General features: G+C 61.6%; 47 protein-coding genes and 5 pseudogenes (2 of these 52 cut by a window edge). 23 read left to right on the top strand and 29 right to left on the bottom strand.

Going from position 1 to position 57,671, the window contains the following annotated elements; genetic code table 11:
• Nucleotides 1-472, bottom strand: the 5' portion of a protein-coding gene (locus FAZ98_RS34965; RefSeq protein ID WP_158958946.1) for a hypothetical protein. The gene continues 383 nt to the left of window position 1, outside the view; the window shows 472 of its 855 coding nt (coding positions 1-472); the start codon lies at nt 470-472; its stop codon lies beyond the left edge, outside the window.
• A gap of 94 nt (nt 473-566) precedes the next feature.
• The gene (locus FAZ98_RS34970) at nt 567-1,181 is read right to left on the bottom strand and encodes a DUF1845 domain-containing protein (RefSeq protein WP_158958948.1); all 615 of its coding nucleotides are present in this window, start codon (nt 1,179-1,181) and stop codon (nt 567-569) included.
• 649 nt (nt 1,182-1,830) lie between these two features.
• Here FAZ98_RS34970 and FAZ98_RS34975 point away from each other — a divergent pair.
• The 7 genes from FAZ98_RS34975 to FAZ98_RS35005 all read left to right on the top strand — a co-directional run bounded on the left by FAZ98_RS34975 (nt 1,831) and on the right by FAZ98_RS35005 (nt 8,905).
• Nucleotides 1,831-2,100 carry a DUF7696 family protein gene (locus FAZ98_RS34975; protein WP_158958950.1) on the top strand — a complete coding sequence of 90 codons (270 nt, stop codon included), beginning with the start codon at nt 1,831-1,833 and terminating at the stop codon, nt 2,098-2,100.
• Nucleotides 2,097-3,401, top strand: coding sequence for a recombination directionality factor (locus tag FAZ98_RS34980; RefSeq protein WP_158958952.1), 1,305 nt, complete (start codon nt 2,097-2,099; stop codon nt 3,399-3,401). The genes FAZ98_RS34975 and FAZ98_RS34980 overlap by 4 nt, the downstream gene beginning before the upstream one ends.
• A gap of 157 nt (nt 3,402-3,558) precedes the next feature.
• Nucleotides 3,559-4,053 (top strand): NADAR family protein, encoded by a 495-nt coding sequence (locus FAZ98_RS34985; protein ID WP_158958954.1) that lies wholly within the window; start codon nt 3,559-3,561, stop codon nt 4,051-4,053.
• Between the two features lie 68 nt (nt 4,054-4,121).
• Nucleotides 4,122-5,474 carry a metallophosphoesterase family protein gene (locus FAZ98_RS34990; RefSeq protein WP_158958956.1) on the top strand — a complete coding sequence of 451 codons (1,353 nt, stop codon included), beginning with the start codon at nt 4,122-4,124 and terminating at the stop codon, nt 5,472-5,474.
• Between the two features lie 244 nt (nt 5,475-5,718).
• Entirely contained in the window at nt 5,719-6,315 is a 597-nt protein-coding gene (locus FAZ98_RS34995) for a hypothetical protein (protein ID WP_158958958.1), read from the top strand.
• Nucleotides 6,303-8,624 carry an SMC family protein gene (locus FAZ98_RS35000; protein WP_158958960.1) on the top strand — a complete coding sequence of 774 codons (2,322 nt, stop codon included), beginning with the start codon at nt 6,303-6,305 and terminating at the stop codon, nt 8,622-8,624. Before FAZ98_RS34995 ends, FAZ98_RS35000 begins: the two co-directional genes overlap by 13 nt.
• Nucleotides 8,625-8,698: 74 nt before the next feature.
• Nucleotides 8,699-8,905, top strand: coding sequence for a hypothetical protein (locus FAZ98_RS35005; RefSeq protein ID WP_158958962.1), 207 nt, complete (start codon nt 8,699-8,701; stop codon nt 8,903-8,905).
• A 407-nt stretch (nt 8,906-9,312) separates the two neighbouring features.
• Here FAZ98_RS35005 and FAZ98_RS35010 read toward each other — a convergent pair whose 3' ends face one another.
• Both FAZ98_RS35010 and FAZ98_RS35015 read right to left on the bottom strand, forming a co-directional pair.
• On the bottom strand, nt 9,313-9,780 hold the full coding sequence (locus FAZ98_RS35010) for a hypothetical protein (RefSeq protein ID WP_158958964.1): 468 nt from the start codon (nt 9,778-9,780) through the stop codon (nt 9,313-9,315).
• A gap of 301 nt (nt 9,781-10,081) precedes the next feature.
• On the bottom strand, nt 10,082-10,522 hold the full coding sequence (locus tag FAZ98_RS35015; RefSeq protein WP_158958966.1) for an SET domain-containing protein: 441 nt from the start codon (nt 10,520-10,522) through the stop codon (nt 10,082-10,084).
• A gap of 629 nt (nt 10,523-11,151) precedes the next feature.
• Here FAZ98_RS35015 and FAZ98_RS35020 point away from each other — a divergent pair.
• Both FAZ98_RS35020 and FAZ98_RS35025 read left to right on the top strand, forming a co-directional pair.
• A complete protein-coding gene (locus tag FAZ98_RS35020) occupies nt 11,152-11,781 on the top strand; it encodes an MEDS domain-containing protein (RefSeq protein ID WP_158958968.1) in 630 nt (209 codons plus the stop codon).
• A 43-nt stretch (nt 11,782-11,824) separates the two neighbouring features.
• Nucleotides 11,825-13,438: a hybrid sensor histidine kinase/response regulator gene (locus FAZ98_RS35025; RefSeq protein ID WP_158958970.1), complete on the top strand. Its 1,614-nt coding sequence runs from the start codon at nt 11,825-11,827 to the stop codon at nt 13,436-13,438.
• Between the two features lie 57 nt (nt 13,439-13,495).
• Here the strand turns inward: FAZ98_RS35025 and FAZ98_RS35030 are convergent, their stop codons facing one another.
• From FAZ98_RS35030 to FAZ98_RS35070, 9 genes and pseudogenes are all read right to left on the bottom strand, one after another.
• A complete protein-coding gene (locus FAZ98_RS35030) occupies nt 13,496-14,827 on the bottom strand; it encodes a phospholipase A (protein ID WP_158958972.1) in 1,332 nt (443 codons plus the stop codon).
• Nucleotides 14,828-15,042: 215 nt separating this feature from the next.
• Nucleotides 15,043-15,576: a response regulator gene (locus FAZ98_RS35035; RefSeq protein ID WP_158958974.1), complete on the bottom strand. Its 534-nt coding sequence runs from the start codon at nt 15,574-15,576 to the stop codon at nt 15,043-15,045.
• Between the two features lie 185 nt (nt 15,577-15,761).
• Nucleotides 15,762-16,948 (bottom strand): IS3 family transposase gene (locus FAZ98_RS35040; RefSeq protein WP_158958977.1). Its coding sequence is split into 2 segments (ribosomal slippage): nt 15,762-16,660 and nt 16,660-16,948, totalling 1,188 coding nucleotides; the frame shifts between segments, so codons are not numbered across the junction.
• A 1,265-nt stretch (nt 16,949-18,213) separates the two neighbouring features.
• Entirely contained in the window at nt 18,214-18,417 is a 204-nt protein-coding gene (locus tag FAZ98_RS35045) for a cold-shock protein (RefSeq protein WP_158958979.1), read from the bottom strand.
• Between the two features lie 491 nt (nt 18,418-18,908).
• A complete protein-coding gene (locus FAZ98_RS35050) occupies nt 18,909-20,243 on the bottom strand; it encodes a cytochrome c (RefSeq protein WP_158958981.1) in 1,335 nt (444 codons plus the stop codon).
• Between the two features lie 4 nt (nt 20,244-20,247).
• Nucleotides 20,248-20,739 (bottom strand): hypothetical protein, encoded by a 492-nt coding sequence (locus tag FAZ98_RS35055; protein ID WP_158958983.1) that lies wholly within the window; start codon nt 20,737-20,739, stop codon nt 20,248-20,250.
• A 2-nt stretch (nt 20,740-20,741) separates the two neighbouring features.
• Nucleotides 20,742-23,348 carry a cytochrome c oxidase subunit I gene (gene ctaD, locus FAZ98_RS35060; protein ID WP_158958985.1) on the bottom strand — a complete coding sequence of 869 codons (2,607 nt, stop codon included), beginning with the start codon at nt 23,346-23,348 and terminating at the stop codon, nt 20,742-20,744.
• An 11-nt stretch (nt 23,349-23,359) separates the two neighbouring features.
• Nucleotides 23,360-24,358 (bottom strand): annotated as a pseudogene (gene coxB, locus FAZ98_RS35065) (cytochrome c oxidase subunit II); the annotation flags it as partial.
• A pseudogene (locus FAZ98_RS35070) lies at nt 24,342-24,799 on the bottom strand (GMC oxidoreductase); the annotation flags it as partial. The pseudogenes FAZ98_RS35070 and coxB, both read right to left, overlap by 17 nt.
• A gap of 23 nt (nt 24,800-24,822) precedes the next feature.
• Here FAZ98_RS35070 and FAZ98_RS35075 point away from each other — a divergent pair.
• The 5 genes from FAZ98_RS35075 to FAZ98_RS35095 all read left to right on the top strand — a co-directional run bounded on the left by FAZ98_RS35075 (nt 24,823) and on the right by FAZ98_RS35095 (nt 31,753).
• Nucleotides 24,823-25,044 carry a hypothetical protein gene (locus FAZ98_RS35075; protein ID WP_158958989.1) on the top strand — a complete coding sequence of 74 codons (222 nt, stop codon included), beginning with the start codon at nt 24,823-24,825 and terminating at the stop codon, nt 25,042-25,044.
• 179 nt (nt 25,045-25,223) lie between these two features.
• Nucleotides 25,224-26,219, top strand: a complete 996-nt coding sequence (locus FAZ98_RS35080; RefSeq protein ID WP_158958991.1) for an SDR family oxidoreductase — start codon at nt 25,224-25,226, stop codon at nt 26,217-26,219.
• A 23-nt stretch (nt 26,220-26,242) separates the two neighbouring features.
• Entirely contained in the window at nt 26,243-28,033 is a 1,791-nt protein-coding gene (locus tag FAZ98_RS35085) for a glycoside hydrolase family 15 protein (protein WP_267904877.1), read from the top strand.
• 183 nt (nt 28,034-28,216) lie between these two features.
• Entirely contained in the window at nt 28,217-28,930 is a 714-nt protein-coding gene (locus tag FAZ98_RS35090) for a DUF4396 domain-containing protein (RefSeq protein WP_158958995.1), read from the top strand.
• Between the two features lie 447 nt (nt 28,931-29,377).
• Nucleotides 29,378-31,753, top strand: coding sequence for a hybrid sensor histidine kinase/response regulator (locus FAZ98_RS35095; protein WP_158958997.1), 2,376 nt, complete (start codon nt 29,378-29,380; stop codon nt 31,751-31,753).
• Between the two features lie 298 nt (nt 31,754-32,051).
• Here FAZ98_RS35095 and FAZ98_RS35915 read toward each other — a convergent pair.
• The 5 genes and pseudogenes from FAZ98_RS35915 to FAZ98_RS35120 form a co-directional block, all read right to left on the bottom strand.
• Nucleotides 32,052-32,141, bottom strand: a pseudogene (locus tag FAZ98_RS35915) (NAD(P)-dependent dehydrogenase); the annotation flags it as partial.
• Between the two features lie 31 nt (nt 32,142-32,172).
• Nucleotides 32,173-32,415, bottom strand: coding sequence for a hypothetical protein (locus FAZ98_RS35105; protein ID WP_158959001.1), 243 nt, complete (start codon nt 32,413-32,415; stop codon nt 32,173-32,175).
• Nucleotides 32,416-32,496: 81 nt separating this feature from the next.
• The gene (locus tag FAZ98_RS35110) at nt 32,497-32,895 is read right to left on the bottom strand and encodes a DUF3564 family protein (protein ID WP_158959003.1); all 399 of its coding nucleotides are present in this window, start codon (nt 32,893-32,895) and stop codon (nt 32,497-32,499) included.
• Between the two features lie 289 nt (nt 32,896-33,184).
• Nucleotides 33,185-33,814 carry a hypothetical protein gene (locus FAZ98_RS35115; RefSeq protein ID WP_158959005.1) on the bottom strand — a complete coding sequence of 210 codons (630 nt, stop codon included), beginning with the start codon at nt 33,812-33,814 and terminating at the stop codon, nt 33,185-33,187.
• An 878-nt stretch (nt 33,815-34,692) separates the two neighbouring features.
• Nucleotides 34,693-35,103, bottom strand: a pseudogene (locus FAZ98_RS35120) (MEDS domain-containing protein); the annotation flags it as partial.
• Nucleotides 35,104-36,479: 1,376 nt separating this feature from the next.
• Here FAZ98_RS35120 and FAZ98_RS35125 point away from each other — a divergent pair.
• Nucleotides 36,480-37,616 (top strand): glutathione-independent formaldehyde dehydrogenase, encoded by a 1,137-nt coding sequence (locus FAZ98_RS35125; RefSeq protein WP_158959007.1) that lies wholly within the window; start codon nt 36,480-36,482, stop codon nt 37,614-37,616.
• Nucleotides 37,617-37,700: 84 nt separating this feature from the next.
• On the opposite strand, the gene FAZ98_RS35130 is transcribed toward FAZ98_RS35125, so the two are convergent.
• Both FAZ98_RS35130 and FAZ98_RS35135 read right to left on the bottom strand, forming a co-directional pair.
• On the bottom strand, nt 37,701-38,948 hold the full coding sequence (locus tag FAZ98_RS35130) for a phosphatidylserine decarboxylase family protein (RefSeq protein WP_158959009.1): 1,248 nt from the start codon (nt 38,946-38,948) through the stop codon (nt 37,701-37,703).
• 33 nt (nt 38,949-38,981) lie between these two features.
• Nucleotides 38,982-40,013, bottom strand: a complete 1,032-nt coding sequence (locus FAZ98_RS35135; protein WP_158959079.1) for a flavodoxin family protein — start codon at nt 40,011-40,013, stop codon at nt 38,982-38,984.
• 339 nt (nt 40,014-40,352) lie between these two features.
• On the opposite strand from FAZ98_RS35135, the gene FAZ98_RS35140 reads away from it, so the two are divergent.
• The 5 genes and pseudogenes from FAZ98_RS35140 (at nt 40,353) to FAZ98_RS35160 (ending at nt 45,848) form a co-directional block, all read left to right on the top strand.
• Nucleotides 40,353-42,998, top strand: coding sequence for an excinuclease ABC subunit UvrA (locus FAZ98_RS35140; RefSeq protein ID WP_158959011.1), 2,646 nt, complete (start codon nt 40,353-40,355; stop codon nt 42,996-42,998).
• A gap of 88 nt (nt 42,999-43,086) precedes the next feature.
• Nucleotides 43,087-43,758 (top strand): DUF1275 family protein, encoded by a 672-nt coding sequence (locus FAZ98_RS35145; protein ID WP_158959013.1) that lies wholly within the window; start codon nt 43,087-43,089, stop codon nt 43,756-43,758.
• 84 nt (nt 43,759-43,842) lie between these two features.
• Nucleotides 43,843-45,069: a Gfo/Idh/MocA family protein gene (locus FAZ98_RS35150; RefSeq protein WP_233273049.1), complete on the top strand. Its 1,227-nt coding sequence runs from the start codon at nt 43,843-43,845 to the stop codon at nt 45,067-45,069.
• Nucleotides 45,066-45,712: pseudogene (locus FAZ98_RS36140) on the top strand (trehalase-like domain-containing protein); the annotation flags it as partial. The gene FAZ98_RS35150 and the pseudogene FAZ98_RS36140, both read left to right, overlap by 4 nt.
• Nucleotides 45,693-45,848, top strand: a complete 156-nt coding sequence (locus tag FAZ98_RS35160) for a hypothetical protein (protein WP_158959019.1) — start codon at nt 45,693-45,695, stop codon at nt 45,846-45,848. The pseudogene FAZ98_RS36140 and the gene FAZ98_RS35160, both read left to right, overlap by 20 nt.
• Nucleotides 45,849-45,875: 27 nt before the next feature.
• Here the strand turns inward: FAZ98_RS35160 and FAZ98_RS35165 are convergent, their stop codons facing one another.
• Both FAZ98_RS35165 and FAZ98_RS35170 read right to left on the bottom strand, forming a co-directional pair.
• Nucleotides 45,876-46,550, bottom strand: coding sequence for an HAD family hydrolase (locus FAZ98_RS35165; RefSeq protein WP_158959021.1), 675 nt, complete (start codon nt 46,548-46,550; stop codon nt 45,876-45,878).
• 220 nt (nt 46,551-46,770) lie between these two features.
• On the bottom strand, nt 46,771-46,950 hold the full coding sequence (locus FAZ98_RS35170) for a hypothetical protein (protein WP_158959023.1): 180 nt from the start codon (nt 46,948-46,950) through the stop codon (nt 46,771-46,773).
• 777 nt (nt 46,951-47,727) lie between these two features.
• Here FAZ98_RS35170 and FAZ98_RS35175 point away from each other — a divergent pair.
• The gene (locus tag FAZ98_RS35175; RefSeq protein ID WP_158959025.1) at nt 47,728-48,000 is read left to right on the top strand and encodes a DUF1488 family protein; all 273 of its coding nucleotides are present in this window, start codon (nt 47,728-47,730) and stop codon (nt 47,998-48,000) included.
• Between the two features lie 175 nt (nt 48,001-48,175).
• Nucleotides 48,176-49,333 (top strand): Gfo/Idh/MocA family protein, encoded by a 1,158-nt coding sequence (locus tag FAZ98_RS35180; RefSeq protein ID WP_158959027.1) that lies wholly within the window; start codon nt 48,176-48,178, stop codon nt 49,331-49,333.
• A 38-nt stretch (nt 49,334-49,371) separates the two neighbouring features.
• Here the strand turns inward: FAZ98_RS35180 and FAZ98_RS35185 are convergent, their stop codons facing one another.
• The 5 genes from FAZ98_RS35185 to FAZ98_RS35205 all read right to left on the bottom strand — a co-directional run bounded on the left by FAZ98_RS35185 (nt 49,372) and on the right by FAZ98_RS35205 (nt 54,458).
• A complete protein-coding gene (locus FAZ98_RS35185; RefSeq protein ID WP_158959029.1) occupies nt 49,372-49,938 on the bottom strand; it encodes a pyridoxamine 5'-phosphate oxidase family protein in 567 nt (188 codons plus the stop codon).
• Between the two features lie 29 nt (nt 49,939-49,967).
• On the bottom strand, nt 49,968-51,632 hold the full coding sequence (locus FAZ98_RS35190) for a GMC family oxidoreductase (protein WP_158959032.1): 1,665 nt from the start codon (nt 51,630-51,632) through the stop codon (nt 49,968-49,970).
• A gap of 69 nt (nt 51,633-51,701) precedes the next feature.
• Entirely contained in the window at nt 51,702-52,388 is a 687-nt protein-coding gene (locus tag FAZ98_RS35195; RefSeq protein ID WP_158959034.1) for a gluconate 2-dehydrogenase subunit 3 family protein, read from the bottom strand.
• Complete coding sequence (locus tag FAZ98_RS35200) at nt 52,385-53,317, bottom strand: hypothetical protein (protein ID WP_158959036.1); 933 nt, start codon at nt 53,315-53,317, stop codon at nt 52,385-52,387. The genes FAZ98_RS35195 and FAZ98_RS35200 overlap by 4 nt, the downstream gene beginning before the upstream one ends.
• Nucleotides 53,318-53,363: 46 nt before the next feature.
• Nucleotides 53,364-54,458 (bottom strand): enolase C-terminal domain-like protein, encoded by a 1,095-nt coding sequence (locus FAZ98_RS35205; protein WP_158959037.1) that lies wholly within the window; start codon nt 54,456-54,458, stop codon nt 53,364-53,366.
• Nucleotides 54,459-54,617: 159 nt separating this feature from the next.
• Between FAZ98_RS35205 and FAZ98_RS35210 the strand changes: the two genes are divergently transcribed.
• Nucleotides 54,618-56,414, top strand: coding sequence for a thiamine pyrophosphate-requiring protein (locus FAZ98_RS35210; protein WP_158959039.1), 1,797 nt, complete (start codon nt 54,618-54,620; stop codon nt 56,412-56,414).
• A 219-nt stretch (nt 56,415-56,633) separates the two neighbouring features.
• On the opposite strand, the gene FAZ98_RS35215 is transcribed toward FAZ98_RS35210, so the two are convergent.
• Nucleotides 56,634-57,155: a DUF421 domain-containing protein gene (locus tag FAZ98_RS35215; protein WP_158959041.1), complete on the bottom strand. Its 522-nt coding sequence runs from the start codon at nt 57,153-57,155 to the stop codon at nt 56,634-56,636.
• Nucleotides 57,156-57,269: 114 nt separating this feature from the next.
• Nucleotides 57,270-57,671, bottom strand: the 3' end of a protein-coding gene (locus tag FAZ98_RS35220; RefSeq protein WP_158959043.1) for an SDR family oxidoreductase. Its footprint extends 501 nt past the window's final position; only the last 402 of its 903 coding nucleotides appear in the window; the start codon falls outside the window, past its right edge — the gene reads right to left on this strand; its stop codon occupies nt 57,270-57,272.

Below are 57,671 nucleotides of genomic sequence, written 5' to 3' on the forward strand. Positions count from 1 at the left end.
AGGAAGTCGATGCGAGCGTTGCTGGATGATGCGTCAGTTCAGACGGATCAACCGCGGTCAGTCCGCTGGCGCGTGCAGAGGATCGCTCAAAGTCGCCCTGGGTCAACGCGTCGGCATCGCTTGCGGGGCTTACGCTGGCCGGGCCGGGCGGCACGGTTGATGCCGCGGGTCCGGCCGCACCCGCGTGTTGAGGTTGAATGTGAGGGGCGCTGCGCGTCGAGGCGTAGAGCTTTGCCGCCCCCATGCCGATGGCCGCACAGACAACGGTGCCTCCAATCACCATCAGCGCGCTGCGCCCCATTTTCCCTCGCGCGTCCCAGACTCGCCGGACTCCGGACGGGCGAAGCGCGGCATCGTGTGCGAGTAGCAACGGGACAGGGCGCGAGCGGACCTGCGCTTCGAGTTCAATGGTGACGGGCACACGCGCATAGCGCGCGTGCAGATCCTGGATTTCGCGGAGATCGATCTCCATGCGTGTTCTCCTCACGGTTTATAGGGACGAGCGTATCCGGCCAGCAACGAAGTCAAGCTGGCGAACATGATGGGCGTGGCGGACGTATCGGTATTCAGCCGTCGTGGCGGTCGCCACCGACGTCGTATTCTTCGTTGTCTGGAATGCACACCTGAACGATGTGCTTGAGTTTTTTCTCGGCGTTCGCGAGCATCGCCGCAGTACGCTCAGGGCTAAGTCGTCCCTCGCGATTCGCCTCGGCCGCACGCTTGAACAGTCGCTCGTACTGGGACAGGCAACGGACGAGCTGGCCAGCGAGAGGACGTTTCACCTCCAGCCCGATGCTTTCGGACGGCCAGGGCATCTGGCGTGCTCCAAGCTGCTCCACCCAGTCGATGGCCTTCCGGAACCATTCACTGGTTTCACGCATGGCAGCGTCGAGAGCGTGCAGTTTGCCTCCGCGCGCAACCGAAATCTTGCTCGCACAGAAGTTGTAGTCAGACCGCACAAACGTGCGCGTGAAGAGGGAGCAATACTGGAGCGTCGTCAGGTGCTCCGCTTCGGCGATGATCTTCGCGTAGCGCGTGTCGCTCGTCAGACGCTCGATGGGCTTGAGCCCCGTGCCCGACGGCACTGCGGTGAGGTTGGCGGGCGCCTCGGGCGTCCCGCCATGCGCCGGCCCGCCGGGACGATCGTCCGGCAGCGGCGCCGTTTCAAGTACGGCGGCCATGATGGGTTTTCGGTGTGGTCTCTCTCGGATGCCATTGTCAACGGTATTCGTCTGACGAGAATGGGCAAAAGCTGCACGATATCGGCCATCATTCCGGGCGCCGCAGGGGCTTTTTTCGCTGATACTGACTTCATTGCCCGCGTCTCCTGACGCATCGACCTCGACTCCGTAGCCCGGAGTCCGTCTACTGCCCCAAGCCATGCCCTCGCGGCATGCTCCGACCAGCTGGCCCTGGTGTGGAATCTCTCTTGTGCTGAGCGTCTCGCCACGCGCTCCCCTTCAGTCAGTCGTGATACTCGTTGCCGGTCGCATTCATTTGCGCCGCGACATCGTTCGAGCCCCGGTCATTCGGGTGTTCTCTCTCAAGGCGCCAGCCTGGGCAGAGCGATCGAAGTGGACTGACCCGTGATCCTGCGGCGAAAACTCGATGTTTTCGAAAAAGGGCTGTCCTGCGCGACGTGATCATGTCGCGCCGGGAACGACTTTCCGTTCCCCGCTATGAGCCCAACGGCTCCCTGTGCGCCACGTCCCCGAAAGGGACGTGGCGTGCGGGTCATCTTCATCCGGTTCCAGAAAACGCGTTCCTCCCCAGCGAGGTGCGCGTTTTTTTTCGTCCTGTGTTTTTTCATTCCTTTCCCGGAGGCGCCCCATGCTTCTCTCCAGTTCCGTTGACCAGCGCATCGCCGACACGATCAGCAGCACGATCGAAAGCGAGCGCGCCACAAACGACACCACGACGCGCGCCTGGCGCGCGCGCTGTGAGGTCGCGCAGATCGCAATGCTCGCCGACGGCGAGCGTCGTGTCGTTCTTTCCCACATCGCCACGCACCGCGGAGAGGCCGCAGCATCGAACCTGGCGCAGTCGGCCAGCCAGATGCGCACCTCGGCGATTTTTATCCTTGCGAGAAAACCATCATGAACGCTGTCATCAGCATGAACGGTGCGCCCGTGCGGAGCATCGTCGAGGAGCGCGCCCCGCGGCCGCCCGTCATCGGGCGTATCCGGCCCGGCATCAAGGTGCTCACGTCGGTCGCGCGCAGGAACGAACGCGCCGTGAAGCTGTACGACGAACTGCTTGCCGCCGGCGAGTCGTTCGAGCGGATCGGCGAGGAGATCGAGCGGCGCTGCAACGTTCGCAACGCGCTCGCGCCACGCAACGTGCCGTATTTCACCTGCCGGCGTTCCGATTTCACGAATCCCGAAATCGCCGACGAAATCCTCCGCCTCTACGGTGAAGATCGCGGTGACGGGCTCCGGCTTTACCGTTTCCCGGTCACGTTTGCCTTCAACGACTGGATGGCCAACATCCCGAACGAGATGGCGACGTGGGGCACGACCGGACGCAAGTATTTTTCGGAATACGGCCCGGACGGCACCCGCTTCTGCAAGCTGTATGCGAAGCCCGAGCGCGACCCGCGGGCGCAACGCGCCCAACGCAACTTTGGCCCCCGCCAGAGCGTGCTGCGCGTGGACGATGCGATACCCGATGGCGTCTGCAATCCCGAGCGGTGTCCGCAGTACCAGTCGCGGCAGTGCAATCTCTCCGCACGCTTCGTTTTTGCGGTACCGGAGATCAGGGGGCTGGGACTCATCGAGCTGCCGACCAACTCGATCTACGTGCTGCAGAAGGCGTATTCGGCGATGCAGACCGTTGCGCTTGCGCGCGGCCGGCTCACCGGCACGCGTTTCACGCTCTCCAAGCGCGAGTTCGAGATCACGCGGATCAACGAAACGGGCGATCCGGTACGGCAGGCGCAGATGCTTACTGTGCTCAATGCAGAGATCGATATCAGCGCACTGCTTGACGGCGCAGACGATCATCCCCCGGCGCTGGAGGCAGCAACTCAGGCGTCGGCACTGCTGGAGGGCAGCAACGTTCACACGCTGCATCCGGCCATGTCCGGATGCGTTGAAGAGGCGGTGTATCAAGGTGTGAGCGATTCACATGCCGAAGACGCAGGGTGTGAGCCCATGCCACATGAGGAAACGCTCGAAGAAAAGCGCGACCGAATGTCCGATCTGCTCAACCGCCTCGGCCTGAACGCAGCGACGCGACAGCAGGATTTCCGCTGTTATGCGCATGCGAAGTTCGGTCGCGGCTGGACGCAGCGTGCGGCCGACGTTGACAGCATGAACATCACACTTGCCACCGCACTCGACGATCACACCCTGCTTGAGGGCGAGATTGCGAAAGCGGTGCGGGACGCCGTGTTCGAATGACCCGTGCCGGCCCCTTCTGGGGCCGGCGCTGACTCCCCCGTCTCCAGCACGAGAGCCTTTCAGCAAGTCACCTTGCTAAAACGCTTTCGACCGCGCTTGTGCGTATCGAAATCCGTCCGCCTTTACGGCGGTCCATCCCCTCGAAAGGAGTCGTCCGATGCAAAGGATCGGCAACTACACCGCGTTTTTCGGCGCGGACGACGTGTTCAGCAACTGGCACCGCTGCAAGTTTGCTTACCACGGTTACGCGTTCACCTCGGTAGAACAGTTCATGATGTTCGCGAAGGCGAAGCTCTTTTGCGACGAAGCGTCCGCGCGCGCTGTGCTGGCAACGCACGATCCACGTGCGCAAAAGGCGCTGGGCCGCAAGGTCGCCGGTTTCGATCTCGCAATCTGGGAAGCGCGGCGGGAATCCATCGTTTTCGTTGGCTGCCGTGAGAAGTTCGCACAGAACCGTGCGCTGCGATCGGTATTGCTGGCTTCCGATCCTACCGTGCTGGTCGAGGCCAGTCCCTGGGACCTGATCTGGGGCGTCGGACTTGACGCGAAAGATCCGGCAATCGCCGACCCGGCGAAATGGAGAGGCCATAACCTGCTCGGCAAGACGCTGATGCAGGTGCGCGAATTACTGAACCCGCAATCGTATTTCTAGCGCCGCCTCTGCGGCGAATCCACTTAGAGCTGCCTTCGGGCGGCCATTTTCGTTTACGGAGGTAAATCTTGAAGATTGCCCATTTTTCTGACCTGCATTACTCGCCCGAACGGCTGGACGAAGCGGATCATTGTTTCGGCTTTGCCGTCGAGGACGCGATCGCACGCAACGCGCGCGTGGCCGTCATCTCGGGGGATTCGACTGATCATCGTCTCGATGCACATTCACCGGCGCTCAATGCACTCGCGCGCCGGGTCCACCGGCTCGCTGCCGCGATGCCGGTCATCATGCTGCAGGGCACGTTCTCGCACGAGCCGCCCGGCACGCTCGATAACTTCGCGCTGATGGGGTCTGCGAATACGGTGTTTGTTGCCGATCGCATTCAGCAGGTGGCGTTTGCGAACGGCGGCTTTCTCGCGTCGGCGGGCCCGGTGTTCAGCGAAAAGGAACTGGCGCTCGTTATCGCCATGCGATCCGATGCGGTATTCACCTGTCTGCCAACGATCAACAAGGGGCAGTTCGCGGCAAGCGTTGGCGCGCTCGCTGCGGCCACCGATCTTGGTGACGTGCTGGGTACGTATCTGGCCGCATCCGGCACGGTGAACGCGCAGTTGCGTGAGGCAGGCATCGCGACCGTGGGCATTTCGCACGGCACGGTGGTGGGTTGTGAGACGGAGCACGGCGTGACGATGGCGGGATTCGATCATGAATTCTCGCTCTCGGCACTCTTCGACGCGCAGTGCTCGGCATTCCTGCTTGGCCATATCCACAAACATCAATCGTGGGAGAGCGATGGGCGTCGCATTGCCTATCCCGGTTCGATCGGCCGTTTTCATTTCGGTGAGCAGGGAGAGAAAGGTTACCTTCTATGGGACGTGGATACCCAGTCGGCCTCGGCCGAACTGGTGGCCACACCTGCACGCCGCATGGTGTGCATCGACTTCGACGGCCCGCCCGACATGGAGCGGCTTGCCACGCTCGCCGCGGCATCGGGCGACGCGTTTGTTCGCATCCGCTGGCAGATCGACGAGGAGCATCGGCAGGCTGTGGATCGCGGGGCCATTGAGGCGATGTTTGCCCATGCGCCTGGCGTGAAGCTTGAACCTCGCATCCTTCCGGTCGTACGCAGCCGCGCGCAGGGCATCAGTCTGGAAACGTCGGTCGAGGCGAAGCTTGTGCGTTGGTGCGGTCTGGCCAGTGTCGAATCACCGCCACTGCTTCAACGCCTGCAGATGCTCGAAACAGGCGATGCCGGATCGATCGCCGACGCGGTGCTGGACGAGCTTGAGGGAGCGACCGAGGCTGTGGCGCTGTCACTGGTGCAGACTGCGGCCACCGATGTCGAGGCGTGCTCAAAGCCATCGCTGGCGGTTGCAGCAGCCAGTACCGACTGGCTCGAAGGCGATCTTTTCGCGGCGTAGCCAACACGCCGCCATCACGTGAGCGGGGCCCCTACGGCCCGCTCACGCGAGGAACACTGCCGTGTTCCGGAAGTGCGTTCAGAGCTTGGATTGTTCGGCCCGCGAGCGCACTGCCGGAACAAGGTTCACCCCGCGCCCCTGGCGCATCGATCGCAGCACGCACTGCATCCATTTTCTTTTGACCCTGACGGGGAGCGATCTCCCGACGGGGGAGCACCCCGTCCTTTCTATCCGGAGTGTATCCATGTTTGGTCTTTATCCCGCTGGTCCCGACTGGGTCCGGCATTTCAATGCAACGTTGTCCGCAGTCGACATCCAGCAGCTTCTCGTGAAGCATGCCGGTTTCACCGCGGCGCTTTTTCATCAACCCTACGGTCCCGCGCGCGGCGCCGTTGTTGCGGTCCGCCACGGCTTCGTTGTGATGGTCCATGAACGCGATGCCGACGAGCTCGAACTCGTCGTCGCGCCGGACGTCGAGATGACGAACCTGCTCTGGTCGCACAGCCACGGCTATGCGAGTCAGTGGTCGGCTCGTGAGATCAAGGCGCTGACCGGTTGCGAAAACTGGGAGCAGCTTCTCAAGGTGGCAGGGACGCGCTTCTCGGCGGCCTGCACGGCGCTGGAGCGTGCAATTGACGGCACCATTGTGCCGCCGACGCCTGCGCAACCCGTCGAGCCGGTAGAGTCGGTGACGGCCGTTGCTGTCGCGCCCATTGACCGGATCGTCTCATCGTCGTTTCCCGACGATGACGATGTGCCATGGTTGCCCTCGGACTACCTGCACGATGTTCCGGCCGGTCTGCCGGGCATGACGGACGTGGGCCTGCCATGCGACCACTGACCCTCACGCTCGAAGGCTTTCACGGCGTGCGGGACGGCATGCGTCGCGAGAGCGTCACGCTCGATCTCGAGTCGCTGCCCGTTGGCCTGATTGCCCTCAAGGGGAAGAACGGCGCGGGCAAGTCGACGCTGATGGACAACCTGCATCCGTACCGGATCATGCCCTCGCACGCCGCGAAGCTCTCCGTCGACGCCTTCTCGTACTGGGACCACGTGAGTGGTCCTCATGCGCAGAAGATCCTCGAATGGGACCACGCAAACGTGCGATACCGCTCGACCTTCGCCTTCCGCAAACCCGGCAAGACCAACAAGGCGGAATATTTCCTTGCGTGGCGTGATAGCGCCGGTCTCTGGCAACCTTTCACGGCGCCCGATGGTACGCGATCAGACGGGAAGGCGGACACCTACGACCGCTGCGTCGAGTCGGTGTGCGGTTCGCTCGAATCGTTTTTTACGAGTGTGTTTTCCGCGCAGAACCGGCGACCGCTTGCCTCCTATAACGCCAGCGAGATCAAGTCGCTGTTTGCAGAGCTGCTTCACATCGATCACCTGCGGGCGTTGTCGGCGAAAGCCGGCGAGGTCGCAAAGGTGCTTGGTGGCAAGCTTGATGCGATTCAGCGCGAACTCGCTGCCCTGAGCCAGAAGCGGGAAGCGCTGACGGCGACGGAGCGCGCGATCGCAACGGATATCGAGTCAATTGCGGCTGCACGGCGCGAGCGCGAGGGCCTTCTGGCCACCGCGCAGACGCTTACGCAGCAGCGGGCCACGCTGGCAGCGAAGCAGGCGGAATCGGCCACGGTCGAGGCACGCCTTCGTGAGCTGGAGAAGCAGCGTGGCGAGATCAATGCATCGCTCTCGCGCGTGGCTTCGCAGGCCGCTGAGCTTCTCAGGCATCTCGATGAACGGCGCGCAGTACTTGGAAAGAGTGTTGTCACGCACGAAGCCACGCTCTCGCAACGCGCAAGGATCGAAGGCGCCCAGGCGCAGTGCGATCAGGCCCGGTTGATCATTGGTCGCGAAGAGGCGCGGATTCAGGCACTTCAGAACGACATCGCACAGCTGGAGCCGCAGCAGACTGTCCTGACTGACGCGAGTGCCGCGCTGCAAGGCGTGCACGAGCAGGGGCAGACGAAAGCGGCCTTGCTGGCGACGTTGCAGCAGCAGGCAGCCGTGATCGATCAGGTGCCGTGTACGGGTCATGCCATGCACGCGTCCTGTCCGTTGCTTGCCCAGGCGCGCGAGGCGTCGTCCAGAGCGGCCGAACAGCGCATTTCCATCGAGCAGCTTCGCACGAACTACCGTGAGCGCAAGGCGGTCGTGGAAACGCTGACGCCCGTCGTGGCCGGGCTTGCGCCCAGGCGCGTCGCGTTGAAGGAGGCGGCAGACGCGTTGTCAAAAGCGCGTTGCGATCTGCAGACAGCAACGACACTTGCAGCGCGCAAGCCGCTTCTCGAGGCGGCCGCGGTAGCGCTGTCGGAGGCGCGGACGGAGCTGGCGGGCGTCGACGCACAACGCTCGAAGGTCACAGAGCATCGTGACGCCGAGACGAAGCGTCTGGAAAGTGCCTTGCAGGATATCCAGACGGAAGTCTCGCGACTTTCGGCACTCGATGTCTCGGCCGCCATCGCAGGTCTGGATCGGCAGATGGTCGCGAACCGCGAGGCCAGTGCTGCGCTCGACGCACGTATCGAGGCATTGATCCGTCAGCATGCGACGCGCGAAACACAGCGCGACGCCATGACGACGGAACTTGCTGGTTTCGATGCGACCCGTTCGCGGGCTGACCTGCTGTCCGGGGAGGTCGCGCACTGGAAGCTGCTCGCGAAGGGCCTTGGGAATGATGGTCTGGTTGCGCTGACCATCGACGACGCAGGCCCGGCATTGACGCAGACGGTCAATGACCTGCTGCTTGCGTGCTATGGACCGCGTTTCACGGTCGAGATCCGCACGCAGCGTGAGCTTGCAAATGGTGACCTGCGCGAAGGTTTCGAGATCCTCGTCCACGATGCCGACAACGACAGCACCAAGGCGGTATCGGTGATGTCGGGCGGCCAGAAGGTCTGGATCAACGAATGCCTTACGCGCGGGATTGCGCTGTATCTCGCACGCCATGCCGGTCAGCCGTACGGGACCCTGTTCAGCGACGAGTCCGATGGACCGCTCGACCCTGAACGCAAGGCGCAGTTCATGAAGATGAAGCGCGAAGTCCTCCGCCAGGGCGGCTACGAACGTGAATTCTTCATTTCGCAGACACCGGACCTCCTGCTCGAAGCCGATGCGGTTATCGACGTCGAGGCAATGGCTGGTTGATTTTTCCTTTTTAACCCTTGCGGGGAGCGATCCCCGCAAGGGTCGCTCTCCGTTTTCTCGCTGGAGAGCAATCAATGTTTCAGACGCATCCTTCTGTTGTCCGCTCGACCGCGCATGCGGTGCGCGCGGCCATGCCTCGTTGTGGTCGTGAGCATGAATACACGCTCAACGGCTCGCGCCTGCGCGATGTACTGGTCGACGGCCGCTGGATAACGGTGAACGTCAGCGCGCCGCCGGCACTGCACATCGCAACGTGGAGCATTCAGCGCCGCCGTACCTAGGCGGTCTTCTTCCATACCGGCTAACGCCGGACACGTTGATCAGATGACGACTCGTCCCCCGAGGCATGGGGTAAGGGTCGTCGTCGATCGTGTAAACAGCCATTTCAGGAGGTACAGATGCGACGGCAGATCGTTATCGCAACTGTCGCGGCGTCGATCATCGCCGCGGCTTGTCTCTGCGCGATGTCTGCTTATGCTGACACGTCCGATCTTTGCGACATGTCGCCGGCGCGCGGTCTCACGACGCCAAGGATTTGAATCGTATGCGGCGGTCAACGTGGTTCTGGTTCGACCGTCCTGCAATGAAGAAGCCCGCGACATCAACGACGTCGCGGGCTTTATTTTTTGCGCTTACCAGGCCGGCATGCAGCCCCATTCAAAGAGCGACCACCAGACCGGCACGCTTATCAGCCCAGTGCGGCCGCTACCTCGTCGGACAACGCAGCGGCCGTTGCGTGCACAGTATCGACGCGCACCCGCCCCGCAACAAGATTTGCCTGGTTGATTTCGATGCGCTCCACGTGCTGGCCACTGCGGGTCGGATGTGGTGTGGCCTTGTACCGGTTGCCACGCTCAAGATAGTCGTGAATGTCCGGCTGCATCTGGTACTCGAACGAACCGGAGTCGTCGGTTGCGACAAGCCGCAGCGCGCCCAGGGGAAGGCCGCGGAGGTCACCGTCGAGCACACGGTTGACCACCTGGTCTCGCGCGCTGGCCACGGCGACGGGACTGGAAAACGCGGGGTCCGTTTGTCGCAGCTCGATGATGGCCAGCCACGGTTCTCGTGCGGTAAACACGACGCGGTATTCCATGGTGCTCGGACGGCTCGCTTCGCCCGAATAGACGATGGAGGAGAAAGGACTTCGGTAAGGCATTGAACGCTCCCTGGGGATTACCGTCACATCGACGGCAATTCCAGGCTACAGAGCGCAAATCAAAGTCAAGGCATGTGCTGTTTCAAATGCACAGATCCCTCCGAAGCATTTCGTGCAACTAACCGTCTGATTCGTATAACTCCACAAAAAAACCGCGCCGTCAAAAAAGGGGGCGACCACTCAAAAAGATTGCCGTCAAAGCTGGTCGGGCAAGTTTCGATCCAGCGTGCTTTGGAGCGACTGGTGGCTGCAAGTCAGTCCGGCGTCACATGCGATCAGACTCCTCCCCGCGCGGAGCGACTCAAGTTGACGAGCCGAGCATCGTTCCTCGACATCGACGTGTGCCGCAAAGGCATCGATATGCGGCCACTGCTTTTTTTGATCTGGTTTTCGGCAGTTCCAGTGCATAGTCGATCAGTAGCTCTTCCCCCGGCTTGATCGCACGGCTCGCTTCAAAGAAGACCCGGCCGTCTTCCTCGACCGCCTCGCAATTTGCAGCGCAGGCGTGATTGAACCACCGGGCGCTATTGCCCCCACGTGCGCCGTCGATAACCCGACCGTCGGTGAGGCCGAACAGAAACGTATGTTCGTCATCAGTTCTTTGAGCACAGTAGCGCGCCGCTTCGGACCACGAGGTCACCATTCCCTTGTATTCGACGATCCGCTCGCCGGCAAACATCGGGCGAAGTGCAAAGACGCCTTTGCCGTGAATCGTCGACCGCCGGACAACAAATCGCTTCATCCTATTGGGTTGGGTGTATGGAGGGAAGGCGAGTATAGCGTGCGCCTCGTCCACTTCGATGACACTGTTTTAGCGGGGACATCGCTCCCGAAACGCGCCGCTTAGCGACGAAGCTTAATAGGTCTAAACGCGTCTGACCGAAGTCTGTCGAACGACTCATGTAGTCGCGAAAAATTGCAGCAAGGGCCGAGACAGTTCTGTCTTGCGCTCGCTCGGCTGAGTCCATAGCCAAGAGCGGTCGTCCAAACGACGGCTTTCTGGGATACTCGAATGTCTCCAAATGGCCCGGATTTTGCCGGACGTGACAGGCGGCAGCCGACCCATCTCGGCCCTTCGATTACAACTTCGCTAATGACCGTTTCTCTACGAAATCCGGTCATCGGCCTTGTCCACCAAAACGCCTCTTAAAAGAGAAGGTCTGCCCGGCCGCTAGAGCAGCGACCCTGAAGGGGCGGCGCACCGCGTAAATATGGCCCCATTTAAATGTAAGAGTATGAAGATCCGATCGCACCCCTGCCTTCAAACTTCAGTGTTTACATGCGCAATGCAATAAAATGAGGCCGGCAACGCCACCGTTGTAAAAGCCGCCAAGGTTTGCCCCGCGCGGCGAATCCCCAGCCGAGATCGATATGGACAACCCGATTACCATTGCCGGCACCCTGATGGATGCCTATCACGTCTGCGCGTTTTTCGACAGCCGCGACCAGGAATACGATGCCCTGATTCCTTACTACCGCCAGGCCATCGAAAATGCGGAGAAGAATTTTCATATCGTCGATCCCGCGCATGTTGAAGACCATCGTGAACGGCTCGAAGCAGGCGGCATCGACACGCAGCATTGCGAAGCGTGCGGGCAACTCGAAGTCGTCACCTGGCCGCAGGCTTATCTCGGCGAAGACGGCAAATTCGACAAGGACCGCATGCTCGGCATGGTGGAACGTTTGACCGGTACCGGCCGCGACATGGGATTTTCACGACTGCGCATCATGGGCAACATGGACTGGGCGTTCGAAGATTTCGAAACCGCACCCGAACTGATCACCTATGAAGCCGAGGTGAACGAGATCATCGAGCGCAACCGTCAGCCGGCCGTGTGCGTTTACGACATGGCCAAACTGTCCGGCGCCATGCTAATGGATGTACTGCGGACCCATCCGCTCACGCTTATCAACGGCATCGTGCAGGAAAATCCGTTCTTCATTCCGCCATCGGAAATGCTGAAAGAACTCGAGGCGCGAAAATCGCGAGCCAGCGCGTGACGCCTCGCCTTGTACCCGTGCACACCATGCTAGGTAGCGGTCAATGAACACCGATCTCTCGGACGGGGAAAGCCTCGAGCGTGCGCTCCGTGACCTGCTCGGGTTGCTCGGCTTGCCGGCGTTGTGGATGGGACGCGACGGCAACGCGATCGTGGAGTCGATGTCGCAGGCCATTGAGCGAATCGTTTCGCTCGACGTTTGCTACGTCGATGTGCCGTGGTTGCCCGGCGCGCCGTCCATCGTACAAATGCGGGTACGAGGCGAGAGTTTGGCTCCAGAGCTACGCGACGGGTGGCTAACTGCCATCGATGCGTGGCGCGGCTTGCCCATCCGCACGCGGGGCAGCGAATGCGACACGCCGATCGGGCGAATGAGCATGATCCGCCTGAGCATGGGATTCAGTTCGGGGCAAGGCAGCATCTGGTTCGGTTCGATGACGCCGGGATTTCCCGGCGTCAACCAGATGGCGATTCTGCGGGCGGCGGCATCCCAGGCGGCGTCCGGCATCATGGTTGCGCGTGCCGCCTACGAACGCGAAGAGGCAAACCGGGCCAAGGACGAGTTCCTCGCCATGCTGGGGCACGAATTGCGCAATCCGCTCGCGCCTATCTCGACTGCGCTGGCAATGATCCGGCGAGAGAACGGCAACACCGCGGATGGCTATCACCAGATCCTGGAGCGGCAGGTCGGCCATCTGTCGCGTCTCGTGGAGGATCTGCTCGACGTCAGCCGCATCACGCGCGGGAAGATCGAGCTGCATCGTGAGGGATTGCGGATCGGCTTGATCATCACGCGTGCGATCGAGTCTGCGAGTCCGCTCATGGAGCAGCGCAACCAGCGCCTTTCCGTCGCCATGTCGGACGACGGAGCGCAGATTTTTGGCGATCTGACGCGCCTGACCCAAGCCTTCAGCAATCTGCTGAACAATGCAGCGAAGTACACGGATGTCGGCGGCTATATCCGCGTAAAGGCGGAAACCAGCGCCAGTCACGTGGTCGTTTCGATCAGCGACAACGGCGCCGGTATCAGCGCCGAACTGATGCCAAGACTCTTCAGGATTTTCGAGCAGGGCAGTACGACGATCGAGCGGGCCAAGGGCGGACTTGGTATCGGGCTGGCGCTCGTCAAGAGTCTGGTCGAGTTGCACGGCGGCTCGATCACGGCATGCAGCGACGGACCGGGAACAGGATCGACATTCACGGTCACGCTCCCGCATGCGAGCCGCGCGGAGCTGGAAAGCGTTCCGGCTCCCCGGCTACCGGACGCGAACGTCCTTTCGGGGCAATCGGGCACGCGTGTCTTGCTGGTCGACGACAATGTCGATGGGCTCCTTTCGATGGAGGCATTTCTCACCGACGTCGGTTTCAAGGTGGCGACGGCAGCGGACCCTATCGAGGCGCTGGATCTGGCCGAGCAATTCAGGCCCGAGATTGCCGTGTTGGACATCGGGCTGCCGGGCATGAGCGGCTATGAACTGGCGAACGCGCTTCGCAGACAGCCCGTGCACGCGGAACTGCGCTTGTTTGCCTTGAGTGGCTACGGCATGGCCGAAGACCTCAAGCTTTCCAGCGCGGCGGGTTTCGAACGGCACTTCGTCAAGCCGATGGCGTTGCCGGAACTGGTCGACGCATTGAACGGGAAAGACGCGCCACGTTAATTCGTTGCGATGCATCGACCGGTACGCCGGAGAAAGGCTAGCGAGTAGTGCCGCGATTCAACGCGCGATGCTGTAGCCGATACGTGCAATCCAATGCTGGCGCTGATTGTAGTCGAGTAGATCTTCGCCATATCCGTTGAAGTAACCGACCCAGAGATAACCGCCCCACTTGCTGCCGAGCAGGCGGGCGAGAGGATAGGTCAACTGGGTATCGACGCTTCCATACCAGTGATGAGTGCCCTTGCGCAGTGTGGTGGCGAGCTGCCATCCGTCGGGGCTGCCGTATTTGATCAGCAAATCCATATAACCGCGGTAGTCGGCAATATCCTCATTTCCGGATTTGGTGAGGTAGTAATACAGCTTCGGGGAAACCGTCGTGTGATAGCCGGTCACGTCGCCGAATTCCCAGGTGGGACGCACGAAAACCGTGTTGATGCCGCGCGATTCCGGTCCGGCCTGGCCGTTCGACTCGTGGCCAATGCCAGCGGAAATTCCCATCCGCGAAAACAACGCGCTTTTCCAGCCGGTGTCCGGAATGTAGTAGAACAACTGCGGCATGTAACTCGTGTCGCGGAAGGGCGCGGAAGTCGCGCTCAGATCCCAGATCGAGTTTTGCGTATAAGCGAAATACAGGTTGTCGAGAAAGCGCTTCGAGCGCGGATCGTCGGGCATCATCAGCCGATATTTAAAGCTGAACTGAAAGCGCGCAGTCGTATCGCCGTTCGTGCCCACGCCGACATACATCGGTTCGTAGTACGAAAGGCGTGCCAGCGTGCTGCGGCCAATCGTCGATAACGAATCCGCGGCGGGTGCAACTGCGATGTCCTTGTCGGTGGCCGCAATGGCCGCGACCTGGGCGCGCGACGTCGCCTTGCTTTCGGCGCGCTCGGTACTCGCGACCGCGTCCTGATTCGGCCCGCGATTGAGCACGACGAGCGACGGCGAGGCATCGAAGCCCACTGGGTCGATGCGGACTGCGCCGCGCGCGCTGTCGGGCCATGGCGCGCGGAAATGGACCTTGCGGAATTCTCCCGGCCGCAGTGTCAGATGGTCAGGCAGGCTGGGTTCACGTGGCAGTTCGAGCGGCGCCGGAGCGGCATCGCCGTTCGTCAGCGTCACCCGCAACGTGGCGGGCAGCGTGACGGTGAGCGGTCGCGAATCATCGTCCGTGACGAGCAGTGTGAGTTCGAGCGGCTCGTTGGCGGCCGCTTCACGCGCTGGCTGCAGCAACGCCATGCTCGCGTGGGCGGGCAAGGTGATTGCCACACCCGTCACGGTCGCGAACAAGCGTACAGCATGATTCAAATTCTTGAATTGGTACGAAGCCCCGCTGTTGGCACGTGACGGGTAGGGACGGAAACGCAGACAGGCTGGAGAATTGAAGCTCATACGTGGTGGCACGTTGCTCGCGTGATAGAAGAATAGAAACCTCCTATACCACGGCCAGTTTAGTTGTGCTTCCGGGCGATCTGTTTGCCGGTTTTTACTTGTTTTTCTTGCCTAGGGACATTGCGTAAGGTATGCCCGAATTCATCAGATCGACAACGGCCCCGCATTGAGAAGATATCAAATCTTGAACAGTCGATGGCGAATGGGCTTGCGCATCATTCGCCGCCCGGTTCGGTACTCAAAAACGACCTGATTAAATCAGTAAGTTGGCCACCATCTTCGCCTTTAACAAAAACGGCGTCGAAGTGCTCAAGCGAGCCCATCACCAGTAGTTCATCCAGGCTGTGCCCGGTTGTAGCGATGATGCCGGCGTCCGCGGTTGTCGGCATGCCTCTCAGCACCGACGCCACGGCGAATCCATCGTGTTCGTTCAACTCGATATCGAGGACGAAAACATGCGGCGTCCATCCCCGCAGAAGTTCAACAGCCTCTATGCCGGACGTTACGGCGCGAACTTCGAATCCGTCGAGCCGCAGCAAGGCCGACATCGCTTCGCGGGAGCCCGGTGAGTCATCGACAACAAGCATACGCGGAACTGCATCCGTCACGGATACGGTTCGTTCGCGCAGACGGTAAGAGCGGTGCAACGCTTTTGCACCGGTGTTGAGCGTACGTAATTCTCCACTTCTGGATGCTTCCATTGTCGGCAACCGAGGAAAGGTTTCCGTGCCTTCAACGAGTTCGGACACCGATGCTATCCGATTTCCTGTCTACGTGGATGGAAGACGCCTGGATGGCCCTCAACCCGCAAGATCCGAAGGCGCGTTCCGTTGCTGTTCCATAAGGTACGAAACATGCTGTGGCTTGAGCCTTGCCCGCTTCTGGCAAGCTATCAGGCGGATGCTGACCCTGCCTCGTTTCCACGTACAGCAGATCATGCTGCGATCAACGAGGCCTCGTAGTCGACAGGGGTAAGAAATCCTATCGAGGTGTGCAGACGCTCTCGATTGTAGTAGCCCTCGATCCAGTCGACGATATCCAGACGAGCCTGCGCCCGAGTTTCGTAGTGGACCTCATAGATTCTCTCGACTTTCAGGGTCTTGAAGAAGCTTTCCATAGGGGCGTTGTCCCACGCGTTTGCACGACGGCTCATAGAGATCGTTGCCTTGAATCCAGCAGCCAGCTTTTGGTATGCCCGGCTTGCATACTGGGCTCCTCTGTCGGAATGTAACAGCAGCCCCGGCGCCGATTTGCGTTGCCAGCACGCGCTGCGCAGTGCCTGGCAAACAAGCTCGGCGTCAATGCGTTCGGACATTGACCAGCCCACTACGCGTCGGCTCGCCAGATCGAGTATTGCTGCGAGATACAGCCAGCCTTCGCCGGTCCTGACAAACGTGATGTCGCTAACCCAGGCACGATCAGGCTGCCAGCCGTTGAAACGACGATCGAGCAGGTTCGGCGCTACAGGCAGGCTGTGCGCCGAGTCCGTCGTGACCCGATAGGCACGCCTGTAAACTGGGCGCAAGTCCTGACGTCGCAAGCTACGTCGCACACGCTCTTCGCTCGCCGCACGACCTTGGGCTCGCAATTGACGCACGATGCGGGAGCGGCCATATGTGCCACGATGTTTGCGGTGGATCGCCGCGACTTCCACATCCAAAGCCGCATTCGCTTGCGCCCTCGCGCTGGGCGGACGAACGCGCCACTGGCAATATCCGCTGCGTGAGACGCCCAGAATCTGGCATAGCCGCGTGATGCTGTACTGGTCGCGGTGATCGTCGATCCAGGCGTACTTCACCGCGACCCCTTCGCGAAGTACGCCGTCGCTTTTGAGAGAATTTCAATGTCCAGTTTCGCGCTGGCGAGTTCCTTGCGCAGCCGGCTGTTCTCTGCCTCCAGCTCGCTGATCGGGCGCGTAACACGTGCAGCGCTCACATCACGACCACTCGTCTCGATGCCGCCTTCGGAACTGCGGCTGCGCCGACTCCAATTCCCTAACGTCGCCACTGGCACCCCGAGCCTGCGCGCCGCTTCATGCTGCCCGGCTGTTTCGGCAAGCCTGATGGCCTCAACCTTGAACTCGTTCGTGTATTGCCTTTTCGGCACTGACTTCTCTGACATGCAATCCTCCGTACAAACAGGAAATTAACAAAATTCCTGCTGTACGTGAAATCGAGGCATGGTCACACCGGATCTGGTGTGTAAGACGGACGGAAAAGCTGTTTCAACTGGCGCATTCAATGATCGACTAATCGACGAATGGTCGATTGAGTTTTCGGCAACGGTCGTGCAAATTCCGCCGCTACGACGCGTAGCATTTCCCAGAGCTTTGCCGCGCGCATGATCGTTGACGACCTGTCGTATTGTCCATTACGGACAGAAACGGATGTAGACAAAACTTATCTGTCAACGGAACATGACTTGTTCCAATCCAGTTGCCTGATGCTATCGCTGTCGGGCGCTCGCCCATCGGAAGGCTCCTCTGCCTGTGCGTTTCGTGCGCGAGTGTAGCGGCAGAAGTCGCCGATGACGGGGTCAAGGATCGACGGAGAACGAAGCGTTGTGCCTCGGTAATTATTCCGTGACGATTTGAAGGCGTTTAATTGTGACGAGGTCTTACCCGACGCTGCTGGGGGCAGTGACGAGTCAGATTGCGTTTTCCCATTTGGCACCAACGCTCGTCAATAATTTCAGGATTTCGATATTTGTAAAATATAATATTTAGATCTTTCGAGTGGAGCGATGAAAGTCAGAAGCGAAAACATACGGTATCGAAATTCCCAGAAGCGCGCCAAAAATTTTGGTTAAAATACCATAGTCAAACCCTGATGTATGAATCAAAATTTCGCTGATATTTATAAAGGACCATAAAGACATATCGGAGTACCCGCAACAGAAGATTTCTTCATTTAGCAAAACTGATACCCGATCACACGCAAAGAGGGGAATCTTTCGGCGCTACGAAGAACTTGGGAAGGGGTTGCCACACGAGCCTGAAGAATAAAATCAAACTATCTCGACCACCTTTCGCAGCGCATGTGCGCCTTTGCGCGCTGTTGGACAAACGGGAGCATCGATGTGCGGGCACACTTTGGGTGTTCCGGCGTCGCGCTGGTACGTCTATGCAATCGCCCGGTTGTGCACCTGGACCTCTTCCGGTTCGGCGATGTCGCAGGGACTTGCCAACGTTATCTTTGGCTTGAGCCGTCATACGCCAACTCACCACTATCATCTGGTGACGGTGCCCGAGAAGCGCGGCGGCGATAGGGATCTCGTGCGCTTACGACGCCTATCGCTAACTAACAACCTCGTGAAGGGAGTCGCGGGAAGGGCGCCGCGCACTCCCTGCTGTGCTGTGCCGAACGAGCGGCGCAAGTCTGTCGCTGTTACACCGGCTGGATGTTCGAAGCCTGCCTGCCCTTTGGTCCTTGTTTCACATCAAAAGTGACTTTCTGTCCTTCCTGAAGCGATTTGAATCCACTTCCTTGCACTTCAGAGAAGTGGGCGAAGAGGTCCTCGCCACCATCGTCCGGGGTAATAAAACCAAAACCCTTCGCGTCATTGAACCATTTTACAGTCCCTGTTGCCATTCTCTCAAAGCTCCTGAAGTTAGGGGGTGCCTGGCGCGCTTCTCGCCAATGCCAATAAATGCTACATCGAAGAATCTATCGAAAACGCGTGTCATAGGCAACCTTTGGGCCTCGAACGCTCGGGCACGCCTGCACGTCGATTGCGCGAGAACACAGTAGACGTCGGGACAGCTGGCTCGATTTCAGGTTCTCTCGCCCAGGCGTCCAGATGCTCTCCCATGTGAGCCTTTTAAGTCTCGACGAACAGTTGGAGTCGCCTCCGGGAACTGGCGCGACGCGTATCGACCCGATAGGGGCGTTCGCCTTGAACGTTGCGCATCAACTGCTTCCTCCACAACGGACGGTGGCGGTGGGCCACGCTTGCTGCCGGAACGAATACGCGTCTCGCGGTGTGTCTGCGCGTTGGGTCATGCCGATTGGGCGCGATTTCGCTCAAGGTTGATTTATGCCCAGCCCAGGAGTGATGCCACGTTGTGCTGTTTGCCGATGACTTATTTATGAATCGCCGCCCGCAGTTGCCGGACGTCGCGATCAGAAAGCGGCGTCGCGTGGTTCCCCCACGTATTCCGGATGAAACTCACCACTTCAGCCATCTCAGTCGTGGTGAGTTGACCGGCGAACGCGGGCATCTTCTGCGTTTGTGCATTGTCGTTCATTTTCGGACTTTCGCTGCCTTCCACCACGATCCGGATGACCGAGGTCGGATCGCTGGATATCACGAGCGGGTTGCCCGCGAGCGCCGGCGCTTTATCGGGCTGGCCTGTCCCGTCCGCACGATGACAGCGCGCGCAATACGACAGATAGATCCCCGCGCCTGGACGCTCCAGTTCAGCGCTCTCCACCGCCCGTGCAGTTAACATCCGTGCGTCCAGGTTGTTGTCGAAGGTGCCGCTCACGTCCCGCGGGGGCAGCGACTTCAGAAACACCGCGATCGCATGCAGGTCGTCATCGCCCAGATACTGCGTGCTGTCGCCCACCACTGGTGCCATCGCCCCGAAGGCAGTCGCCCGCGCGCCGTGCCCGTCGCGCAAAAACGCCGCGATGTCATCTTGTGACCAGCGACCCAGGCCGCTGCCGGGATCGCTGGTCAGGTTCGGCGCGAACCAGTTGTCGTTGAGACCGCCGCTCAGGTAATGAGCGCTTTCGAACTTGTAACCCAACTCGTTGTAAGCAGGTCCGCGCGGCGTATGGCATGCGCCGCAATGTCCGAGCCCCTCGACCAGATACGCGCCGCGATTCCACTCGGCACTGTGGTGCGGATCGGGCACATACCGCTCGTCATTGCCGAAGAGACGGCTCCAGAAAAACATCGCCCAGCGCTGGTTGAATGGAAACGGCAACCGTGTCTCGGGCGTGCGGTTTCTCGACGGTTTCACCCCATGCATAAAGTACGCGTACAGCGCGGTCAGGTCGCCGTCGTTCAGCTTCGCGAACGACGGATACGGCATTGCCGGGTAAAGCCGCGTGCCGTCCGGCCTCTTACCCGAACGCAGCACATCAGCGAACTGGCGCAGCGAATAGCTACCTATGCCGAAGGTGCGATCAGGTGTGATGTTGCCCGCGTAAATCGGGCCGAACGGCGAATTGACCGGCATGCCGCCTGCAAAGGGCGTGTGGTCGGCAGCATCGTGACACGCGGCGCAATCGCCTGCTTTCGCGAGATACTCACCACGCGCGATTAACGAGGGAGCGCTCGCGAGTGCCGAATCAGCATGGACGCCGGTGGGAATTTCCGAGCCGCTTTCTCTCTGGCAACCGGACAGCAGTCCGGCTGCACAGACCATGAGAAGCAACGGGAGCGCGAACGGCGGCTTTATTTTTTTCATCGCGTCAGTACCATTTGCCGCACGGTCCGACCAGCCAGGGCGCGACCCACACGAAAATGACGCCGACCAGGAATCCCGTGCCGACCATCGCGCTGCATAGCGCGATGAAGCGTACCCGGCTCAAATCGTCGCCGCGCAGCTGCCTCGGCGTGCGTAGTGCTTCGTGACGATGCGCGGACGCCTGCGTGTGTGCGTCGGGCTCGTGCGCGATGCGTCTTGCCAGTATCAGTCCATACCAGGCCAAGCCCGCGCACGACGCGGCCAGCAGTAGCGCGACGACCGGGATCACGAAGATCCACGTGTCGAAGCCGCTCCATAGCGGCGCCGCACGCGGCGCACTGATGCCGTAGCAGGCGCTTGCCGACAGGGTTTCGGAAACGATCACCTGCAGCAGCCAGATCCCCGGGGAGCCGAACAACCCGGCGATTGCACAGGCAGCCAATAGCCTGCGCGGCGGGGACGCCGGCTGCGTCGTGGCAGGGCCCGATGCACGCATGGCTAGCGCCCCCTCAGGATGAATGGCGACAGATACAGCGTGGAAAAGATGAATAGCCACACCACGTCAACGAAATGCCAGTACAAACCGCCGATCGTGATCGGAGCGGTGCGTTTCGGGTCCAGATAACCGAGCGCGATCCATAGCGACATTACCGCCAGTACGATCAGTCCGACCACCACGTGCGCCATGTGAAAGCCGGTGATCGTGAAGTACAGCGAGCCATACAGATGTGCGGTCATCCCGTACGGATGATCTTTCCATTCCTTTACCTGGATCAGCAGAAATACGATGCCGAGCGCGATCGCCGTCAGCATCAAGGCAATCGAGCTGCGCTTGCGGCCTTTCCTGAGGACGCGCTCTGCGAGCCAGACGAACACGCTGCTGGCCAGGAGAAACGCGGTGTTGAGCGCACCGATGCCGACCTTGGGCATGCCTTCGGGTGGCCATGCGAGGCTCGTCTGCGACTCGGAATACAGGTACGTGAAGATCAGGTAGCCGAACAGACAGGCTTCGGTCGCGACCAACGTCAGTACACCCCACCAGCCACCCGAGTGCTCACCCGCGCTACCGACCGGCAACGTCGCGTCAAGGTCCTGCGTGGCGCGGTCGGCTCGCGCGCCTGGTGGCGGCGGTTCGCGCTGGGCGAGCGCACGTTGCGGCCACAGCCACGCGAGCATCGCCGTTCCACAGGCGATGCTCATGACCACGGCGAAACTCGCGCTGTGCAGCAGAAGCGCGACGAAGAACAGGGCGCTGAACACACCGAGAAGGAACGGTGCGTAGCTGTCCCCCGGCATCTTCAGGATCACGTCCGCGTTGCCGCCAAGTGGCGAGATGCCGAGTGTTTCGCGGCCGCAATGCAGCAGATAGCCGCGCGCGAGGCTTGAGCGTTCTGCGCCCTCGTCGAGCTCCATGCGGTTTTCCCACAACGGATGGCGCGAAGCAATCATCGGCAGCACCGCGAAGTTGTACGGCGGCGGCGGGGAGGGCACCGACCATTCAAGACTGGACGCGTCCCACGGGTTTGCACCGGCGCGTACGCCGCGTTTGGCCGAGACCAGTGCGTTGGCGATGAACATCAGCACGCCGATCCCGAACACGAAAGAGCCGATGGTGGTCAGCATGTTGCTCAGGTCCCAGCCCATCCCGTCGGGATAGGTATAGACGCGCCGGGGCATGCCGAGCAGTCCGGAGATGTGCATCGGAAAGAAGCCGAGATTGAAGCCGATCAGCACGACCCAGAAGGTCAGCTTGCCAAAGCGTTCGTTCATCAGCCGCCCAGTGAACTTCGGAAACCAGTAGGCGATGCCGCCCAGCACCGGGAACACATTGATGCCGAGCAGCACGTAATGCAGATGCGCAACCACGAAATACGTGTCGTTGAGTTGCCAGTCGAGTGGCACTGCGGCGGTCATCACGCCCGACACGCCGCCTATCACGAACATCAGCACGAAGCCAGCAAAGTAGAGGAACGGCGTCCTGAACACCGGACGGCCGAGCCAGATCGTCGCGATCCAGGCGAACACGGCGACCGCGCTCGGCACCGAAATCAGCATGCTGGCCGCGCCGAAAATTGCCAGCGCGAGCGGCGGCAGACCGGTCGCAAACATGTGATGTATCCACACCTCAAAGCCGACCAGCATCGTCGCCACGGTCGACACGGCAACCGCCGCGTACGCGACGAGCGGTCTGCGGCAGAAGGTGGGCAGCGCGTCCGACACAATGCCCATCGCCGGCAGCACCACCACGTAGACCCACGGATGCGCGAACATCCAGAAAAGATGTTGCCAAAGTAGCGGCCGGCCGTCGCTGGCGACGTCGAAGAAATGGGTACCGACATTGCGGTCCATCCACAGCAGGAAGAAAGCGAGGCTCACCGCCGGTACCGCGAACAGGTTCGCAAACGAAGCGGTCAGCGTGCCCCACACGATGATCGGCAAACGGTCGATCGACATACCGTCCGCCCGCATCCTGGACAGCGTGACGACGAAGTTTGCCGCGCCGACGGTCGTCGAGATGCCGAGCAGCACCATGCCAAGCGCGTACACGTCGATGTTCGGGCCGCGGTTGTAGTCGAGTGACGCCAGCGGTACGTAGTTGAACCACCCGGCGTTCGGTGCTTCGCCGAGCGGGAAGCTCGCATACAGAAACACGCCAGCGAACAGGAAGACCCAGTAGGACAGCGCATTCAGACGGGGAAACGCCATGTCGCGCGAGCCGAGCATCAGTGGCCACAGGTAGTTCGAAAAGCCGCTCAGCACGGGCAGCGCATACAGGAAAATCATCGTCACGCCGTGCATCGTGAACAGCTGGTTGTACTGATCCGGCGTGAGCAAAGTCTCGTTGGGCCGCGCGAGCTGCAGACGCATCACCAATGCCTCGATGCCACCGAGCAGCAGGAACACGAACGCGGTGACGATGTAGCGCAAGCCAATCTGCTTGTGATCGACCGTCGAAAGCCAGCCGCGCCATCCGGGTTCGGTCTCCCAGAGATCGTGCAGACGCCGTTCTTGCTCGGAACCCGGGGTCACTTCGCCGATCTCCGGCTCGCGGCGAAAGGCCACCTGTCTGATTGCGGCAAGGTCCTCGCTTCCTGTGGTGGACATGGTGGGTTCCATCAGTTGAGTGTCGCGAGGTAAGCGGCCAGGTCGCGACCGTCGGCCGGACTCAGCGCGATGTCGGGCATCAGCGCTTGCGGTTTGATTTCCTGCGCATGTGCGATCCAGTCCATCACGTTGTGTGGACTGTTCGGCAGCGCGCCCGCGGCGATCAGGCGGCGGCTAAGCAGATGCGTGAGGTCGGGCGCCTGCACGCCGGTCGCGTCGCTGCCGCGCACCGTGTGGCAGCCGGCGCAGCGGTCCAGGAAGACGCGCTCGCCGCGAATTGCATCGGTGCTCGTTGGCGCAGCTGCGGCGCGCGCCTGCGCGTCGAACCACATCTGGTAGTCCTGCTGGCTTTCGGCGATCACCTCGAACGCCATGTGCGCGTGCTGCGCGCCGCAGTATTGAGTGCACTGGCCGCGATAGACGCCTGGATGGTCTGCCTGAATCCACTGCCGGTTGATCTGGCCGGGAATGTTCTGCGTCTTGCCGGCCAGTGCCGGTACCCAGAACGCGTGAATTACGTCCGCGCTTTTCAGATTGACCTGCACCGGCTCCCCCACCGGGATGTGGATCTCGTTTGCGGTCGTGAAGTGTTGCGGACCGTTCGCGTCGTAATCGACCTTCCACCACCAGTCGTACGTGGTGACCGTGATCGTGAGCGTTGGTTCACGCGACGGCGAAGCCACCGACGCGAGCACCCACAGCATGTAGACCAGCGCGGCGAGCAGAAGCGCAGTCGAAATTAACGTGCCGATCAGCACTGCGCGGCCGCCACCACGCCCGGTGATCGCTTCGCCTCCTGCAGCGGCCTGTACTGCCGACGGGCGGCGGCGGAACACCGCGATCAGCAGCAGCGCCGCGATAACCACGCACACGCCGACGCACAACGCGGTCAGCGCCCAGCCCAAGATCAGCACGGGCCGCGACGCAGGACCGGCGCTGTGCAGGATGTATGCGAGAGGAGTGGACTGCAGGCTCACATGTCCCTCGCCGGGTTCACAGCTCGCAGTGAGCCGCGAGCGTCTTGATCCGGTCGGCGGTGCGCAGCGAGATCGCCTGGATCGTCAGCGAGGGGTTCGCGTCGTCCACGGTCGGAACCACCGAACCATCGCAGGTCCACCCGTTGCAGATGTCCCAGCTGCGGCAGTCGGCGTTGACGACGCTTGTGGCCGGATCGTCGCCCATGCGCGCGGTGCCGTTCAGGTGACAGGTGTCGTCGGTCTCGCGCCAGATGTCCTTGCCGCCCGCAGCCCCGAGCGCGCGTTCCATGAAGTCGAGCGAGTGATCGATCAGGCGCCGGTCGTTGTCGCACCACGAGTAGGTGACGCGTGCGACCGGCAGGCCGTACTGGTCTTTCTCGTCGGCGAGCGTCACGCGGTTCTTCTCGTGGGCCGCATCTCGCCAACGCCCTCCAAGGCCCCCTGACGGTTGTCGGCCCGCATCTCCGTGGAGAGACCCCCACGTGTGAAGGCACTCAATGATGAAATTGCCGGCAGTCTGTGCCATTGAGTTCTCCGTCGGTCGCCAGGTGAGGGCCGAGAACAGGCGCAAGCTGCATACCGATGTTTTTCATTTCGTAATGTCGAGCTGGGTGCCCAGTTTTGGGGCCTCCGTTCGTGAACATTCAGCCCGCGCGCCGGTCGCGGATGAAGCCCTCGCGCCGCTGTCGCACCCGGGCATCCTGTCGACGCGCGCCTGAAAATATTACGTCACATCGTGACATTTTGCATGACTCTCGCCGTGCCGTCGCGTCCAGCGAAAGTCACTTTGGCTCCCTCTGGTTCCTGCTCCCGGCCCCGGATATTTCTGGGCCTGGTGGCCGCAAGGCGGCATGTGTCTTGCGACATCTGCTGGCGACACAAGCCTGTGGAACCTGTCATGCCAGACATTGCTGTCATCACCGGAGCGAGCGCGGGCGTCGGCCGCGCCACCGCCGAAGAATTCGCGCGGCACGGTTACGATATCGCGCTGCTTGCACGCGACGCGGAACGGCTCGAACGTGCGGCGCGCGATATCACCGTGCGCTACGGCGTGCGGGCGGTCGCGCTTGTCACCGACGTGGCGTCGGCGGAGCAGGTCCATGCGGCCGCCGAAGCGGTCGAGCAACGGCTCGGACCAATCAACGTCTGGGTCAACGTTGCGATGGCGACGGTGTTTTCGCCGGTGTCCGCGCTTACCCCAGCCGAAGTGGAACGCGGCACGCAGGTTACCTATCTCGGACAGGTCTACGGGATGATGGCCGCCCTCGCGCGAATGCGGCCCCGGAATCGCGGCACGATTGTCAACGTCGGCTCGGCGCTCGCCTACCGCTCGGTGCCGTTGCAATCGGTCTACTGCGGCGCGAAATTCGCCATTCGCGGCTTTACCGACTCACTGCGTTCGGAAATCATCCACGATGCTCTGGACATCCATCTCACGATGGTCGACCTGCCAGCCGTCAACACGCCGCAGTTCGACTGGGCGCTGAACAAGACCGGCAGAAAGGCCCAACCTGTGGCGCCCATTTTTCAACCGGAGGTGGCCGCGCGGGCGATTTTCTTTGCTGCAACTCATCGGCGCCGCCAGGTATGGGTCGGCTTCCCGACGGTCAAGGCTATTCTCGCCAACCGCATTGCCCCCAGTCTGATCGATCGCTACCTGGCGCGCGCTGGATATAGTGGTCAGCTGACCGACGAAGCGGCTCCTGCCGACGCTCCGTCGAACCTGTTCCAGCCGGTGCCAGGCGACTACGGTTCGCATGGACGCTTCGACGCACACTCCCGCGCAGCCAGCTGGGAGATGTTCACCGACCGGCATCGAAACGCGTTCTGGGCAGCTGCCGGCATCGGATTGCTGGCGGGCGCCGCGCTGCTGATGCGAAAACTGCGCCCCTGATTCGACCCACACGACATTCCGGACTGAATCCGAACATGAGCCGCCCGCTTGAAGACTATGGCCTGATCGGCGATGGGCAGAGCGCCGCATTAGTGAGCAGCGATGCATCGATCGACTGGCTTTGCTGGCCACGCTTCGATGATGATGCATGTTTTGCTGCCTTGCTCGGCCGGAAAGAACACGGGTACTGGTCGATCATGCCGGTCGCGGAGCCGGGCGAACTCAATCGCCGCTATTGCGACGACACGCTTGTGCTTGAAACCGACTTTCACACGCAGGGCGGCGCAGCACGCGTCATCGATTTCATGCCGTTGCGCGTGTATTTTCCGTCGCTCGTCCGGATCGTGGTCGGACTGCGCGGCACTGTCGCGATGCGATCGACGCTGCGGCTGCGCTTCGACTATGGCTCGATGCCACCGTGGCTCAGCAGCGAAGCGGGCGGTGTCGTCGCGCGCGTGGGACCCGATCTCGTCGCGATACGTGCGCCGATGCAGCAAATCATTCGCGACGATGCGATCGAAGCGCAATTCGACATCGGTGCTGGCGAACGGCTCGCGTTCGTGATGAGTTACGGTCCGTCTCACCTGCCGCCACCCGAACCGGTCGATGCCGAAGCGGCCCTGAACGCGACCGTGCGGTTCTGGCGCGACTGGATCGGTCGCTTCGACGACAGCAGGACTGCGTGGCCGAATGAGGTGCGTCGTTCGCTGTTGACGCTCAAGGCGCTGTGCCACGGACCCAGCGGCGGACTGATCGCAGCGCCCGCCACCTCGCTTCCCGAGGTGCCAGGTGGCGACATGAACTGGGATTATCGCTATTGCTGGCTGCGGGATGCGAGTTTCGCGCTCGGCGCACTGCTCAGAGCGGGCTTTCACGAAGAAGCGCTTGGCTGGCGCGACTGGCTGCTGCGCGCGATTGCCGGTTCGCCCGAACACGCGCGGATCATGTATCGCGTCGACGGATCGCGGCACGTCGAGGAACGCGTCATCGGGTCGTTGCCGGGCTACCGGAGTGCGAAGCCGGTGCGGGTGGGCAATGCGGCATCGACCCAGCGTCAGATCGATGCGCTCGGCGAGGTCATCCAGTGCCTTGCGCTCGCGCGGCGCGGTGGCATTCCGCCGTCGCAGCGCGAAGCCGAAGTCGCGACGCGCATCGTCCTGCATCTCGAGAAGACCTGGCAGACCGAAGGGTCGGGAGTCTGGGAATCGCGCGGGGCGCCACGCCAATACACGTATTCGAAGGTGATGGTCTGGGCGGCGCTAAACAGCTTCATTGCCACCGTGGCCGACGCTGCCACGCTGGACGCGGCGACCTGTGCACGCCTGATGGCGCTGCGGAATGCAGTCCGGCAGGAGGTGTTATGTGACGGCTGGAGCGACGGCCTCGGTTCGTTCGTACAGACCTATGGTGGTCAGGCAATTGATGCGAGTCTGTTGCGACTGCCTGCGGTCGGGTTCATCGCCGCGACGGAACCCAGAATGGCGAGCACGATCGCCCGCGTCGAGCGGGAGCTTTCCGAAGGCGGTCTGATCCGCCGGCTCAAGGCGCCTGTCGATGGGCCTGCCGAAGGTAGCTTTCTCGCCTGCTCGTGCTGGCTCGCGGACTGTATGAGCATGCAGGGGCGTCACGACGAAGCGCACGCGCAGCTCGAGCGCGTGCTGGCGGTGCGCAACGACCTTGGATTGCTGGCAGAAGAATACAACGTGCCCGGCCGCCATCTTTCCGGCAACTTCCCGCAGGCGCTTTCGCATCTGGCTCTGGTCGACACTGCCTTGCGCCTCGCCGGGGCCGCGGTCGAAAAGCAAGGTGGCTGAACCAGATTCGACTGCAGCGATACCGGCAAGACTGGGGCTCGGGCTGTGCAGGCCGACGCTGCAAAAAAGGGTGGTTAAAGCCTTGCCGTGTCGGGTAGACATCGCGTGCAGGCGGCGCGACGTACAGGCAGTTGACGATGGCATAGCAATGGCGGCGACATATAAAGAGAGATGAACCCGACAATGACCTACGGTACCTTTCCGCCCTGGCTCCACGTCGTGTCGACTGCATCGATTGTGCTGGCGCTTGTCTGCGCCGCGATCATCGTAATCGACGAGGTCCGCTATCCACAAAAGATGTGGGTGATGAATGCCGTCTGGCCGCTCACCGCGCTGTTCGGCTCGCTATTATGGCTCGCCGCATATTACCTCTGGGGCCGCAATGTTCCAGACAGCGAAGTGGCGAACGTTGAGCAGCCTTTCGCCGCCGCGGTGATGAAGGGAACAAGCCATTGCGGTGCCGGTTGTGCACTTGCCGATATCGTCGTCGAGTGGGCTGCCTTCGTCTTCCCGGCAATCGCCGTCTGGTTCGGGTGGCACGGCTTTTTTGCGGAAAAGACCTTCGCCGTCTGGATTCCGGATTTCCTTGTCGCTTTCCTTTTCGGCATCCTGTTCCAGTACGGCAGCATCAAGCCGATGCGTGATCTGTCGCCACTCCAGGCGCTGCGCGCTGCGATCAAGGCCGATATCGCATCGATTACGGCATGGCAGCTTGGCATGTACGGACTGATGGCCGCGATCCAGTTTCTCTGGTTCAGGCGTGTGTACGGCGGGATTGCCAGCGTGGCCAGTCCGGAATTCTGGTTTGCGATGCAGATTGCGATGATGGCCGGGTTTGCAACCAGCTATCCGGTGAACTGGTGGCTGGTACGTCTCGGAGTCAAAGAGGAAATGTGAGCAACCGGTCACCAATGGTGCCGCGCAACCCGGCGTGGTGCGAGGAGATACACGTCATGTGCGCACGGGTAAAGCAGACGTAAGGACGCGTGACGACGCCCGAGGTACAGGGTACCGCCTTTGACCGCCGGTAGCGCGTCCGCTCTCCGGAGCGCGCCTGTTCCTGGCATGAGTGCCGTCTACGGCGGAATGCACGTCCCGCCCGCGCGGTGTGAATGACAGCCGCAGCGTCTCGAGGGTGTCCGGTTCGTCACCCATCGACAATGGCCGGCCATATTTCGCCGCCCTCGGGTTCCGACTGGCACTCAGACTTCCATCCGCGTTCATGCTGCGTTGCGCTGATAGAATGGAACGTCACGCAAAGCGGCCTGCGCGGTAGGGGAGAAGAACTCCACCCGACGGCGGATGGTGTTCCGCGCTCCGTTTGCGACACGAGGCACCAGACCGATGAGCATTCCAGAACCTAAGAACGTGCAAGGCGATGCGCTCGACTGGACCCGACGGTGGGTCCAGTCGAGCGCGGACTATTCCATGTTCCGGATGACTCCCGACGGCATGGTGGCCAGCTGGAACGAGGGTGGCGTCCGTATCGAGGGTTACCAGCCTGAAGAGATCCTCGGTCAGCATTTTTCCGTTTTGTATACCGATGACGACTGCCGTGACTGTATCCCCGATTCGGTGCTGGATACTGTCCGTCAGTCCGGACGCCATGACTGGCAGGGGTGGCGCCGCAGGAAAGATGGCACCACCTTCTGGGCGAGCGTGCTTACCAGCGCATTGGGCGACGATGGCGGCCGATTCGAAGGTGCGGTTCAGGTGGTGCGCGACGTAAGCGAGAACCGGCGGGCGCATGAAGCCGCGCTCGAGAGCGAGCAACGTTTCCGGCTGCTCGTGCAGGGAGTGACGGACTATGCAATCTTCATGCTCTCGCCCGAGGGGTTCGTGACGAACTGGAACAGCGGTGCCCGGCGAATCAAGGGTTACACCGCGGACGAGATCATCGGCTCGCATTTCTCACGGTTTTATACGCCGGAGGATGCCGCCACGGGCCTGCCGCAGCGCGGTCTGGACATTGCGGCCCGCGAAGGCCGGTTTGAAGCGGAGGGCCGTCGGGTGCGTCGGGACGGGACAACCTTCTGGGCGCACGTCATACTCGACGCAATTCACGACGACGATGGAAAGCTGGTCGGGTTCGCGAAAATTACACGTGACATAACCGAACGGCGCGAGGCGGCTGAGCTTCTGGAAAAGACGCAGGCAGCATTGTTCCAGGCGCAGAAAATGGAGGCGATCGGCAAGCTGACGGGAGGTGTGGCGCATGACTTCAACAACGTCCTGCAGGTGTTACGAGGTAATCTCGAACTGCTCGAAAACAGGCATCACCGTGACGCCTGGAGCAGCGAGCGACTTGCGCATGCCATCGATGCTGTCGAGCGGGGCGCGAGACTGGCGTCCCAGTTGCTCGCCTTTGGCCGGCGGCAGGCGTTGCGTCCAGTTGTAGTCAACCTGGCTGCCATGGTGCGAGAGATTGATAACATGCTGGCCCGCGCGCTTGGTGAGACGATCAATGTCGAGACAGTTGTGGCCGCCGGCCTGTGGAACACACTGGTCGATCTTCACCAGCTTGAGAACGTACTGCTGAACCTGGCAATCAACGCGCGAGACGCGATGCCTGAGGGCGGGCGCCTTACCATTGATCTGGCCAACGCGGTGCTGGACGATCGCTACGTGCGTCCTTTCCCGGATGTGCCGGCGGGACAGTACGTGATGCTGGGGGTGACCGACACCGGAACCGGCATGCCAGCCGATGTCGTCGAGCGCGCCTTTGACCCGTTCTTTACCACCAAACCGGAAGGGCAGGGCACAGGCCTCGGGCTCAGTATGGCGTACGGATTCGTCAAACAGAGCGGCGGACACATCCGGATCTATAGTGAAGTGGGACACGGCACGACCATCCGGATCTATCTGCCAAGGTCGATGGAGGCCGCAGTTGATCCACAGGCGAGACCTCATCACGTAATGAGAGGAGGTAAGGAAACCATTCTGGTCGTCGAGGATGATACAAGGGTTCAGTCCACTGTCGTCGACATGCTCACGGGACTGGGCTACTCGGTGCTCAAGGCTGACGACGCGGAGCAGGCGCTCGCCGTCATCCGGAGCGGCGTTCACGTTGATGTGCTATTCACCGACGTCGTGATGCCGGGTACCTTGCGAAGCCCGGACATGGCCCGCCAGGCCGCCACTTTGCTACCGCATCTGAAGGTACTGTTCACATCAGGTTACACCCAGAATGCAATCGTTCATGGGGGGCGCCTGGACCCAGGCGTCGAACTTCTGGGAAAACCGTATAGCCGGGAAGAACTTGCGCACAAGCTGCGCCATATTCTCGGCACGCCGGGAGAGGCCATCCACGCGGTCCCGGATAGTACGGCTACCGCGCGAGCCACTACCGCCGAGCTGTCTGCGGGGCCGTTGCGTGTCCTTGTCGTCGAAGATGATGCTGCTTCTCTGGAAGCCGTCAGCGAGATTCTTCAGATGCTCGGTCATCAAGCACAAAGGGCGCTGGATGCTGCGGAGGCGATGGAAAATCTCAAGGCTGGCCGATTTGATGTCCTGCTGACTGATCTGAATCTTCCTGGCCTGTCGGGCATCGAATTGGCACGACACGCTCGTGCGTTTCAGCCCGACCTGTATATTGTATTTGCGTCGGGAGAGACATTGGAAGAGGGCGTGGTGGAAGGGTTTCCTCACGGAATGCTGCGCAAACCTTACACCGTCAACGAGCTCGAAAGCGCGCTGCGGACAGCGCATTGCGGATCATAGGTGGACAACGATAGCCAGCCATGCAAGAACCTGCGCGACTTGCATTCTCGCTTGCGAAACCCACGGTATTTCGTCGGCAAGCACCCAACTACCCGTGTCTTGTCCGGATGCAAGTGCGTGCGCACGCCAGCGATTCTGTCGGATCCGTGCCCACATGTTCGCCACGCGTGGGCGAGGCAGGTATTCCGGCGGCAAGTTCGAACTTCCGCAGGGTCAACTCGCCCGCCCGCGTGTGCTCTCCCTTATCACTACATATCGCCCTTCGTTGCCTTGGGCGAGAGCGAAGGCCGCCGAGCCAAGGTAAGTGACGACCGCCCGTAACGCCATAGACGTCACCAGTGACAAAGCTCGATTCCTGTGACGCTAGAAGCACGTATATCGGTGCAACGCATGCAGAATTGGACGACGGGGTCCCAGAGTTAGTGAGCAGGCAAGGCACCTCCGCCACCTCGTCGCTGCGCCATGTCGGTCGCAACAACCTTAGCGTATCGCAGCGCTTCCGCTTCGGATGCGAACTCGATGTCGATCGACGTTCGCAGTTCGGCTATTGCCCGTCCAGTGTGGTCGACGTGCAGGATATCCATGGTCCAGCCACCCCTTGCAGTTAGCACAAGGGTGACGCGGAACTCGTGCTCGTTCACGAAGATTGCGTCGCCGTTCATAATTGCTCCTGGTTTCGACAAGGTTCCATAGGCATGTTGAAGCCTAACCGTTGGATCGGCAGGCTCGCAGAGCGTGCGGGATTAGCTCGGCACGTGACGGAATTCCTGATGGCCCGCCTGCGCTTTGCCTCCAAAAAGCGCGTTTTCTGCCCGGATTTTAGTCCAATCCACCGCCTGCAGGCGCCAGTGCCAGGTTGTCCTCGGCTGAGAAGGATTGCTCATGAACGCAACGCCATCAGCATCGCTGATTTCGCCACGGCGGCTAATCTGCAGTCCGTTCAAAATACAAAGTGTTTCGTGCTCCGAGGAGCCGGTCAGGACGATTCGCCCTCCGAACGTGTCCAGCTCGCCCCATTCCGGCAGGTCGACGCCGGAATGCGCTTCGCGAGACCATTGCAGTTTATCCATGTCGAGACACAATAAGGCATAGTCATGGTTGACAGTCGGATCGGGACCATTGATCAAGATCGTCAAACGCATGATTTGAAAAATAGATGCCTGGGACAGACTAGTTTAGGACAAACCGCCGGCCATCCCCAAGCATGGGAACCACTGATTTGTCAAAAGATTCGCCTCAGAGGCGGCGATTGTCCGCCACCAGGGCGCGTTCAGATCAGCCGTTCTTGAAAGCAAACATGCTGGGCTGGGAGATCGCCGTTGCAAATACACCGCGTATAGTTCCGTCCCTGTATCGGCGTCCTTGCGAGGCGTGGTTTTTCAGCGGGGTCGCCGGTTGATCTGTCGGGCGGACTGCTTTTTTCGCTAGACCTTAGACAGCGCCGAAAGCATCGTCGAGCGTTTTGAACAGCTGTTGTGATGCCGCCTCCCGCTGCGTGACATCAAGTAATCCCAGACCCACGAGACAATCGACGTAATGCAGGCATTCGCGCTCGGCATGCTGGGCGTTGCGAGGGACGTCGTCCTTGAAACGTTCGTAGGCAATTCGCATGGGTTCACCGTCCGTGACGGTGCCCGATTCCCGTAGAAACGTTGTGACGCGGCGATAAGCGTTCAGATTGCCGACGTAAAAACCTATACGACGCGAAACGTCAAGCAGATGGTTCCAAGCTTCTGAGTGTAGTGCCTTCAGCAGCGAACCCTCAGGCTTGCCTTTTGAACGCAGGATCAGTTCGTTGGCCTCTGCTTTCGCGTGCATGGTCTGAAGGTCCGTCAACATAAGAAACCCTGTCGCGTTTGCCGCCACGATATCTTCGATGCGCCAGCCATTGGCCGGGTCGCGATTGAAGATCCTGGTGAGTGCGACTTCCGCGCCGGCCATGAAAAAAGCGTGCAGGTGCGCCTGCAACGCGTCGGGGATGGTTTTGCCGGCTCGTGCCTGCATTTCACCGGCGAGTGCTTCAAAAGCTTTTGTGAGGTCGGTTTGGCGGTCGTCGTCCATTTCATCTCCGGAAACTGCGGATAACTGCAGGCGCCATCAAGAGTCGTCAACTGAACGTTCTGCGCGGGGAAAGGCGCATTGGCCTGTGTCTCCGCGGGGCGGTTGGGCGACCCTGTTATGGCTGAAGGTAGCAAGGCCAGTTCGAGCCTCGAAAGCAAATTTGAAACGTGCGGTGGCACCAGGCTCCAGAACGGGCGTGTGTACGCCAAACGGTCTTCAAGGAAAAGCGTTTGAGCGTTTAGCCTTCCTCCGGCACCGCGCGAGAAAATCAAAAAGTCATATTCGGTTCTGGGGGCAATCCCGCCAGTTGCCACGCCGAGACATGCCATGGTGGAGGCAATGGCGTATTGTCCCATCGCGCAGCGCACTGTGGGCACACAAACGGCGTCACTCCCGATGCAACCGTTCTGTCGGAACTGTCTGTCACGAGGTGAGTTACGTCGTACAGGGGGTTAAGGAACAGACGCACACAGGACTGGCATAAAGCCCTTACGATTTTTTTCACGGTCGCCCTTTAAAAACTTTTTCTTTGGCATGTGCTTAAAAGGAGATTGAGCTTCTGGATCAGTGGCCTCGCCTGCATTATCCGCTAGAAGAAAGTATCCAGGGTCAGATATTTTCGGGATGCTTGTAAGAACCCTTCCCGTTCCATGCGACGCATCGGACGGTTATGCGCGCCATTGACCACGCCTGAAGGGCGATCTCACGTGGGACACCGCAGAGTAGCAATGGTGGTCGCTGCCGGCCCGCAACGCCGGCAACGCAAGCAGACCCATCAGGTCCCGTAGTGCGCTCTCGGCACTTTCGCCGTTCTGGTTATCGTATCGGTCTTTTTTCATCGGCATGGGCACCGGAGCTTCACGGCGCGCATCAAGCACTCAAACTTCCGAACGTTCCTTGCGCGCCTGAAGTTCCTGGATCATTTCCGACGGCGGAATGAAAAACGGATTCTCCTGCACAATGCCATTGATGAGTGTGAGCGGATGGGTGCGCAGCACGTCCATCAACATGGCACCCGACAGCTTGGCCATGTCGTAGACGCAAACGGAGTGCTGGCGATTGCGCTCGATAATCTCGTTGACTTTCGCCTCGTACATGACGAGTTCCGGCGCGCCCGGCGTATCGCCGAATGCCCAGTCCATGTTGCCCATGATGCGAAGCTGGGAATACCCTTTCTCGAGCCCGGCAGCCGACAGCCCGTCCACCAGCGCGAGCGTCCGGTCCTTGTCGAACCGGCCCTCTTCGTCCAGATAGGCTTGCGGCCACGTTAGGACTTCGAACTGTCCGCACGCTTCGCACTGGTGCGATCGTTACCCGCTTTGGGGCATCGGCTGCTGCGCGCACGTACACAGGTAACGCCTCGGCGCCTGCTTTTCTGATGCATCTCGGACGGCGGCCCGGAGGTATGGACGGCGGATCTGCGTAGTCTATTCGCAAACTCGCGGGCGGTCATGCAGGTGAAATGCCGGGCAGGGGGGCCGCACTGTCCGGGGCGACATGCTGCAGACGGATGCCGAAGATTTTTGGTTGATGCCGTTCGATTCGGTTGCACGATCGCCGCGGTGGCCAGCGATCGGGCATTCTGGACGCTGGACTTTGGACGACGTCGCCGCATCGGAGTTTTTGCAGCGATGCCGCGCACACTTTGTCGCGCAGCCAGCATCATGTGGACGGCTCTCTTGGCATCATCACGGTGGCGTTGCTCATGCGCACGGCGCTAGTGTGAGGGAGAGCGTCAAACAGAATGATCCGCATGCTCGCGCAGCTCCAATTCAAAGAACGCCCGGCGCGCTGCAGGGAAAGCGAATACATGCGTACCGCGGCATGCGTGGCATCGCCGACAATAAGCGACCTGATTTCGCGGAGCGCGAATATGGCGACGACGCCAACTCCGATACAGCCGAGCGCACCGAAGCTGGGCCAGCCTTTCAGTCGCCGCGCTTGTTCCCGTGAGCGACAGCAGCACTTAGGCAAGCGCTGCGGCATTTTCGCCAATCGAAAACATGACCTCGATTTCACACGATGCCCGGAACCAGCGCGCCACGCATCCCGCGCTCCGCTCGGTGTGCGCGCCTCAATACCCCACCAGCGAACGACGTAAAGACGTACGTTCCAAAACGTGTGAGATTAGGCGGCCGAGGTAACGCAGTTCTCTTCGACCCAACTCGTTGCCCGCTCGTGCACGAAAGTTAGCGCCTCATTTTCGTCAACGAAATTTTCGTCACAGCGTAGATCATGGACATCGTCCTCGAATGACCCATCAGCCGCAGGCGTGAAAATACGCGCGTTCGCCACGATGCGACCGTCTTCGATGCTTGCACTGGTGCTGATCCAGCATGACTGAAAAAGGAAGCGCATATCAACCTCCGGACAGATTCTGCCGGCCGTTGCGCAAATCATGTGCCAAATAAAAAATCGAACCGCGCATCACGCAGTCATTTCACCTTCTTGATCAAATCCTCTCGCGATTTTCGTTTTTTAACGAGTACCGAAATTTTGCTCGCGTCCATATGGCTCGATTTTTGTACGTGCCACAGCCGTGGCCGGGCGCATAAATAGAGGATAACCCTGGACAACCTGCGGCATCGACACAGGCACGCGTGCTGCGGGATTTGCGTCACGATCGTCACTCTGACGAATCGCCTCTCGTTCTCAGGAGTTCAGCATGAAAGCCTTGGTATATGAAGGGCCACGCAAGGTCGTGGTGAAAGAGATGCCGGACGCGAAAATCGAACGCCCGACCGACGTGCTCGTGAGGATCACGACGACCAATATCTGCGGCTCGGATCTGCATATGTACGAAGGCCGCACGAACATGGAAACGGGACGGATACTCGGTCACGAAAATCTGGGCGTGGTGATGGAAGTGGGCGGCGGTGTGGAGCGCATTAAAGTGGGCGACCGCGTGTGCCTGCCGTTCAATATCGGCTGCGGCTTCTGCAAGAATTGCGAACGCGGGCTAACCGGTTTCTGTCTCACCGCGAATCCCGGCATGGCGGGCGCGGCGTATGGCTTTGCGGGCATGGGGCCGTATAGCGGTGGCCAGGCGGAATATCTGCGCGTGCCGTTCGGCGACTTCAATTGCCTCGTGCTGCCGCCCGACGCCGAAGAGAAAGAAAACGACTATGTGATGCTGTCCGACATCTTCCCGACCGGCTATCACGCAACGGTGCTCGCGGGCGTCGAACCGGGCGACAGTGTGGCGATCTATGGCGCGGGGCCGGTGGGTTTGATGGCGGCCATGTCGGCGTCGATCAAGGGCGCAAGCAAGGTGATGGTGGTCGACAGCCATCCCGATCGCCTTGCGTTGGCGGAAAAGCTGGGCGCGATTCCGATCGACGATAGCGACGGCTCGTCGGCGGAACAGATACTCGAAATGACCGGCGGCGAGGGCGCGGATCGCGGCTGCGAATGCGTCGGCTATCAGTGCAGTTGCAAGGGCCACGAAGTACCGAATGCGACGATGAACAATCTCATTAAGGCCGTGCGTCCGACGGGCGGCATTGGCGTGGTGGGTGTATTCGTCGCCGAAGACCCGAAGGCTGACGACAAGCTCGCGAAGGAGGGCAGGCTCGCGCTCGACTTCGGGCAGTTGTGGATGAAGGGCCAGCATATCGCCACGGGGCAGGCCAACGTCAAGGCGTATAACCGCAAGCTGCGCGATTTGATTGCAGCGGGAAAGGCGAAGCCTTCGCAGATCATTTCGCATGAACTGCCGCTGGAAAAGGCACCGGAAGGCTATGAGCACTTCGACAAGCGCGACGACGGTTGGACCAAGGTTGTGCTGAAGGCGGCTGCCTGAGCGTGTACCCGAGCTTGTACCGCGCTCGTACCTGAGCGCGTGATCGGCCGCCGCGTGCCACGCGCGGCGGCCTTTCCTGCGCGTCTATCTCGCGTTGGCGATTCGCGCATTCACCTTGACCGGCGGCGCGTTGTCGTCGAACGGCGGTTGCGGAACGAAGGTGTCGATCACGTCGCGTTCGAACACGAGACAGCAGGTCGAGCCGCCATATTGAAAGAAGCCCAGTTCGTCGCCCTTACCGACGTGCTGGCCGGGCAACGCGTCGATCACGCACGACGACACATCGGCCATGCCCACGAAAACACAGCCGACTTTGCCGATGGAACGATCGTCGCAATCGATCACGATCACCGCTCGCGCAGCGACGGCGGTGATATAGCCTTGCGAGTCGTTGAGGCCGCCGGGGTCTTCGCCCTCCGTATCGGCATCCGAATAGTAAGTTCCGTCGACGGCGTAGGCGTGGGTGATCACGCCGCTCACGGGCGCATGCCAGCGGTGGTAATTGAACGCGCTAAGAAAAGCCTGATAGATCGAGCCGCCCGCAAATCCGTTTGCGACATCGGCGTGACGCCTCGTGAAGATATCCAGCAGCGAATACGGCTGCGACTTGATCCAGAAAGTGTCGTTCAATTGCACGTCGCGCTGAAGGTTATACGGCGCAGCCTCGCACGCACTCACGATTACCTTGTGATCGCCGGGATCGTCTACTGGCCGTTGCCCGTTACGAAAGCGGCGTGTGAAAAAATCGTTCCACGAGGTGAATCCCCAGTACGGTTTATCCGGATCGCAGACGAACTGCGATAGACCGATACGCTTATCAGCTTCGGAAGAAAACCAGCCGTCGGGCGACGAGGTAGTCAGATGCTCGCGCGAATGCGGTCCGCTCAGAAAGCCGCACCAGCAGTTCAACACCTGTTTGATATGCGCATTGAGCGCCGGATCGCGGAACAGCGCATAGCCTGAAGGCATGCACATCGGCCAGTCGAGCACGGCATTCAATGGGCAATGAATCAGGCTGGTTTCGCTAAAGGGCGGCGCATAGGTCATGCAGTAATCGACGATCGACATCAATTCGTCAATGGTCGAATAACCGAGCACATAGCCCGCGTCCCGCGCCTGCATGATGGCTCGCGTCAAGTCCATCCTGAGCACCGGATCGCCCTTCACCAATGCGGCCAGTTCTTGCACGGCCGCGTTGCGAAGCGTGCCGTTTGCCTGTTCACGCGCATGCGCCGCCATCTCGAGACGATACTGCGCCATATGGGCTTCGTTGCGCGGCAGCCATTCGCCGAATCGGCGGCGTTCGGTGCGATTGGGTTGGGCGTCGCTCATGCGGCTTCCTTGCGGTGTTTGTTTGCCTGCCTATCACTTCGCGCGCACGGCTTCCAGCGCTGCGTCCGGCGCTTCGTGTCCGCGTCGAAGCTGCGTGACGCAAGCCGCCACCGCTTTCGCCACGTTGACAACTTCGCGTTGCATGTCGTCGTCGTTATCGAGCGTTGTATGGCTCGTGGCGTAGGGCTCGTAGTAGCCGATAAAGCGATCAAGACGCGACTTCGCGCCAGATTCGATCAAGCCCATCCAGTCCAGCCAGTCGCTGAGGGCGCGGCGCGATCCTTCGATGCCCGCAACGTCGCCATGAACGATCAGGCCGTAGGCGCGACCCGCGAGATGTTTCGGATAGTCCCAGCCTTCGAGTTCGATCCGCTTCGCTTCGTCGGGCTTTTTGCCGTGCGTGGAGGTCGGGTCCGGGTTGCCGCCGTCCGCGCACACGAGCCGATCCATTAGCAGCTTGAGCGGACTCGGCACCTGATACCAGTACACCGGCGTGACAAATATAACGCCGTGGCAGGCCGCGAATTTTTCGTAGATCTCATTCATCCAGTCATTGACGAGTCCGAGCGAATGGTTCGGATAGCAACTGCACGGCCAGTGGCAGAGCGGCATCGCCGTGGAGACGCAGCCCTTACACGGATGAATGTTTAAATCGTGATCGGAGTTCAAGCGTGACAGATCGAGAAAATCGACTTCGCATGCATTGTGTTCCAGCGTTTCCTGCGCAAGCTTGCCGAGCCGGAAACTTTTCGACATTTCGCCGGGGCACGTGTAGTCATTGCGGGCAGACGCGTTGACGATCAAGACGCGCGAAGGTGCGCCGGGGCTTTGCTGCCTTGCCTGAGCGGCTTTGATCCGGTCGCTGGCCGCTTTCCATTCCACCGAGAGTTCGTAATCGGGATCTTTGAATCCGGCGCCGGCTTTTTCCGTGATCGGAGATTTACGCGCATTGGAATACGCGTCCCACGCCAATGCTTCGAGACGCACGAGCGCCTCATCTTCGGCGCGAAATGCCGGGTCGTAAAAGCGAGCCATGAAGCGTTTGCGGAACGCCTCGCGCGACATCATTTCCGTGACTTGCCCTTTGCGGACTTCGATCGTCCGATATTCCGCTGAAATTTTCGAACTCGGGTTCATGACGACTCGCATCGACGGATTATTAACGTCCGCCAAGCGCGCAACCGACATTCCCGTCGACACCAACAATGCCGATGCCGCTCATGCGTCGAGAAGCCCGGTCGAATAACAGGACGCGGAACAGCGAAACGTGCGCCCGAACCTTGCGATGCAGCGAAAGGGAGCGTTTCTTGCGGATCCCAAGCTTTATCGCCTTGTCTGACTTTTGCCGCCATGACGAAACCGCACCGCGCGCCGGTGGCCGGCTCTGGCCCCGACGCTCCCGCAATGCCAGCCTTTTCACCAACCGGCTTCGTGCAGGTGCGCGGCGCTCGCGAACACAATCTCAAAAGCGTCGATGTCGATGTCCCGCGCGATGCGCTCGTCGTATTCACCGGTGTATCCGGTTCCGGGAAATCGTCGCTTGCATTCGGCACGCTGTACGCAGAGGCGCAGCGGCGTTATTTTGAGTCGGTGGCACCGTATGCGCGGCGCTTGATCGAACAGGTGGGCGCACCTGATGTCGATGCCATCGAGGGCCTGCCACCCGCGGTCGCCTTGCAGCAGCAGCGCGGGGCGCCGAGTGCGCGGTCGTCGGTGGGCAGCGTGACCACGCTTTCCAGCCTCGTGCGCTTGATGTACTCGCGCACTGGCTCGTATCCGCCGAAGCAGCCGATGCTGTATGCGGAGGATTTTTCGCCGAACACGGTGCAGGGTGCCTGTCCGGCCTGTCATGGTCTTGGCCGCGTGTACGATGCCACCGAACGCTCGATGGTCCCGGACGATTCGCTTACGATCCGTGAGCGCGCGATTGCCGCGTGGCCGCCCGCGTGGCACGGCCAGAATCTGCGCGACATCCTTGTTACGCTGGGCTACGACGTCGATACGCCATGGCGCGATTTGCCGAAAAAAGATCGCGACTGGATCCTCTTCACCGACGAACAGCCGACCGTACCGGTCTATGCCGGCTTCACGCCGAGGGAAACGCGCGCGGCGCTCAAGCGCAAGGCGGAGCCGAGCTATCAGGGCACTTTCTCCGGCGCGCGCCGTTATGTACTGCATACCTTCGCGAGCACGCAGAGCGCGTTGATGAAAAAGCGCGTCTCGCAGTACATGGTGAGCAGCGACTGCCCCACGTGCCACGGCAAGCGCCTGAAACCGGAAGCGCTTTCGGTGACGTTTGCCGGTCTCGATATCGGCGAGCTTTCGCAATTGCCGGTTGCGCGGCTCCCGGGCTTGCTCGAGCCGGTCTCGCGCGGCGAATGGACGCCCGAACCGGTTACCCAGGCCGGCGCACCGCTGGCGCAGGAGGCACGCCGCGCTGCCACCGCGCGCCGCGTTGCGGCCGGCGGTTCCGCGCACGAAGCCGCGCCCGACGTGCGCCGCACGCCCAATCTCTCGGCGGGAAAGCGCGTGGCGGCGCAGCGGCTCGCGGTCGAACTGCTCGAACGGCTCGAGACGCTGATTGATCTGGGGCTCGGCTACCTGTCGCTCGACCGCGCGACGCCGACGCTCTCTTCGGGCGAACTGCAACGGCTGCGGCTTGCAACGCAGCTTTCGTCGCAGCTATTTGGCGTGGTGTACGTGCTCGATGAACCCTCGGCGGGCTTGCATCCCGCGGACGGCGACGCACTGCTCGAAGCGCTACAGCGTTTGAAGGCGGCGGGCAATTCGCTGTTTGTCGTCGAACACGACCTGGGTGTGATGCGGCAGGCCGACTGGCTCGTCGATGTCGGGCCGGATGCGGGTGAGGCGGGCGGACGCGTGATCTACAGCGGTCCGCCGCACGGCCTGAAGCAGGTGGCGGCTTCGCATACCCGTGACTATCTTTTCCCGGACGAAGACGCGCCCGGCAAGCACGCGGCCGTATCGCGTCGCGAACCACGCGGCTGGCTGCGGCTGAAAGGCGTGACGCGCAACAACCTGCATGGACTGAATGCTGCGTTTCCGCTCGGCTGCCTGAGCGTCGTGACTGGCATTTCGGGCTCGGGCAAATCAAGCCTCGTCAGCCAGGCACTGCCCGATCTCGTGGCGGAGCGGCTCGGCCGCGTGCCGGAAACGCCCGACGAAGACGGCGTCGATCCGCTATTCGCCGCGGCGCCCGCGACCACCGATGGGCGCATCGTCGAAGGCATGGAGAAGATTCGACGGCTGGTGCGCGTCGATCAAAAGCCGATTGGCCGCACGCCGCGCTCCAATCTTGCCACGTATTGCGGCTTGTTCGATCACGTGCGCGAGCTGTTCGCACAAACGCCGGCTGCGCGCAAGCGCCGTTACGGCGCCGGCCGCTTTTCGTTCAACGTACCGCAAGGGCGTTGTCCGACCTGCGAAGGCGAGGGCTTCGTGATGGTCGAATTATTGTTTCTCCCGAGCGTGTATGCGCCGTGTTCGACCTGTCGCGGCAGCCGCTACAACCCACAAACGCTCGAAATCCGCTGGCGTGAGCGCACCATTGCCGACGTGCTCGCCATGACCGTGGATAGCGCCTGCGAGTTCTTTGAGGGCGAAGCGCAGGTGATGCGCTCGCTCGATGTGCTTCGCGCAATCGGCCTCGGTTATCTGCGGCTCGGGCAGCCGGCTACCGAGCTCTCGGGCGGCGAGGCGCAACGCATCAAGCTCGCCACCGAACTGCAGCGCGCGCAGCGCGGCGACACGCTCTATATCCTCGACGAGCCGACCACGGGGCTGCATCCCGCCGACACCGACCGTTTGATGGCGCAGTTGCAGGGTCTTGCCGATGCCGGCAATACGGTCATCCTCGTCGAACACGACATGCGCGTGGCGGCGCAGGGCGACTGGGTAATCGACGTGGGGCCGGGCGCGGGCGACGCGGGCGGCAGGATCGTGGCCGAGGGCGCGCCCGAAACCGTGGCAGGACAGGCCCAGAGCCGGACCGCGAGCTACCTGCGCGCGGCACTCGCTTCCCGGGCTTGATCCCCGGACCAAACGTCAAAACCAGGCACCGCGCTTGCATTCGGATTCATGTCGCTGGCGCGCGCCGCGCCTGCTCACGGGGCCTTTGATGCCATCTCACCGCGCGCCGTTCTGGTGCCGTATTTGCAGTTCGCCGCTGCCGGTGCTCGCGTTGATCGCGTTGGCCGGCAACACCGACGCGCTCGTCATGATGCACGGCAAACAACTGCTCGCGGTCTATATGACCGGAGATTCGACACGCATAAGCGCCGCGTTGCTGCAAGGCGCGTGGGATAAGGTCGGCGCGCTGCTGTGCGTAGTCGTCAGCTTTCTCGCCGGCACGACGCTCGCTGCGTGGATTGGCGAGCGTGCGGGCGCGTGGCGGGCCGCCATCGCGCTCATGCTCACCGGCTTGCTGATTGCTTTCGCCATCCCGTATGCGGGCGACGACTGGCCGCTTCGCGCGACCTCGCTGATCGCCGCCGCCATGGGTGCGCTCAATCAGACGCGGGCCGACCAGAGCGGCGTTACGTTCATCACCGGCGCGCTGATCAAGGTGGGGCGTCATCTGGCAGCGGGCCGTTACGGCGATGCCGCGCTGGGCATGGCACGCTGGGCGGCATGGCTCGCGGGCGCGGTTGTCGGCGCAATGCTCGATTCGCATTTCGGTTCGGGCGCGCTCTTCGCGTTGGTGCTGTTTGCCTTCGCGGGAGCGCTGGCTGCGGTGTTGACGCGCATGAGCGCCGACCCGCCCGCGGATTCGTCACGATCGTCGTTGTAGATCCGTTGTCGACAATCGTTGTGCGCGTCTTTCCCGCATCTTCGGAGGAACATCATGTCCGATCATCAAGGTCATTCAGGCGACGTGCGCTTCGGCGCGACCGGTCCCGGCACGCCAGACGGCGTCATGTTGCCGGTGCCGGGGAGTTCGCAGCCGCCCGCGTCAATCGATCTCGGCGCCGTTCAGGACGGCGCGGTCGTATTCGAAAACTGGCGCGGCGAGGCGGACCGTCCTGAGCCACCGCCGCCCGCGCCCGCACCGCCGCAGCAACGCGTCGGTATCGCCGTGGCGGGGTTGGGCCGACTCGCGCTCGGGCAGATCCTGCCGGCCCTGGCGCAATCGAAACACGCGCGGCTTGCGGGCCTGATTTCCGGGAGTTCCGGCAAGGCCCGCGCGGTCGCGCAGCAGTATGGCGTCGCTACGAACGCGTTGTACGGTTACGGTGACATGGCGCGCCTTGCCGACAACCCCGACATCGAGGCCGTTTATATCGTCACACCCAACGGATTGCATCTGGAGCACGTCAGCGCTGCCGCCCGCGCGGGCAAGCATGTCCTCTGCGAGAAGCCGATGGCGAACACCGCCGACGAAGCGCGCCGGATGATCGACGTTTGCGCGGAAGCGGGCGTGAAGCTGATGGTGGCGTATCGCTGCCAGTTCGAAGTGTTCAACAGCGAGGCGAGGCGGATCGTGCAGTCGGGCGAACTGGGCAAGCCGCGTCTCATCGAGGCGGTGAATGCGCAGGCGCAGGGATCGGGCGAACAGTGGCGTCTCAAAGGCGCACTGTCGGGCGGCGGCGCGCTGCCCGACATCGGCTTGTATTGCCTTAACGGCGTGCGCCACCTGCTGGGCGAGGAGCCGGTCGAGGTGTATGCGCAGATCGTTAATCCGGAAGGCGACGAGCGGTATCGCGAAGTCGAGGAGACCATGAGTTTCATGCTGCGCTTTCCTTCCGGCGTGATCGCCAATTGCGCCGCGAGTTACGGTGCGCACGAGTCGAAGGACATGCGCATCCGGCTTGAGGGCGGCTGGATCGATCTGGAGAATGCGTTCGCCTATGTCGGTCAGCGTATGCGCGTGGCGCGGCGCGCGGGCGCCATTGAAGCGGTCGAGGAGCGGCGCCTCGGATTCAAAGATCAGTTCGCGCTGGAGATCGATCATTTCGCGCAATGCGTGCGTGAGGATCAGGCGCCTGCGACGCCCGGCGAAGAAGGCTTGCGTGATCATCTGCTGATGGAAGCGCTGTATCGCTCGGCACATGAGGGACGGCCGGTGCGCGTCGATAATAACGGCACGAGCGCAAAACCATGAGTGTGCGCCATCGACCGAACCGCCGCGACGCCGACGGCTTTCTACCGCTGGCAGGCTATGGCGTACTGGGCGATGGCCGCTCAGTGGCTTTGAGCGGCGCGGACGGTTCGATCGACTGGTGGTGCGTGCCGGGCATGGACTCGCCGCCGTTGTTCGACCGTCTGCTCGATGCACAGCGAGGCGGGTATTACGCGATCTCCCCGGCCGCTCCATTCGAGGTCGAGCGCCGCTACCGCGAAGACAGCAATGTGCTGGAGACGGTTTTCACGACGTCTTTGGGGCAAGCGACGCTGGTCGAGTCGCTCAATAGCGGCGCGGCGGGTCGGCAGCCGTGGGCGGAACTCGCGCGGCGTATCGAGGGCGTCGAGGGCGTCGTGCGCTTCGACGTGCGAATTGTGTTCGGACGGCAGGGGGCGATTCGGTTAGCCCGTACGGTTCGCGTATCGGCAGTCAGGACGTTTTTCATGCGGGCCGCTTGCTGGGGCTTTTTCTGCATGGTGAGCGCGTCGTGATCGAAGAACGCACGGACGCGGGGCTTCGTGCCCACGTTACCGTGCGTAAGGGAGAACGCGAAACCCTCGCGATCGTCGCGGGCGAGGACGAACCGCTCGTCGTGCCGTCAATTGGCGACATCGATCATCGGCGTTTATCCGGAGATGGTGGATCCGCAGACCTGCGAATACCTGGGTAATCTGCCGCAAGGACTTACGCATCTGGCGGTCATTCAGGCGTTGGCGACACTGGCGTCGCCGGACGACACCGACAACTTCAGTCATTGACTCGTTAGCGACGCATCGAAGCGCGCGTTAGCGCTGTTTGAACGCACCAATCGGCGATGCGTCGAAACGGGCGAACAGAGCTGCTGGCCCGGGATAGACCTCAACGCATCCTGCGGCGCGCAGACTCTCTTCGGTAAAGCCGCCGGCTAGCATTCCGATGCATTCCATTCCAGCTTTTCCGCTAGCCTGCGCATCGTAGGGCGCATCGCCGACCGCTATCGCGTCGCTGCCTTTCAGTTTCAGCTTGGCGAGCACGGCTTCGAAAATATCCGGCGCCGGTTTGGAGTTGTCCGCATCGGACGATGAACTCGTCATATCCACCAGTTTCGTCACGCCGGCAATGTCGAGGTAGGTGTGTAGCTCATCCTCTTTGGCGGAGGACGCAACGGCGACTTTGAGGCCCGCGTCTCGCACGCGTTGCAGCAATAGCGGGACTGCGCAAAAAGGACGGACGCTCGCCAGATAAGCGGACTTGAACCGCTTCGAGCGCCACTGTTCGAGCGCTTCGCCATGGTCCGCGATTTCCTCTTCGGAGAGAAATGTTGGAAGGAGTTGATCGCCTCCCTTGCCAATCTGACTGCGGGCCTGTTCGAATGTAACGTCGTGGCCGAAGTGCTTGAACGCTTCATGCCAGGCGAGCGCGTGGAAGTCGACCGAGTCGACCAACGTTCCGTCGACGTCGAAAGTAACGGCTTTAATCATATTTTGGCCTCCTGGCGTTTCCGATTCTTCGTCCGTCCAGATTATTCGAAAAAATCGCATGGTGTTGTCACCTATGTTCTTCGAGAGTTTCGCCTCAAGTCCACACTGGCGCGTCATCATTTTTATCCCAATGCCAGTGAAAACCGCATGCGACCTGGGCAGCGCAGTTTCGGAAGGAGCTCAGATTCTTTCTGCTCGCTGTGACGGTGCACCATCTCGCTCAATGCCTTGAATGTCGGGTTCCGCCCGATTCTCCAGCTTCGAATTTTACGAGCTTCTCGATTAACGCCACGACCAGAAAGTGCCCCATATAAATTCCTTTGGCGTCCAGCAAGTGACCTTTCTCGAATGCCATCTTCTCGGCTGGATAAAGACGCTCTTCGTCGATCATCGTGTACACAGCCAACTCTTCGCAGGTCCGTTGGACGGGCATCGACCTTGGTCCGTGTTGTCTTCGGCGGCTTCCTCAAATGCATCAAAAATGCTTTTGCACGGCGCGGCGGTTATCGATGAGAAGCTGGATCACACTCGGGTTTCAAACGCTGCGGATTGTGCAGTACGGGGCAAATAAGTGAGCGCGCCGGATTTTGACGTCCGCTGCCTTTCAGCAAAGCGTGATCCCGCGTCATTGACCGATGCCGAACGATTTTTGTAGACTGGATTTCGTTTCCCAAGCGAATCTGCCTGAGTAAGTTGAGCGTGGGATAAACGATATCAATCATTCTTACGAGTCCCTAAGGCGGGTCGCCCCTGGCGGTTTAACAAGATCGCTTTCGCCTGAAGAGAAGTGTCGCATCCACATTGGATTCGCGCGATTCGTCCGATGATAAGGACGGGATCGGACTCGCTCCGCAGAAAAGTCGCGCTAGCGATTCGTCGCGATGTGGGTGACTTCGCATCGTTCTGGTTATCATATTCGAGGGGTCGCCTGCGGCTGTGAGGGACATGAATTGGAGCCGCGACGAAAATCAACGTGCTTGAGTCCATAGGCAGCACGAAGCCCGGACCATTCGATACGTTGCATCAAGGTTTGTGTCGAGAGTGCGGGTCTCATTTTCTGGTCATTCGACCTTGACGGTTTTGTGCTCTATGCCGAACCTGAGGCCAGCAACGCTACCGTATTTTTTTTCACAGATGCCACGATTGATCGAGTCCGCTAACTGACAGGGGTTCAGTCATGGAAGAGCTTAGCGAGGTGCCACGTGTTTTGTCAGACAACAGTGGCGTTGCGTTTTGTATTACGGCGGGCGAGGCATCCGCGCTTTGCATCATTTCGATACAGGCACTCGAGGACTGTTTTTGGCTGCCGCAAGGTGCCGACCCAGCTCACGTGCTGATCGCTTTCGGCAACGGCTTTAATCGGATTCGCGCAGTTGCTGAGCGAAAGATGCGAGCTTCGGCGAGTCCAAAAATCTTGCTGAAGCCCGCAGACTTCCGCCGCAGTGGGTAAAGCGATTCTGTCTGTGAACGCAGGACTTGAGATATTGATTGCGCTAGTCTTGCGCCCCGTACCAGGAAGCCCAATACATACCCGGGAAACGGGCATACCTGTTGCGTCGTACTCTGATCCGACCAGTTGCCCGTCGTTTCCCCGCGGGTAGCCCCTATCTCAGCGAGGCGCAACCATGAGCATTTTGTCCGCAGTGGGCCTGAGCAGGGCCAAAAAGATTCGCTACGCAATCGTCGGCCTGGGCGACATATCGCAGGAAGCGATGATGCCGGGCGTGGGCCATACCGGCAACTCCGAAATTGCCGCGCTCGTAACGGGTGATGCCGACAAAGCGCGCAAGGTCAGCGAGCAGTACAAGGTTACCGATATCTATAGCTACGATCAGTTCGACCAGATGCTCGCATCGGGAAAAATCGATGCGATCTATCTCGCCACGCCTAACTGGCGTCACGCTGAGTTCGTGATTCCCGCCTTGAAAGCGGGAATTCACGTGCTGGTGGAAAAGCCACTCGAAGTTTCGACGCAGCAATGCGAGGCGATCATGGCTGAGGTGAAGGCGTCTTCCGCGAAGCTGATGGTCGCATATCGTCTCCACTTCGAACCGGGCACGCTCGATACAATTGATCGCATTCGCTCGGGCGATCTCGGCGAAATTCAGCTATTCACCTCGACGTTCGTGCAGAAGGTCGATCCGGCGAATCATCGCGCGAAGAACGGCGTGGAAGCCGGCCCGATCTTCGATATGGGTCCGTATCCTTTGAACGCCGCGCGCTATGTATTCGAAGCAGAACCGATCGAAGTCGTGTCGGCCGTGGGCGTGCGGCATCCCGAAGCGGGTCTCGGCGATTTCGACGACACGGTTGCGGTGACGTTGCGGTTTCGCGGCGATCGTCTCGCGCAATTCACAGTGTCGTATGCGCTGAACGCAGTCGAGTTTTTTTTTGCCGTGGGCACGAAAGGCAGCATTGGCATGCAGCCCTGCTACACATACGGTAAGCCGCTCGAACAAGTCGTAACGATCGGACAGGACGAGCAAACGCATTCATTCAAGAACACCGATCACTTTGGCGGCGAGATGAAATACTTCTCGGACTGCATACTCAACAATACCGAACCGGAGCCCGACGCTGAAGAAGGTTATGCCGATGTTCGCGTACTCGAAGGCATCGTCAAGGCGCTGCAAACCGGCGGCCCGGTGAAGCTTGAACCCTTCGCGCGCAGCCGGCGTATCGACACGAAAAAGCAGAAAGAGACGCTGCGGGCGGTGAAATCGCCCGAGCTTGTAAAGACCAGCAATCCGGGCGAGGGCGTCGATAAGGTGCCGAAGAACTAGGCGTCGCGTTCAGCGCACAGTATGGGCGCGCGTGGAACTCAAGGCACGGTCCACGTGCCGTCCCACGCGCCGTCGCGCATGATATATCGGGCACGAACGGGTTTCTCGCCTACGGAGAGGTCAAGCCAGTCGATTTCCGTGAGACGCACCGCCACCACGCAAAAATGTTCGAGTCCGTCGGCGGGTCCACGTTTTTCGCGTGCGCCCGCAAGCGCATCGCGAGGCGTATCGACCGGCGTGCCCGGCGGTAACGTCGTCCGATACTGAACGAGATTGCGGTCACCGCTCGATTGCCATGCGTTCGTATCTCCCGGCGTAGCGCCCGCGATGCCGCGCGTACGGATTTGCAAACCTCGATGCGCATCCATCGCGACGATTGCCACGCGGGGATCGGCTTTCAGTTCGGCGACCTTGATCGAGCGGATATCGGTATGAATGCACAGTGTGCTCGCTCGCTCGTTCGCCTCACGCAGCAACACCGTGCGCACATTCGGCGATCCGTCCAGCCCTAGCGTCGCGAGTTGCACGGTGTTGAGCGGACTTTGCGCATGGGTCGCGTCGCGCAGGCAATCCCAGATATGTGAAAAAGTTTCCGCGAGTGCCATGCAGTTCTCCAGCGTGTCGTTTCACGCGTTCAAAGCTCGCCGCGTGCCGCAAGCTGCTGCATGCGGTCGGCGGTTCGGCATGCGACGGCCTGAATCGTCAGAGAAGGATTCACGCCGCCAACGGTGGGAAACACCGAGCCGTCGCAGATCCACAAGTTCGGAATGTCCCAGCTTCGGCAATCCGCATCGACCACGCTCGTCTCGGCGTCGAAACCCATGCGCGCCGTGCCGTTCAGATGGCACGTGTCCTCGTCCTGGGTCCAGATGTCGCACGCACCGGCCGCGTCGAGCGCGCGGCGCATGAAACCGAGCGCGTGCCGCACCATGCGGCGGTCGTTGTCGTCCATCGACCACGTCACGCGCGCAATGGGCAAGCCATACGCGTCCTTTTCGTCGGCGAGCGTGACGCGATTGCGTTCCTGCGGCAGGGTCTCGCCCACGATCTTGAGGCCCGCCTGATGGTTGTACTTCGCCATTTCGCGCACTAGCGCGTCGCCCCACAGACCGCGCCCGGCCTGCGTGCCCGCCCATACCACGGGTAGGGGCCCCTGGCTCATATAGCAATAGCCGCCGAAAAAGTCCTTGCCGCTATCCGTGTAGTTCCAGTGTTCGGTAAGCGCCAGCGAGGGCGGTCCTTTGTACCAGCGGATTTCGTTTTCCATCGTGCCCCACGCGGCCTGATTCAACTGCACCATCAAATTTTTACCGACAAGACCGGAGCGATTCGCGAGTCCTTCCGGATAACGCGTATTGGCGGAGTTCAATAACAAACGCGGCGTCTCGATCGCGTAGCCCGCCACGACCACGTTGCGTGCGCGCTGAAATTGCCAGCGTCCTTCGCGATGAAAATGCACGCCGCTCGCACGACCGGCGCTGTCCGTTTCGATGCGACCGACCATGGCGAGATCGCGTACCTCAGCGCCCGCGCGCAGCGCGCGCGGAATCCACGTGACCAGCGTGCTTTGTTTGGCATTGGTCGAGCAGCCCGCTACGCAAAAGCCGCGATAGACGCACTGATGCGCGTCGCCGCGCGGCGCGGAAAGCGTGGCGAGCGGCGTGGGCGACCACGGAATACCGAGCGCTTCGCAGCCGCGCGCGAGCACGAGCCCGGCGCCGTTCACTTCGTGCGCGCGGTACGGATAGCGAGGCCGTTTCGGTCCCCACGGATAATTCACCGGCCCGCTGATGCCCAGCACCTGTTCGACTTCGGCGTAGTAGCGCCACATCTCGCGCCAGTCGATCGGCCAGTCTGCGCCGTAGCCCAGCAGCGAGCGCGACTTGAACCACTCCGGCCGAAAGCGCAGCGAAACCATTGCAAAGTGCACCATGCTTCCACCAACGGCCTTGCCGCTGTTATTGCTGCCGAGCTGGAGCGGATTGTCGCCGTCGCAGAGGCGTTCGTCGGTCCAGTAGAGCTTGGACTGGTGCGTTTCGTCGGAGGCGAATTCCTCGAGCGGCCGCCACCACGCGCCCGCATCGAACGCCACCACGCTGAAGCCCGCTTCGGCGAGCTTGCACGCGAGCGTCGCGCCGCCCGCGCCTGTTCCGACGATGACGAAATCCACCGCTTCGTCGAGCGGATATTCGTGCATCGGCACCCAGCCGCCCCGGCGGAAAACGTCGGGCGCGCGGCCGGATTTGCCGCGCGGCGTGCGCTCGGCGTCGCTCGGAACATCGTGATGAGGGGGCGTCATGGGATGTCGGATGAGGTTGATGGCGTTGATCTTCGGCGGTTGATCTCGAGCGGAGCAAGGCGCGCGGTGTTAACGCATCCGCGTGTTCGCGCGCCACGCGGCGCGCTGTGCCGCATCGCTGTCGTCGCGGGCTTCGGCCGCTTCCCATGGGTCGCGCCGGTCTTCGACAAGCCGCACATAGCCGCGGGGATTTGCGGGACCGCCGAATCCCAGCGCGCTCCACGAAGCGGGATGCGAGTAGAAGGCCGCGCAGATGTCGTGGGCCGCGCGTTTCGCGAAGAACACGTCGCTGGGCATACCGTGCCACGCGCGGGCGCGCAGCGCGCCTTGCTGCATCATCGAAACGAGGTCGTGTTGCTGCGCGCGCGCGAGATCGGCGAACGGCTTGCGATGACGCGTCTCGCTCTCCGCGTCGAGCGCCGCGAGGCCGATGCGCCAAGCTTCGCGCAACGGCGGCAGGCGGCTGTCGCGAAAGCCGTCGCGGTGATCGGCGAGCAGCTTGCCGTCGACAAGCGCCGCGACGGGCACGAAGCGCGCACCATTGGCGTCTTGTGCGGCGACGGCTTCGGCGTCGCGGTCTTGCGGCACGATGCATTCGCACAGTGCGACGAGCGCGCGCCATGCCGATGGGCCGAGCCATCGCGGTGTGTTCGCCGTGGCGAGGCGTTCGTCGATCACGGCGCGCGTGGGCGCGTCCCACGAAGGCGTGTCGCGTTTGGCGAGCACGTCGTAGCCGGGAAAGCGTTGGCGCGTCATTGCTCGGTCTCGCGCAGGCGCAGCGCCGCGAGGCCCGCCACGGCAAGGGCGCTGAAGGCGGGCGGCGCGGGCAAGGGCGGCCCGGCGAGCAGATTCTGCGACCAGTTGCGCCAGCCGCCCTGCGCGCGCGCCACGCCGTTCGCGTGGAAGCCCGCGCCAGCGAATCCCAGTGCGGTGGTGATGCGCAGCCAGAGCCGCGCGAACCCGCGCAACCGGCGCGCGGGCTCGGGCGTGGCCAGCGCGGCGTGTACCAGAAGCGCCGCTCCGGCTGGCGCGACGACCACGGGCACGTACATCGCCGGATGCTGGTACGCGCCGCGAAAATGCAGCAGCGCGGCTTCGGCGGCCGTGCCAAGCAGCCCGGCTCCGGCGATGAGCGCGAGCGTCTTGCCTGCGGGCATGCCGAACAGGCGCGGGTCGTGTTCGGGCTCGTCGCGCAACTGCTCGGCAATCGCGCCCAGCGCGCCGGACAGCAGTAACGCGAAGGGAGCGCCGGCGGGCGCCCCATAAAAGAGGTTGTGCCAGCTCCAGCCGCCCGGACGCTTGCGAACGTTGTAAAGATGGAATGCAGTGCCCGCTGTGCCGGTCGCAGCGGCAGCGAGCTGGACGGCATGACGCACCGCATGCGAGGCTTCGCTGCGGTCCGCGCCGCCGTGCAAACTGGCGCCAAGCGCTGCGGTGGCGCTGGCGAGCGCTCCATACATCGCCGGATTCTGGAAGCTGCCGCGATAGTGCTCCATTGCGCTGTCGGCCAGCACGGAAAGCGCAAGCAATGCGGAGCCGTGATTGAACGCGCGCGCCGCGGCCACATGTTTCGCGATGGGCGGCGCGCGGCGCGCTTCGCGCAACGAACGCGTGGCAACAACGGCCAGCGCGGCGCCGGCCGCGACACTGGCCAGACCGCTCGCGAATCGTGATGCGTGCGTCATATCGCAATTCCTCCCTGTCGCGCGTGAGTGCGGGTTGAGCAAGTGCTCAGGCGACGGCGTAGCGTTTCGCATCGGCTTCGCGCAACGCCAGACCGTTGCCGGGGCGAGTGAGATCGGGGGCGATCGCGCCGTCGATGACCCGTGGCGCACCGTCGAACAGCATCGACTCGATGCGGGCGTGATCGTGAAACCATTCGATATGCGCAAGCCGGCGCGCGGCGCACGCCACATGCAGATGCAGCGCGGGCGCGCAATGCGCGGACAGCGGTGTGTGCCACGCATCGCAAAGTGCGTCTGCCTGGAGAAAGCCGCTGATGCCGCCGCAACGCGTCGCGTCGGCCTGCAATACGTCGACGGCATGCGACTCCAGCAGCGCGCGCAGATCGTCGGCATGCCATGCGTATTCGCCCGCGGCGAGCGCCATGCCCGCAGGTAACGTAGCGCGCAGGGCCGCAAGGCCGCGCCGGTCGTCGGAGGAAAGCGGCTCCTCGAACCATTCCACCTTCTGCGCGGCAAATTGAGCAGCCAGCGCTTGTGCCTGCTTGAGGTCGTAGGCCCCGTTCGCATCGACGAAAAGACCCGCATCGCCAATTGCCTTGCGCGCGGCCGCCACACGGCGCGGATCGTCGTGCGGCGCGCTGCCGACTTTCATCTTGACCCAGCGGCAGCCGTCCCGCTCGACCCACTCGCGAAGCTGGCGTTCGAGCGTCGCGAGATCGTAGGTCGTGAAGCCGCCGCTGCCATAGACGCGCACGCGCTCGCGCTGCATGCCCAGCAAAACGGCGAGTGGCACGTCGAAGGTCTTTGCCTTCAGATCCCACAGTGCGGCATCGATCGCGGAGATCGCGCAGGACGCGATGCCGGGCCGGCCGATATTGCGTACCACGCGCTGGAGCGCAAGCGAGATGCGGCCGATGTCACGCGCGGCGTGGCGGCGCGTTTCGTCGGCTAGCATTGCGTGGATCAACTCGACGGCGCTCGAATGCGCGTACGTATAACCGATGCCGGTGTGACCCAGCGCGTCGATTTCGACGACCACGAGCGTCGTGGAGGACCAGGCGATCGTGCCGTCCGCTTCCGGGCGATCGGTCGGGATGGTGAAGGCGCGTGCCTCGACGCGGCGAATCTCGGCTGACTTCATCGGCTTTGCATGATCTTGACAATGACGGCCCGTGGATAAGCGCGGGCGAGGGCCTTAGCGCAAAGCCCGCACCCGGCCTACGTTTGAAAGGCGTTTGTCGGGAGTGCCGGTTGCGCTGCGCCTTTATCCGGCAGGTGAACCGATAAAGGAGAAGGGCAGATGGCTACCACGACCGTGAGTGACTTCATTGTTGAACGGCTGCACGAATGGGGCGTGCGTCGTCTGTTCGGCTACCCTGGCGACGGTATCAATGGCGTGTTTGGCGCCTTGCAGCGCGCCGAGGGCAAGATCGAGTTCGTGCAAGCGCGCCACGAGGAAATGGCCGCTTTCATGGCAAGCGCCTATGCGAAATTCAGCGGCAATCTGGGCGTATGCATCGCCACGTCGGGGCCGGGCGCCTCGCATCTGCTGACCGGACTTTACGATGCGCGCCTCGATCATCAACCGGTGCTGGCGATTGCCGGCCAGCAGGCGCGCGCGGCATTGGGCGCGCACTATCAGCAGGAACTCGATCTGACGTCGATGTTCAAGGACGTGGCGGGCGCGTTCGTGCAGCAGCCCAGCGTGGCCGCGCAGGTGCGTCACGTGATCGATCGCGCGGTGCGCATTGCGCTGTCCCGGCGCACCGTCACGGCCATCATCCTGCCGAACGATCTCCAGGAACTCGAATACGAACCGCCTGCGCGCAAGCACGGCACCGCGCATTCGGGCGTCGGTTATTCCGCGCCCGAAGTCGTCCCGCAAGCCGCCGATCTCCAGCGCGCGGCCGACGTGCTCAACGCGGGCAAACGCGTGGCGATGCTCGTGGGCGCGGGCGCGCTGAACGCCACCGACGAAGTGATCGCCGTGGCCGAGCGCCTGCACGCGGGCGTGGCGAAGGCGCTGCTCGGCAAGGCCGCGGTGCCCGACGATCTGCCGTGGGTGACGGGCTCGATCGGCCTGCTCGGCACCAAGCCCACCGATGAAATGATGTCCTCGTGCGACACGCTCCTGATGGTGGGATCGGGTTTTCCGTACTCCGAATTTTTGCCGAAGGAAGGCGACGCACGTGGCGTGCAGATCGACATCGACGCGGGCATGCTGAGTTTGCGTTATCCCATGGAAGTGAGTCTCGTGGGCGATAGCGCGGCTACCTTGCGTGCGCTGCTGCCACTGCTCGAGCAGAAAGACCAGACAAGCTGGCGCGATCGGATCGTTCATGCGAACGAGCGCTGGCAGCGTGTACTCGAAGAGCGCGCCAATGCGTCCACGGGCGGCAAGGTCAATCCCCAGCGCGTGGTGACGGAGCTTTCGCCGCGCTTGCCCGACAACGCCATCATCACCAGCGATTCGGGCTCGTGCGCGAACTGGTATGCGCGCGACCTCAAGATTCGCCGCGGCATGATGTGTTCACTGTCGGGTGGGCTTGCGTCGATGGGTGCGGCGGTGCCGTACGCGATTGCCGCCAAATTTGCGCATCCGGATCGGCCCGTGGTGGCGCTGGTCGGCGACGGCGCGATGCAGATGAACAACATGGCCGAACTGATTACCGTGGCGAAATACTGGAAAAAATGGGCTAATCCGCAATGGATCTGTACGGTCTTCAACAACGAGGACCTGAACCAGGTGACGTGGGAACAGCGCGTCATGATGGGCGATCCGAAATTCGAAGCCTCGCAGGATATTCCCAACGTGCCGTATCACCGCTTTGCAGAACTGATCGGCTTGACGGGCATTTACGTCGATAACGCCGAACAGCTTGGCGAAGCGTGGGAGCAGGCGCTTGCGGCGCAGCGGCCCGTGGTGATCGAAGTGAAGACCGATCCTGAGGTGCCCCCACTACCGCCACACGTGACGCTGGATCAGGCACGTCATTTCGCGCGAGCGCTCATGGAAGGCGATCCCGCCGAAGGCAGCGTGATCGCGAATACGGCGCGACAGGTGATGTCGTCGGTGTTGCCCGGCAGGAAGTCGTGACCGTCTTGTTACGCGTTGGCTTGCCAGCGGCTCGCTTTAATCGCGACGAGGCTTGTTCATGTCATGGCATCAGGCGACGGGCATTCGTTGTAACGCCGCTTCACGATGGCTGTTGCTCGCGCTCACCGCGCGACGTAACCGTCATAGTGCGCGGCAAGCTCAACGCACATTCCCCTTTGATCTGGAGAAAGGGCGGGCCGGAGACGCGTGGTCCGGTCTTTAATGGTGATTGACCCTGGATGGCGTCTCAGCGTCGGGTTTCAGGATCAGGCTGATCTGCCCGTTTCGTTCGAGCAACGCGGATTCAAGTGCGTGCAGCGACGTCACGTGTAGTTTGTCGCGCATCGCTTCTTCCACATCGGTTCGGGTAACCAGCGCAGCGGACATTTGGGCATTGTCGAATTCGCCATTCCCGTACAGTTTTCGCGGCGTGCCGCCGATCAACCTGTCAACCCGTCTGGATCGCACGCAAAGCCATCCCAGGGCCCTGTGCATCAACACCAGGACGGTGGACGCCGCGAGCGTTGGAATGGCCGGTGACGCGCCGACGATGAATCGACTTAACGTCGCGCCAAGCAGAATCGCGACGACATAATCGAAAGTGGATCGTTGTCCAAACGACCGTCTACCGGAAATGCGGATAAGCGCCAGCGTGCACAGGAAAGCCGCCGCCGCACGCGCGGACATTTGCAGTGTGTCGAGATCTTTTCCTTCTCCGAACAAGGCAATCAGGACACTCATGTTCATTTACCTCCTTTCGCACACGGCGTTGCGGCCTACAACTTCGCGAATGTTGACCTTCCGAAGCGCCGCAGTAGAAAGGATTCTTTATCTCGACGCCCAAGGCACGCCCGCTCAAGGCAGGTGATTGCCGCCCGTCACCCCGTAAATCTCTCCGGTGACGAAGCTGGATTCCTGCGATGCGAGCAGCACATAAACCGGCGCCAACTCGGCAGGTTGTCCCGGCCGTTTCATCGGCGCTTCGGCGCCGAATTGCTGGACTTTTTCCTGCGGTTGACCGCCGCTCGGTTGCAACGGTGTCCACACCGGGCCAGGTGCCACGCCATTCACACGCACGCCTTGCCCGATCACCTGCTTGGCCAGCGCGTGCGTGAACGCTGTGATGGCCGCCTTCGTCGACGCGTAGTCGAGCAGGCCAGGGCTCGGTTGATAGCTCTGGATCGACGTTGTATTGATGATGGATGCGCCCGGGGGCATGTGCGGCAACGCAGCCTTGCAAAGCCAGAACATTGCGAA

This window comes from Paraburkholderia acidisoli, from assembly GCF_009789675.1.
Classification (GTDB): domain Bacteria; phylum Pseudomonadota; class Gammaproteobacteria; order Burkholderiales; family Burkholderiaceae; genus Paraburkholderia; species Paraburkholderia acidisoli.

What these genes read in the sequence shown, in the direction of transcription:
- FAZ98_RS35190 (WP_158959032.1), bottom strand. Translation starts at nt 51,632, where the DNA reads ATGACGCCCCCTCATCACGATGTTCCGAGCGACGCCGAGCGCACGCCG.
- FAZ98_RS35050 (WP_158958981.1), bottom strand. Translation starts at nt 20,243, where the DNA reads ATGAAAAAAATAAAGCCGCCGTTCGCGCTCCCGTTGCTTCTCATGGTC.
- FAZ98_RS35105 (WP_158959001.1), bottom strand. Translation starts at nt 32,415, where the DNA reads ATGAACGGCGACGCAATCTTCGTGAACGAGCACGAGTTCCGCGTCACC.
- FAZ98_RS35130 (WP_158959009.1), bottom strand. Translation starts at nt 38,948, where the DNA reads ATGAGCGACGCCCAACCCAATCGCACCGAACGCCGCCGATTCGGCGAA.
- FAZ98_RS35125 (WP_158959007.1), top strand. Translation starts at nt 36,480, where the DNA reads ATGAAAGCCTTGGTATATGAAGGGCCACGCAAGGTCGTGGTGAAAGAG.
- FAZ98_RS35095 (WP_158958997.1), top strand. Translation starts at nt 29,378, where the DNA reads ATGAGCATTCCAGAACCTAAGAACGTGCAAGGCGATGCGCTCGACTGG.
- FAZ98_RS35080 (WP_158958991.1), top strand. Translation starts at nt 25,224, where the DNA reads ATGCCAGACATTGCTGTCATCACCGGAGCGAGCGCGGGCGTCGGCCGC.
- FAZ98_RS34970 (WP_158958948.1), bottom strand. Translation starts at nt 1,181, where the DNA reads ATGGCCGCCGTACTTGAAACGGCGCCGCTGCCGGACGATCGTCCCGGC.
- FAZ98_RS35140 (WP_158959011.1), top strand. Translation starts at nt 40,353, where the DNA reads ATGCCAGCCTTTTCACCAACCGGCTTCGTGCAGGTGCGCGGCGCTCGC.
- ctaD (WP_158958985.1), bottom strand. Translation starts at nt 23,348, where the DNA reads ATGTCCACCACAGGAAGCGAGGACCTTGCCGCAATCAGACAGGTGGCC.
- FAZ98_RS35000 (WP_158958960.1), top strand. Translation starts at nt 6,303, where the DNA reads ATGCGACCACTGACCCTCACGCTCGAAGGCTTTCACGGCGTGCGGGAC.
- FAZ98_RS35205 (WP_158959037.1), bottom strand. Translation starts at nt 54,458, where the DNA reads ATGAAGTCAGCCGAGATTCGCCGCGTCGAGGCACGCGCCTTCACCATC.
- FAZ98_RS35045 (WP_158958979.1), bottom strand. Translation starts at nt 18,417, where the DNA reads ATGGCAACAGGGACTGTAAAATGGTTCAATGACGCGAAGGGTTTTGGT.
- FAZ98_RS35165 (WP_158959021.1), bottom strand. Translation starts at nt 46,550, where the DNA reads ATGATTAAAGCCGTTACTTTCGACGTCGACGGAACGTTGGTCGACTCG.
- FAZ98_RS34995 (WP_158958958.1), top strand. Translation starts at nt 5,719, where the DNA reads ATGTTTGGTCTTTATCCCGCTGGTCCCGACTGGGTCCGGCATTTCAAT.
- FAZ98_RS35115 (WP_158959005.1), bottom strand. Translation starts at nt 33,814, where the DNA reads ATGGACGACGACCGCCAAACCGACCTCACAAAAGCTTTTGAAGCACTC.
- FAZ98_RS35025 (WP_158958970.1), top strand. Translation starts at nt 11,825, where the DNA reads ATGAACACCGATCTCTCGGACGGGGAAAGCCTCGAGCGTGCGCTCCGT.
- FAZ98_RS35015 (WP_158958966.1), bottom strand. Translation starts at nt 10,522, where the DNA reads ATGAAGCGATTTGTTGTCCGGCGGTCGACGATTCACGGCAAAGGCGTC.
- FAZ98_RS35030 (WP_158958972.1), bottom strand. Translation starts at nt 14,827, where the DNA reads ATGAGCTTCAATTCTCCAGCCTGTCTGCGTTTCCGTCCCTACCCGTCA.
- FAZ98_RS35055 (WP_158958983.1), bottom strand. Translation starts at nt 20,739, where the DNA reads ATGCGTGCATCGGGCCCTGCCACGACGCAGCCGGCGTCCCCGCCGCGC.
- FAZ98_RS35215 (WP_158959041.1), bottom strand. Translation starts at nt 57,155, where the DNA reads ATGAGTGTCCTGATTGCCTTGTTCGGAGAAGGAAAAGATCTCGACACA.
- FAZ98_RS35185 (WP_158959029.1), bottom strand. Translation starts at nt 49,938, where the DNA reads ATGGCACTCGCGGAAACTTTTTCACATATCTGGGATTGCCTGCGCGAC.
- FAZ98_RS35005 (WP_158958962.1), top strand. Translation starts at nt 8,699, where the DNA reads ATGTTTCAGACGCATCCTTCTGTTGTCCGCTCGACCGCGCATGCGGTG.
- FAZ98_RS35110 (WP_158959003.1), bottom strand. Translation starts at nt 32,895, where the DNA reads ATGCGTTTGACGATCTTGATCAATGGTCCCGATCCGACTGTCAACCAT.
- FAZ98_RS34980 (WP_158958952.1), top strand. Translation starts at nt 2,097, where the DNA reads ATGAACGCTGTCATCAGCATGAACGGTGCGCCCGTGCGGAGCATCGTC.
- FAZ98_RS35075 (WP_158958989.1), top strand. Translation starts at nt 24,823, where the DNA reads ATGATGAAATTGCCGGCAGTCTGTGCCATTGAGTTCTCCGTCGGTCGC.
- FAZ98_RS35135 (WP_158959079.1), bottom strand. Translation starts at nt 40,013, where the DNA reads ATGTCGCGCGAGGCGTTCCGCAAACGCTTCATGGCTCGCTTTTACGAC.
- FAZ98_RS35145 (WP_158959013.1), top strand. Translation starts at nt 43,087, where the DNA reads ATGCCATCTCACCGCGCGCCGTTCTGGTGCCGTATTTGCAGTTCGCCG.
- FAZ98_RS35210 (WP_158959039.1), top strand. Translation starts at nt 54,618, where the DNA reads ATGGCTACCACGACCGTGAGTGACTTCATTGTTGAACGGCTGCACGAA.
- FAZ98_RS34975 (WP_158958950.1), top strand. Translation starts at nt 1,831, where the DNA reads ATGCTTCTCTCCAGTTCCGTTGACCAGCGCATCGCCGACACGATCAGC.
- FAZ98_RS35195 (WP_158959034.1), bottom strand. Translation starts at nt 52,388, where the DNA reads ATGACGCGCCAACGCTTTCCCGGCTACGACGTGCTCGCCAAACGCGAC.
- FAZ98_RS35200 (WP_158959036.1), bottom strand. Translation starts at nt 53,317, where the DNA reads ATGACGCACGCATCACGATTCGCGAGCGGTCTGGCCAGTGTCGCGGCC.
- FAZ98_RS35020 (WP_158958968.1), top strand. Translation starts at nt 11,152, where the DNA reads ATGGACAACCCGATTACCATTGCCGGCACCCTGATGGATGCCTATCAC.
- FAZ98_RS35180 (WP_158959027.1), top strand. Translation starts at nt 48,176, where the DNA reads ATGAGCATTTTGTCCGCAGTGGGCCTGAGCAGGGCCAAAAAGATTCGC.
- FAZ98_RS35090 (WP_158958995.1), top strand. Translation starts at nt 28,217, where the DNA reads ATGACCTACGGTACCTTTCCGCCCTGGCTCCACGTCGTGTCGACTGCA.
- FAZ98_RS34985 (WP_158958954.1), top strand. Translation starts at nt 3,559, where the DNA reads ATGCAAAGGATCGGCAACTACACCGCGTTTTTCGGCGCGGACGACGTG.
- FAZ98_RS35175 (WP_158959025.1), top strand. Translation starts at nt 47,728, where the DNA reads ATGGAAGAGCTTAGCGAGGTGCCACGTGTTTTGTCAGACAACAGTGGC.
- FAZ98_RS35010 (WP_158958964.1), bottom strand. Translation starts at nt 9,780, where the DNA reads ATGCCTTACCGAAGTCCTTTCTCCTCCATCGTCTATTCGGGCGAAGCG.